At 70.5% G+C, this 57,671-nt stretch carries 50 protein-coding genes (2 of these 50 cut by a window edge); 28 read left to right on the forward strand and 22 right to left on the reverse strand.

All coding sequences use genetic code 11. The features are described from left to right. From hutU to hutI, 4 genes are all read left to right on the forward strand, one after another. Positions 1-703, forward strand: partial view of a urocanate hydratase gene (gene hutU / locus ACI2L1_RS26480; protein ID WP_404741854.1) — the 3' portion only. Its footprint begins 962 nt before the window's first position; 703 of the gene's 1,665 nt are visible here — the last part of the coding sequence; the start codon falls outside the window, past its left edge; the stop codon is at positions 701-703. Between the two features lie 83 nt (positions 704-786). Then, complete coding sequence (locus ACI2L1_RS26485) at positions 787-1,989, forward strand: allantoate amidohydrolase (RefSeq protein WP_404741906.1); 1,203 nt, start codon at positions 787-789, stop codon at positions 1,987-1,989. Continuing rightward, a complete protein-coding gene (locus tag ACI2L1_RS26490) occupies positions 1,986-3,323 on the forward strand; it encodes a formimidoylglutamate deiminase (protein ID WP_404741855.1) in 1,338 nt (445 codons plus the stop codon). Before ACI2L1_RS26485 ends, ACI2L1_RS26490 begins: the two co-directional genes overlap by 4 nt. Further along, on the forward strand, positions 3,320-4,597 hold the full coding sequence (hutI, locus tag ACI2L1_RS26495; protein WP_404741856.1) for an imidazolonepropionase: 1,278 nt from the start codon (positions 3,320-3,322) through the stop codon (positions 4,595-4,597). Before ACI2L1_RS26490 ends, hutI begins: the two co-directional genes overlap by 4 nt. 81 nt (positions 4,598-4,678) lie before the next feature. On the opposite strand, the gene ACI2L1_RS26500 is transcribed toward hutI, so the two are convergent. Continuing rightward, positions 4,679-5,581, reverse strand: coding sequence for an RNA polymerase sigma factor SigF (locus tag ACI2L1_RS26500; RefSeq protein ID WP_404741857.1), 903 nt, complete (start codon positions 5,579-5,581; stop codon positions 4,679-4,681). Between the two features lie 250 nt (positions 5,582-5,831). Here ACI2L1_RS26500 and ACI2L1_RS26505 point away from each other — a divergent pair, with 250 nt between their 5' ends. The 5 genes from ACI2L1_RS26505 (at position 5,832) to ACI2L1_RS26525 (ending at position 10,352) form a co-directional block, all read left to right on the forward strand. After that, entirely contained in the window at positions 5,832-6,212 is a 381-nt protein-coding gene (locus tag ACI2L1_RS26505; RefSeq protein WP_404741858.1) for an STAS domain-containing protein, read from the forward strand. A 226-nt stretch (positions 6,213-6,438) separates the two neighbouring features. Further along, positions 6,439-6,933 carry an ATP-binding protein gene (locus tag ACI2L1_RS26510; RefSeq protein ID WP_404741859.1) on the forward strand — a complete coding sequence of 165 codons (495 nt, stop codon included), beginning with the start codon at positions 6,439-6,441 and terminating at the stop codon, positions 6,931-6,933. Between the two features lie 175 nt (positions 6,934-7,108). Continuing rightward, positions 7,109-7,804 carry an LPXTG cell wall anchor domain-containing protein gene (locus ACI2L1_RS26515; protein ID WP_404741860.1) on the forward strand — a complete coding sequence of 232 codons (696 nt, stop codon included), beginning with the start codon at positions 7,109-7,111 and terminating at the stop codon, positions 7,802-7,804. A gap of 128 nt (positions 7,805-7,932) precedes the next feature. Then, positions 7,933-9,024, forward strand: coding sequence for a hypothetical protein (locus ACI2L1_RS26520; protein WP_404741861.1), 1,092 nt, complete (start codon positions 7,933-7,935; stop codon positions 9,022-9,024). 2 nt (positions 9,025-9,026) lie between these two features. Beyond that, positions 9,027-10,352, forward strand: coding sequence for a hypothetical protein (locus ACI2L1_RS26525; protein WP_404741862.1), 1,326 nt, complete (start codon positions 9,027-9,029; stop codon positions 10,350-10,352). Between the two features lie 98 nt (positions 10,353-10,450). Here ACI2L1_RS26525 and ACI2L1_RS26530 read toward each other — a convergent pair whose 3' ends face one another. After that, positions 10,451-11,995 (reverse strand): peptide MFS transporter, encoded by a 1,545-nt coding sequence (locus ACI2L1_RS26530; protein WP_404741863.1) that lies wholly within the window; start codon positions 11,993-11,995, stop codon positions 10,451-10,453. Positions 11,996-12,283: 288 nt separating this feature from the next. Between ACI2L1_RS26530 and ACI2L1_RS26535 the strand changes: the two genes are divergently transcribed. Both ACI2L1_RS26535 and ACI2L1_RS26540 read left to right on the forward strand, forming a co-directional pair. Further along, a complete protein-coding gene (locus tag ACI2L1_RS26535) occupies positions 12,284-12,961 on the forward strand; it encodes a response regulator transcription factor (protein WP_007382513.1) in 678 nt (225 codons plus the stop codon). Positions 12,962-13,003: 42 nt separating this feature from the next. Then, entirely contained in the window at positions 13,004-14,278 is a 1,275-nt protein-coding gene (locus ACI2L1_RS26540; RefSeq protein ID WP_404741864.1) for an ATP-binding protein, read from the forward strand. Between the two features lie 126 nt (positions 14,279-14,404). On the opposite strand, the gene ACI2L1_RS26545 is transcribed toward ACI2L1_RS26540, so the two are convergent. After that, entirely contained in the window at positions 14,405-14,917 is a 513-nt protein-coding gene (locus ACI2L1_RS26545) for a GtrA family protein (protein ID WP_404741865.1), read from the reverse strand. A 165-nt stretch (positions 14,918-15,082) separates the two neighbouring features. Between ACI2L1_RS26545 and ACI2L1_RS26550 the strand changes: the two genes are divergently transcribed. From ACI2L1_RS26550 to ACI2L1_RS26565, 4 genes are all read left to right on the forward strand, one after another. Then, entirely contained in the window at positions 15,083-16,276 is a 1,194-nt protein-coding gene (locus ACI2L1_RS26550; protein WP_404741866.1) for a 5-(carboxyamino)imidazole ribonucleotide synthase, read from the forward strand. Between the two features lie 20 nt (positions 16,277-16,296). Further along, positions 16,297-16,794, forward strand: coding sequence for a 5-(carboxyamino)imidazole ribonucleotide mutase (gene purE / locus ACI2L1_RS26555; protein ID WP_404741907.1), 498 nt, complete (start codon positions 16,297-16,299; stop codon positions 16,792-16,794). A 5-nt stretch (positions 16,795-16,799) separates the two neighbouring features. Next, the gene (locus tag ACI2L1_RS26560; protein WP_404741908.1) at positions 16,800-17,978 is read left to right on the forward strand and encodes a dipeptidase; all 1,179 of its coding nucleotides are present in this window, start codon (positions 16,800-16,802) and stop codon (positions 17,976-17,978) included. A 118-nt stretch (positions 17,979-18,096) separates the two neighbouring features. Continuing rightward, entirely contained in the window at positions 18,097-19,209 is a 1,113-nt protein-coding gene (locus tag ACI2L1_RS26565) for a dipeptidase (protein ID WP_404741867.1), read from the forward strand. A gap of 13 nt (positions 19,210-19,222) precedes the next feature. Here ACI2L1_RS26565 and ACI2L1_RS26570 read toward each other — a convergent pair whose 3' ends face one another. Both ACI2L1_RS26570 and ACI2L1_RS26575 read right to left on the reverse strand, forming a co-directional pair. Continuing rightward, positions 19,223-19,606 carry a VOC family protein gene (locus ACI2L1_RS26570; protein WP_404741868.1) on the reverse strand — a complete coding sequence of 128 codons (384 nt, stop codon included), beginning with the start codon at positions 19,604-19,606 and terminating at the stop codon, positions 19,223-19,225. 32 nt (positions 19,607-19,638) lie between these two features. After that, positions 19,639-19,998 carry a VOC family protein gene (locus tag ACI2L1_RS26575; RefSeq protein WP_404741869.1) on the reverse strand — a complete coding sequence of 120 codons (360 nt, stop codon included), beginning with the start codon at positions 19,996-19,998 and terminating at the stop codon, positions 19,639-19,641. 136 nt (positions 19,999-20,134) lie between these two features. Here ACI2L1_RS26575 and ACI2L1_RS26580 point away from each other — a divergent pair, with 136 nt between their 5' ends. Further along, positions 20,135-20,638, forward strand: a complete 504-nt coding sequence (locus ACI2L1_RS26580) for a CGNR zinc finger domain-containing protein (protein ID WP_404741870.1) — start codon at positions 20,135-20,137, stop codon at positions 20,636-20,638. Between the two features lie 433 nt (positions 20,639-21,071). Here ACI2L1_RS26580 and ACI2L1_RS26585 read toward each other — a convergent pair whose 3' ends face one another. After that, entirely contained in the window at positions 21,072-22,415 is a 1,344-nt protein-coding gene (locus ACI2L1_RS26585; RefSeq protein ID WP_404741871.1) for a UDP-glucose dehydrogenase family protein, read from the reverse strand. 178 nt (positions 22,416-22,593) lie between these two features. Here ACI2L1_RS26585 and ACI2L1_RS26590 point away from each other — a divergent pair, with 178 nt between their 5' ends. Further along, positions 22,594-23,751 carry an acyl-CoA dehydrogenase family protein gene (locus ACI2L1_RS26590; RefSeq protein WP_404741872.1) on the forward strand — a complete coding sequence of 386 codons (1,158 nt, stop codon included), beginning with the start codon at positions 22,594-22,596 and terminating at the stop codon, positions 23,749-23,751. A 97-nt stretch (positions 23,752-23,848) separates the two neighbouring features. Next, the gene (locus ACI2L1_RS26595) at positions 23,849-24,514 is read left to right on the forward strand and encodes a nitroreductase (protein WP_404741873.1); all 666 of its coding nucleotides are present in this window, start codon (positions 23,849-23,851) and stop codon (positions 24,512-24,514) included. Positions 24,515-24,562: 48 nt separating this feature from the next. On the opposite strand, the gene ACI2L1_RS26600 is transcribed toward ACI2L1_RS26595, so the two are convergent. Beyond that, entirely contained in the window at positions 24,563-25,129 is a 567-nt protein-coding gene (locus ACI2L1_RS26600; protein ID WP_404741874.1) for an acyl-CoA thioesterase, read from the reverse strand. Positions 25,130-25,248: 119 nt separating this feature from the next. On the opposite strand from ACI2L1_RS26600, the gene ACI2L1_RS26605 reads away from it, so the two are divergent. Beyond that, a complete protein-coding gene (locus ACI2L1_RS26605; protein WP_404741875.1) occupies positions 25,249-26,580 on the forward strand; it encodes an LCP family protein in 1,332 nt (443 codons plus the stop codon). On the opposite strand, the gene ACI2L1_RS26610 is transcribed toward ACI2L1_RS26605, so the two are convergent. The 4 genes from ACI2L1_RS26610 to ACI2L1_RS26625 form a co-directional block, all read right to left on the reverse strand. Then, positions 26,561-27,343, reverse strand: a complete 783-nt coding sequence (locus ACI2L1_RS26610; RefSeq protein ID WP_404741909.1) for a class I SAM-dependent methyltransferase — start codon at positions 27,341-27,343, stop codon at positions 26,561-26,563. The genes ACI2L1_RS26605 and ACI2L1_RS26610 overlap by 20 nt on opposite strands. 198 nt (positions 27,344-27,541) lie before the next feature. After that, a complete protein-coding gene (locus ACI2L1_RS26615) occupies positions 27,542-27,904 on the reverse strand; it encodes a four-helix bundle copper-binding protein (RefSeq protein ID WP_404741876.1) in 363 nt (120 codons plus the stop codon). 109 nt (positions 27,905-28,013) lie between these two features. Beyond that, positions 28,014-28,328, reverse strand: coding sequence for a hypothetical protein (locus ACI2L1_RS26620; protein ID WP_404741877.1), 315 nt, complete (start codon positions 28,326-28,328; stop codon positions 28,014-28,016). Positions 28,329-28,375: 47 nt separating this feature from the next. After that, the gene (locus tag ACI2L1_RS26625; RefSeq protein WP_404741878.1) at positions 28,376-29,836 is read right to left on the reverse strand and encodes an LCP family protein; all 1,461 of its coding nucleotides are present in this window, start codon (positions 29,834-29,836) and stop codon (positions 28,376-28,378) included. A 130-nt stretch (positions 29,837-29,966) separates the two neighbouring features. On the opposite strand from ACI2L1_RS26625, the gene ACI2L1_RS26630 reads away from it, so the two are divergent. Next, positions 29,967-30,995, forward strand: a complete 1,029-nt coding sequence (locus ACI2L1_RS26630) for a glycosyltransferase family 2 protein (RefSeq protein WP_404741879.1) — start codon at positions 29,967-29,969, stop codon at positions 30,993-30,995. Positions 30,996-31,001: 6 nt separating this feature from the next. Here the strand turns inward: ACI2L1_RS26630 and ACI2L1_RS26635 are convergent, their stop codons facing one another. From ACI2L1_RS26635 to ACI2L1_RS26660, 6 genes are all read right to left on the reverse strand, one after another. Further along, the gene (locus ACI2L1_RS26635; protein ID WP_404741910.1) at positions 31,002-32,543 is read right to left on the reverse strand and encodes an LCP family protein; all 1,542 of its coding nucleotides are present in this window, start codon (positions 32,541-32,543) and stop codon (positions 31,002-31,004) included. 379 nt (positions 32,544-32,922) lie between these two features. Then, the gene (locus tag ACI2L1_RS26640) at positions 32,923-34,656 is read right to left on the reverse strand and encodes an LCP family protein (RefSeq protein WP_404741880.1); all 1,734 of its coding nucleotides are present in this window, start codon (positions 34,654-34,656) and stop codon (positions 32,923-32,925) included. Positions 34,657-34,821: 165 nt separating this feature from the next. Further along, positions 34,822-36,417, reverse strand: a complete 1,596-nt coding sequence (locus ACI2L1_RS26645) for an LCP family protein (protein WP_404741881.1) — start codon at positions 36,415-36,417, stop codon at positions 34,822-34,824. A 117-nt stretch (positions 36,418-36,534) separates the two neighbouring features. Further along, positions 36,535-38,280 carry an LCP family protein gene (locus tag ACI2L1_RS26650; protein WP_404741882.1) on the reverse strand — a complete coding sequence of 582 codons (1,746 nt, stop codon included), beginning with the start codon at positions 38,278-38,280 and terminating at the stop codon, positions 36,535-36,537. 153 nt (positions 38,281-38,433) lie between these two features. After that, positions 38,434-39,618 carry an LCP family protein gene (locus ACI2L1_RS26655; protein ID WP_404741883.1) on the reverse strand — a complete coding sequence of 395 codons (1,185 nt, stop codon included), beginning with the start codon at positions 39,616-39,618 and terminating at the stop codon, positions 38,434-38,436. 192 nt (positions 39,619-39,810) lie between these two features. Beyond that, positions 39,811-40,545: a TIGR03089 family protein gene (locus ACI2L1_RS26660; protein ID WP_404741884.1), complete on the reverse strand. Its 735-nt coding sequence runs from the start codon at positions 40,543-40,545 to the stop codon at positions 39,811-39,813. Between the two features lie 129 nt (positions 40,546-40,674). Between ACI2L1_RS26660 and ACI2L1_RS26665 the strand changes: the two genes are divergently transcribed. Both ACI2L1_RS26665 and ACI2L1_RS26670 read left to right on the forward strand, forming a co-directional pair. Then, entirely contained in the window at positions 40,675-42,120 is a 1,446-nt protein-coding gene (locus ACI2L1_RS26665; protein ID WP_404741885.1) for an N-acetylmuramoyl-L-alanine amidase, read from the forward strand. A 150-nt stretch (positions 42,121-42,270) separates the two neighbouring features. Continuing rightward, positions 42,271-43,353: a sugar phosphate nucleotidyltransferase gene (locus ACI2L1_RS26670; RefSeq protein ID WP_404741886.1), complete on the forward strand. Its 1,083-nt coding sequence runs from the start codon at positions 42,271-42,273 to the stop codon at positions 43,351-43,353. A 180-nt stretch (positions 43,354-43,533) separates the two neighbouring features. Here ACI2L1_RS26670 and ACI2L1_RS26675 read toward each other — a convergent pair whose 3' ends face one another. The 4 genes from ACI2L1_RS26675 to ACI2L1_RS26690 form a co-directional block, all read right to left on the reverse strand. Further along, positions 43,534-44,541: a DNA-3-methyladenine glycosylase family protein gene (locus tag ACI2L1_RS26675; protein WP_404741887.1), complete on the reverse strand. Its 1,008-nt coding sequence runs from the start codon at positions 44,539-44,541 to the stop codon at positions 43,534-43,536. 64 nt (positions 44,542-44,605) lie between these two features. Further along, entirely contained in the window at positions 44,606-45,940 is a 1,335-nt protein-coding gene (locus ACI2L1_RS26680; RefSeq protein ID WP_404741911.1) for a coenzyme F420-0:L-glutamate ligase, read from the reverse strand. A gap of 8 nt (positions 45,941-45,948) precedes the next feature. Further along, positions 45,949-46,908, reverse strand: a complete 960-nt coding sequence (cofD, locus tag ACI2L1_RS26685) for a 2-phospho-L-lactate transferase (protein WP_404741888.1) — start codon at positions 46,906-46,908, stop codon at positions 45,949-45,951. A 34-nt stretch (positions 46,909-46,942) separates the two neighbouring features. Beyond that, positions 46,943-47,452: a cysteine dioxygenase gene (locus ACI2L1_RS26690; protein WP_404741889.1), complete on the reverse strand. Its 510-nt coding sequence runs from the start codon at positions 47,450-47,452 to the stop codon at positions 46,943-46,945. A gap of 701 nt (positions 47,453-48,153) precedes the next feature. On the opposite strand from ACI2L1_RS26690, the gene ACI2L1_RS26695 reads away from it, so the two are divergent. The 3 genes from ACI2L1_RS26695 to ACI2L1_RS26705 all read left to right on the forward strand — a co-directional run bounded on the left by ACI2L1_RS26695 (position 48,154) and on the right by ACI2L1_RS26705 (position 53,747). Then, entirely contained in the window at positions 48,154-48,417 is a 264-nt protein-coding gene (locus tag ACI2L1_RS26695) for a WhiB family transcriptional regulator (RefSeq protein ID WP_020137941.1), read from the forward strand. Between the two features lie 183 nt (positions 48,418-48,600). Next, positions 48,601-52,269, forward strand: a complete 3,669-nt coding sequence (locus tag ACI2L1_RS26700; RefSeq protein ID WP_404741890.1) for a glycosyltransferase — start codon at positions 48,601-48,603, stop codon at positions 52,267-52,269. Next, a complete protein-coding gene (locus ACI2L1_RS26705) occupies positions 52,266-53,747 on the forward strand; it encodes a DUF5719 family protein (protein ID WP_404741891.1) in 1,482 nt (493 codons plus the stop codon). Before ACI2L1_RS26700 ends, ACI2L1_RS26705 begins: the two co-directional genes overlap by 4 nt. A gap of 5 nt (positions 53,748-53,752) precedes the next feature. Here ACI2L1_RS26705 and ACI2L1_RS26710 read toward each other — a convergent pair whose 3' ends face one another. Continuing rightward, positions 53,753-54,196 carry a metallopeptidase family protein gene (locus ACI2L1_RS26710; protein ID WP_404741912.1) on the reverse strand — a complete coding sequence of 148 codons (444 nt, stop codon included), beginning with the start codon at positions 54,194-54,196 and terminating at the stop codon, positions 53,753-53,755. Between the two features lie 305 nt (positions 54,197-54,501). Between ACI2L1_RS26710 and ACI2L1_RS26715 the strand changes: the two genes are divergently transcribed. From ACI2L1_RS26715 to ACI2L1_RS26725, 3 genes are all read left to right on the forward strand, one after another. Further along, complete coding sequence (locus tag ACI2L1_RS26715; protein WP_404741913.1) at positions 54,502-54,924, forward strand: DUF3499 domain-containing protein; 423 nt, start codon at positions 54,502-54,504, stop codon at positions 54,922-54,924. 136 nt (positions 54,925-55,060) lie between these two features. Then, entirely contained in the window at positions 55,061-56,677 is a 1,617-nt protein-coding gene (locus tag ACI2L1_RS26720; RefSeq protein WP_404741892.1) for an L-lactate permease, read from the forward strand. Between the two features lie 111 nt (positions 56,678-56,788). Further along, on the forward strand, positions 56,789-57,671 hold the 5' portion of the coding sequence (locus tag ACI2L1_RS26725; protein ID WP_404741893.1) for a phosphomannomutase/phosphoglucomutase. The gene runs 482 nt beyond the window's last position; the window shows 883 of its 1,365 coding nt (coding positions 1-883); it begins with the start codon at positions 56,789-56,791; its stop codon lies off the right edge, out of view.

Below are 57,671 nucleotides of genomic sequence, written 5' to 3' on the forward strand. Positions count from 1 at the left end.
TCGCGGCGAGGCCCAACTCGCCGGATACGACCGGGCGTTCGCCTTCCCCGGGTTCGTCCCCGCCTACATCCGGCCGCTGTTCTGCGAGGGCAAGGGGCCCTTCCGGTGGGCCGCGCTGTCGGGTGAGGCCTCCGACATCGCCAAGACCGACAAGGCGATCCTGGAGCTGTTCCCCCAGAACGAGTCCCTCGCGCGGTGGATCAAGCTGGCCGGGGAGCGGGTCCACTTCCAGGGCCTGCCCGCGCGCATCTGCTGGCTGGGCTACGGGGAGCGGGACAAGGCCGGCGAGCGGTTCAACGACATGGTGGCTTCCGGTGAGCTCGCCGCGCCCCTGGCGATCGGGCGGGACCACCTGGACTGCGGGTCGGTGGCGTCGCCCTACCGCGAGACCGAGGCCATGCTGGACGGGTCCGACGCGATCGCCGACTGGCCGCTGCTGAACGCCATGGTGAATGTGGCGTCGGGGGCGTCCTGGGTCTCCCTCCACCACGGTGGGGGCGTGGGGATGGGGCGGTCCATTCACGCGGGGCAGGTTTCCGTGGCCGACGGTACGAAGCTCGCGGGCGAGAAGATCCGGCGGGTGCTGACGAACGATCCGGGCATGGGCGTCATCCGGCACGTCGACGCGGGGTACGACATCGCGGAGTCGGTCGCCGATGAGCGGGACGTGCGGGTGCCGATGCGTGAAGGTGACTCGGCGTGACGGAACGCGGCAACTCTTCGGTGGGGGCGCGGGCTTCGTCGCCGGGCGCGGGTCCGCCGACGGCCGGCAGCTCCTTTCACGAGATGTGGCGCGAGCTGGTGCCCATCGGGCGGCACCCCGACTCCCACGGCTACCGCCGGTTCGCCTGGACCGGGGCCGACGGGGAATGCCGGGCCTGGTTCAAGGAGCAGGCCGAGGGGCGAGGGCTGGCGTACGAGGTCGACCGGAACGGGAACCAGTGGGCCTGGCTCGGGGACCCGGCCGCCGGGGACGCCGTCGTCACCGGGTCGCACCTCGACTCCGTGCCCGATGGCGGCGCCTTCGACGGGCCCCTCGGTGTGGTGTCCTCCTTCGCGGCCCTGGACGAACTCCGGGCCCGGCAGGCCGTGTTGAGCAAGCCCCTCGCCATCGTCAACTTCGGTGACGAGGAGGGTGCCCGGTTCGGGCTCGCCTGTGTCGGATCGCGGCTCACCGCCGGGCAGCTGACCGTCGAGCAGGCGCACCGGCTGACCGACGCGGAGGGGATCACGCTCCCGCGGGCCATGGAGGCCGCCGGACACGACCCCGACGGCATCGGCGCCGACCCGGAGCGGCTCGCCCGCATCGGCGCGTTCGTCGAACTCCACGTCGAGCAGGGCCGAGCCCTCGACCTCAGCGGCGACAGGGTCGGCATCGCCAGTGCCATCTGGCCGCACGGGCGCTGGCGGTTCGACTTCCGGGGCGAGGCCAACCACGCGGGCACCACCCGCCTCGCCGACCGGCGCGACCCCATGCTGTCGTACGCCGAGACGGTCCTCGCCGCCCGCCGGGAGGCCGAACTCGCCGGTGCCGTCGCCACCTTCGGCAAGATCTCCGTCGAGCCGAACGGTGTCAACGCCATCCCCTCCCTGGTGCGCGGCTGGCTCGACTCCCGCGCCGCCGACCAGGCGAGCCTCGACCAGGTGGTCGGCGGTATCGAGAAGGCGGCCAGGGAGTACGCGCACACGCACGGCATCGACCTCGACGTCGTCCGGGAGTCCTTCACCCCCGTGGTCGAGTTCGACCACGCCCTGCGCGACGAACTCGCCCGCATCCTGGGCACCCACACCGATCTCAAGGTGCCCGTCCTGGGTACCGGCGCCGGACACGACGCCGGAATCCTCTCCGGGAGCATCCCGACCGCCATGCTGTTCGTGCGCAACCCCACCGGCGTCTCGCACTCCCCGGCGGAGTCCGCCGCCGAGGACGACTGCGTGGCCGGGGCCCTGGCACTCGCCGACGTACTGGAAGGACTGGCCCGCAGGTGACAGCGAAGACCTACTGGCTGGAGCACGCCTGGCTCGACACCCACGTCGAGCCGGGCGTGGCCATGGCCGTACTGGACGGCCGCATCACCGCCGTCCGCACCGACCTCGACACCCCGCCCCCCGGCGCCGAGATCCTGCGCGGACTGACGCTCCCCGGCCTGGCGAACGCCCACTCGCACGCCTTCCACCGCGCCCTGCGCTCCACCGTCCAGGTCGGCTCCGGGACCTTCTGGACCTGGCGCGAGGTCATGTACTCGTTCGCCGACAAGCTGACCCCGGAGACCTACCACGCGCTCGCCCGCGCGGTGTACGCCGAGATGGCGCTCGCGGGCGTGACGGCGGTCGGCGAGTTCCACTACGTGCACCACGCCCCCGGCGGCACCCGTTACGCCGACCCCAACGCGATGGGCGAGGCCCTCGTCGAGGCCGCCGCCGACGCCGGTATCCGGATCACCCTCCTCGACACCGCCTACCTCTCCTCCGGCTTCGGACAGCCCCCCAACACCCACCAGCTCCGCTTCTCCGACGGGACGGCTCAGCAATGGGCCGAACGCTGTTCAGTTCTCAAGGACCGGGATCACGCGAGGATCGGTGCGGCGATCCACTCCGTACGGGCCGTGCCCGCCGACCAGTTGGCTACCGTGGCGGGCTGGGCCGAGGAGCGGCGGGCCCCGCTCCACGTCCACCTGTCCGAGCAGACCGTCGAGAACGACGCCTGCCGCGAGGCCCACGGGTGCACGCCGACCCGCCTCCTCGCCGAGCACGGAGTCCTCGGACCCCGCACCACCGGCGTCCACAACACCCACCTCACCGACGAGGACATCGCCCTGATCGGCGACAGCGGCACCGGCACCTGCATGTGCCCGACGACCGAACGGGACCTCGCCGACGGCATCGGACCTGCCGTCGCCCTCCAGAAGGCCGGCTCACCGCTCTGTCTCGGCTCCGACAGCCACGCCGTCATCGACCTCCTCGAAGAGGCCCGCGCGATGGAGCTCAACGAGCGCCTGCGCACCCGCACCCGGGGTCACTGGACGGCGGCGGCCCTGCTGCGGGCGGCCTCGGCCGACGGCCACGCGGCCCTCGGCTGGGACGGCGCGGGCACCCTGGAGCCGGGCGCGCTCGCCGACTTCACCACCATCGCCCTCGACTCGGTCAGGACGGCAGGGCCGCTTCCGCGGCTCGGGGCCGAGACGGCCGTATTCGCCGCGTCGGCAGCAGATGTGTCGCACACGGTCGTGGGAGGCCGGCACGTCGTACGGGACGGGGCGCACTCCCTCGTACCGGATGTGCCGAAAGCCCTCGCGGACGCCGTCGCAGCCCTGCGCGGATGAAGCGAGGGAACCCGGGCAGCGAACCCGCCCCCACCGCCGACCAGGCCACCGAGGACGCCATGAGCAACGCGACGACCGTCAGCCCCGCCCACTCCGCGAGCACCGCAAGCACGCTCATCACCAACATCGCCGCCCTGGTCACCAACGACCCCTCCTCCGGTGACGGATCCCCCCTCGGACTGATCCAGGACGCGGCCGTCGTCATCGAGGGCGACCGCGTCGTGTGGACCGGTGATCAAAGCAAAGCACCCGCCACTGACAATCGGGTCGACGCAGGCGGCAGGGCTGTCCTCCCCGGCTTCGTCGACTCCCACAGCCACCTCCTCTTCGCGGGCGACCGCACCCAGGAGTTCAACGCCCGCATGTCAGGCCGCGTCTACAGCGCCGGCGGCATCCGTACGACGGTCGCGGCGACGCGGGCGGCGAGCGACGAGGAACTCGAACGCAACCTCACCCGCTACCTCGCCGAGGCCCTCCGCCAGGGCACGACGACCTTCGAGACCAAGTCCGGCTACGGCCTGACGGTCCAGGACGAGGCGAGGGCCCTGCGGATCGCCGCCGCCCACACGGACGAGGTCACCTATCTCGGCGCCCACATCGTCTCCCCGGACCACGCGGACGACCCGGCCACCTATGTGGCTCTGGTCACCGGCGAGATGCTCGACGCCTGTGCGCCGTACGCCCGTTGGATCGACGTCTTCTGCGAGAAGGGCGCCTTCGACGGCGACCAGGCCCGCGCGATCCTCACCGCCGGCAAGGCGAAGGGCCTGCACCCCCGCATCCACGCCAACCAGCTCTCCCACGGCCCCGGCGTACAACTGGCCGTCGAACTGGACGCCGCCAGCGCCGACCACTGCACCCACCTCACCGACGACGACGTGGACGCCCTCGCCAACAGCAGCACGGTCGCCACGCTCCTCCCCGGCGCCGAGTTCTCCACGCGCGCGCAGTGGCCGAACGCCCGCCGCCTCCTGGACGCCGGTGTGACCGTCGCCCTGTCGACGGACTGCAACCCGGGCTCGTCCTTCACCTCCTCCGTCCCCTTCTGCGTCGCCCTCGCTGTACGGGACATGGGAATGACCCCGGACGAGGCGGTCTGGTCGGCGACGGCGGGCGGCGCGGCCGCCCTCCGCCGCGAGGACATCGGCCGCCTCACCCCCGGTGCCTACGCCGACCTGATCCTGCTGGACGCCCCGAGCCATGTGCACCTGTCCTACCGGCCGGGCGTGCCGCTGGTCAGCGGGGTGTGGCGGCGCGGCACCCGCGTGCTCTGACGGCAGTAGGGGCCGGAGACGCACGGTGCCCGGTGTCCCTCCGGACACCGGGCACACGCGCAGGTCGGTGGTGCCGACGCGTCACTCCTCGACGGTCAGCCCCTTGCGGAGCCGTACCAGAGTGCGCGACAGCAGACGCGAGACATGCATCTGGGAGATTCCGAGCTCGTCGCCGATCTCCGACTGGGTCATGCCCGCCACGAACCTCAGGGAGAGGATCTGGCGGTCCCTGGACGGGAGTTCGGCGATGAGCGGCTTCAGGGACTCGACGTACTCGATGCCTTCGAGCCCGTGGTCCTCGTAGCCGATGCGGTCGGCCAGCGCGCCCTCGGAGTCGTCCTCCTCGGGCTGGGCGTCCAGGGAGGAGGCGGTGTACGCGTTGGACGCGGCCATGCCCTCGACGACCTCTTCCTTCGACAGCCCCAGGCGCTCGGCGAGCTCGCCCGCCGTGGGGGCGCGGTCGAGCTTCTGGGCCAGTTCGTCGCCGGCCTTGGCCAGGTCGAGCCGGAGCTCCTGGAGGCGCCGCGGCACCCGCACCGACCAGGACGTGTCCCGGAAGAAGCGCTTGATCTCGCCCACGATGGTTGGCATCGCGAAGGTGGGGAACTCGACGCCGCGGCTGAGTTCGAAGCGGTCGATCGCCTTGATCAGGCCGATGGTGCCGACCTGGATGATGTCCTCCATCGGCTCACTGCGGGAGCGGAACCGGGAGGCGGCGAACTTGACCAGGGCGAGGTTCAGTTCGACGAGCGTGTTGCGGACGTACGAATACTCGTGCGTGCCCTCCTCCAGCGACTCCAGCCGCGCGAAGAGGGTCTTGGAGAGGGCTCGTGCGTCGACCGGGCCCACCTCTTGGTACGGCGGGATCTCCGGAAGCCCGGCGAGCGCATCGCCTTCGCTGTCCTGCTCGATGGGATCCAGATGTTCCGGGGGGGATGTCGACGTCGCCTCTTGGGTATGCGACGCGTCGAGCCGGGGTGACATGATGTCCTCCATCGTTCTCGGCATATGGCTGCCGAAGCCAGTTCGTGCACTGCGGTGTGCGGCGCCTCCAAAGCCGGCCGTGTCGAGTACGTGTCTCTACTAGCCCTACCCGGTTTCCCGACACGATCGCAAGTGTTTTCTGTGCGGTTATGTCCGTTTGTGGGTGATTGTTCGGGTGTCGGAGGGTGTGGAGAAGGCGTAGTGTTCGAGGGCGTCATCAGCAGCCACGACGTCGGGAGAGAGAGACGGCATGGACCGCGGGACGGTCGGCAGCGCACAGTCTGGCCGGCTTCTGGTTGAGGTGCGGCAAGAGGGCTCCAGTGCCATCGTGACTCCGGCAGGTGAGTTGGATCACCACACGGCCGATTTGTTGCGTGAGCCACTCGAGGACTGCCTCGCCAAAGGGAAGAGCCGGCTTGTCGTCGACTGCACACGGCTGGAGTTCTGTGACTCCACCGGACTGAACGTGCTGCTGGGGGCGCGCCTGAAAGCCGAGGCCGCGGGGGGTGGCGTACATCTTGCGGGCATGCTGCCGGTCGTGGCGCGGGTCTTCGAGATCACGGGGGCCGATGCGGTCTTCACCGTGCATGACACCCTGGACGAGGCCCTTGCCGACGAGGCCGGCGGCTGAGGCGGCGAGCCGAGCGGCGGCCCCGGTGTCCCCGTTCGCGCCCCGTTCGTCCCATCCGGCCGGTGCTCAGCGGGTGTCACACCGCGCGTGGCGGACATACGTCCCGAATACGGGGGTGTTCTGCCGGTCCGCCCGGGCAGGAGACATCCGTACCGACTGTGCGGTGAGCGACCTTGCAGTGACGTTTTGAAATTGTGAACCGGTGAATCGGTGAGGTGAAGCGCTGATGAGCACCACCCGGCCCTACTCGCCGGGCGACCGTGACCCGGAGCCCAGCGCGGAGCCTGGCGGCGAAGTCGAGGTGTCGACCGGTCGGCAGGTCCGCCGGCTGAGCTTCGACGGCGAGAGCGGGGTCGTTCCCCTCGCCCGCGACTTCACCCGGCAGGCCCTGTACGCGTGGGGATGGTTGCCGGCCGAGTCCGCGGACCAGCGCGCCGCGGCGGAGGACGTGCTGCTCGTCGTCTCCGAACTGGTGACCAACGCCTGCCTCCATGCGGAGGGCCCCGACCGGTTGTGGATCTCCTGTGACAACAAGGTGATCCGGGTCGAGGTCTCCGACAAGGGAGCCGGGCAGCCGGCACCGCGGACCCCGCACCGGGCCGGGCGCCCCGGCGGCCACGGCATGTTCATCGTGCAGCGGCTCTGCCTGGACTGGGGAGTCGTACGGGCTCCCGGAGTGGCCGGGAAGACCGTGTGGGCGGAGCTGGGCGCTCCGGCCTAGCGCCGTCCGGCGGATCGGGCTCGCCGCAGGAAACGGGGCAGGACTCCGCGGGGCGGCCCCCTGGCGCTCGCCCGGTGCTGTCCCCACAGTTCCGACACTTACTTTCTCTTCCTTCCTCTCGTACCCCGGCGTACCTTGACGGCCGATCTGATATGCCGTCAGGAATGAGGGGACCGTGTCGAAGCAGAAGCGAACCGTCGCTCTCGCGACCGCCGCGGCCCTGGCCGGCTCGGCGGTGTTGATGGCCGCCCCCGCGGCCAGGGCCGAGGTCGTGAACGTCAACTACCAGTGCAAGACACCGATCGGGGACAAGAGCGCCGTCTCGCCCATCGACATCGAGGGCGTGAAGAGCGGCAGCGGCTACAGGATCACCATGTCCTGGCAGAAGGGCGTCTCCTCCAGCCCGGTCGATCTCGGCAAGGGCGCGATGAACCCGAGTGCCACCATCAAGCTCGGCGGCGCGGACAGCGGGACGATGAACGTGACGGGCCCGGCCAACCAGGCCGTCGTCCCCGCCAACACCCCCATCAAGATCAACGACCTGACCGGGACGTACACCCCGAAGAAGTCCGGCAAGGTCACCTTCACCGCGGGCATCCTCACCATCAAGGCGCTCGGTACGACGACCACGTGCACGCCCACCAACAGCCCCGGCGCCTCGCTGACCCTGGACGTCACCGCGGCCTCGGGCTCCTCCGGCGGCACCCAGAGCGACAGCGGCAGCGACGACTCGGGCACCGCACTCCCGCAGACCGGCCCCGAGGACTCCGCGATCGCCCTCGGCACACTCGGCGGCACGGTGCTGCTCGCGGGCGCGGCGGGCGCGCTGTGGCTGACCCGGCGCAACCAGGCGGCCCGCGTCCGCCGCTGAGCGATCCGGACCGGTTTCGTACGACAACGGGAGCCGCCCATGCTTTCCCCGCCCGCGTCGATGACGTCGTACGGCCGACCCGTGCCCGAATCCCCTGGTACGGAAGCCGAGTTGACGGGAGCGACGACGTGAACCCGAGTTGCAGGGCGCGGCCGGCGGTGTGGGCGGCGGTCCTCGCGCTGCTCCTCGGCCCCTTGGCGGGCACGGCGAACGCGGCGGACGGGCCGAGCGTGAAGCTGTCCAAGTCCCAGGCGGGGACCGGTGGTTCGATCACCGTGTCCGGCGGCGGCTGGCGGGAGCGGGCGCTGCTGATGATCCTGATCTGCGGACAGGCCGTGCCGTCGCGCGGGGTGCCAGGGGGCACCAACTCCTGTGCCAACGCGGACGGCCGGGCCGTCACCACGGACTCGAAGGGCCGCTTCAGCAAGAAACTACCGGTGGCCGAGCCGCCGGTGCCCTGCCCCTGCGTGGTGCATGTGGCCACCGTGACCGGGGCGAAGGCCGACGCCGACGCGATCTTCCAGGTGGCCGGGCACGCCGTGGAACCGCTGCCCGCGGACACCTCCGGCGGACGGCTGTCCGTCCTCACCGACACCCGACTGGACGGCTCCGGTGGGCTGCTGACCTGGTTCGGGGCACCCCCCGCCCGCACTCTCGTCTTCACCGTCGGCAACGTCGGCACCTCCGACGTCAAGAACCCGGTCTTCCAAGTCGGCACCGCACACGGCGTGTTCGCCCCGCAGTGGGAGGAACAGCAGTGGCGCGGCTCGATCCCGCCGGGCGGCAAGGCGCGGATCGAACTGCCCGTCGAGCTCTCGGGCGGCGCGCACGGCGACTACACGGTGTCGCTGAAGTACGGCGGCAAGGTGCTCGCCGAGCAGCCCTGGGACGTGGGCCGGCCCTGGGGCGTGCCCCTGTTCTGGATCCTGGTCTGCCTGGTCGTGCCGGCGGCACTGTTCCGCATCGGTATGGCCGTGGTGGACCGGGTCCGGCCCCGGCCCGCCGGAGGCCTCCGGCACCGCGGACTGCGGCTGCCCGAACTCGCTCTGCGGCTGCCGGGGTTCAAGCCCTCCACGGCCGCGCACGCGGCACCTCCGACCTCCACCCTGCCCTGGTTCAGCCCGGACGCCGATCCGGGCGCGGCCGGTGGCCGGCTCTCCGCACCGCACGACGACAGCCCGACGAGTCCAACGACTCCCACCAGAGAGGGATCCACGTGAGCATGCGAAGGAGAGTCACACCGGCCGGCGGGCCGAGAAGAGCGGGCGCGGCGGGACTCGTGCTGGCGCTGACCGGAGCGGGCGTGGTCCTCGGTCTGGCCGCCGGGCCCGCCCAGGCCGCGGAGGTGTCGTTCGCCACCCGGTGCGTACCGCCCGCGGGCGTCGGGCTCGACCCCGTCAACGGCACCACCAAGGTCGAGATCACCGCACCGGCCACGGCGAAGGTCGGGAACGAGATCGACGTGGTGTGGAAGTTCACCCAGGCCGCGTCGAAGAACCCGGACATCATCGACCTGCCCGCCAACTCGGTGCAGCCGACCGGCACGTTGAAGGCCACGGGCGCTCAGACCGCCGACATCGCGATGACGGGGCCGCGCGAGAACCCGGCGATCCCCAAGGGCGGCGACATGGTGCTGTCCGACATGAAGGGCACGCTGAAGCTGACGGCGGCCGGGGAACTCACGCTGACGCCGGGGCCGTACACGGTGAACGCGATGGGGACGAACACGGTGTGCACACCGACGGAGACGGTGCCGAAGGCCGCGACGGTGAACGTGGCGGCAGGGGACGGGACTTCGACCCCGACCACCACCGACTCACCGGACCCGACGGACAGCGCGACACCCACCGACAGCGCCACACCCACCGACAGCGCGACCCCGACGGACAGCACCTCGCCGTCCGCCACCTCCTCCGGCGACGAGCAGACCGACTTCACCGGCAAGGCGGTCGACATCCCCTACACCTGCCAGTCGCCCATCGGCGAGAAGAAGGCCACCTCCACGATCCAGATCAACGCCAAGAAGGACGGCGGCAGTTACGGCCTCACCGTGCAGTTCAAGAACTCCCCGATGGACAGCCCCGCCGACATCCCCGCGGACTCGGTGAAGCCCTCCATGGAGGTGGTCCTGGGCGGCGACGACACGGGCTCGGTCCACGTCGAGGGTCCCACCAACTCCGAGGCCATCAAGTCGGGCGACCCGATAGAGATCCCGGACATGACGGGCACGTACAAGCCGGGCGCGACGGGTGAGTCGACGCTGTCGCCGGGTGTGCTGACGATCGAGGCCCTGGGCACGACGACCACGTGCACGCCGGACAGCACGGCGGTCTCCCTGACGCTGACCACGGAGGAGCAGGAGGGCGGGGCGTCGGGTGGTTCGTCGTCTTCCGGCGGTTCCTCGTCCGGCACGTCCACCAGCGGCGGCCTGGCGGCGACGGGTGCGGACGACCACGCGGCGCTGAAGGCACTGGGTCTGGTGGCGGGGACGGCGGTGCTGCTGGGCGGCGCGGTCTTCACGTTCATGCCGGGAAGGCGGACCAGGTAACGCACCTCAGGGGCGCGGGGGACCGCGCACAGCACGTGAACCGACGGGGCCGCCGGAACCCACCTGGATTCCAACGGCCCCGTCGGTTCGGGTCCAGGTCAGCGAACGTCCCCCATAAGGGACTTCACCTTCCGCCGGTACATCCACACCGCGAACCCGGCGAGAGCCGCAAGCGCCGCCTCCCCGAACACCGCGGGCGTCCCGCTGAGGTCGACCCCCGCGATCGCCGGGTTGGACAGCAGACCGGTGATCGAGTCACCCGCGGTCACCGCGAGGAACCACACGCCCATCATCTGCGAGGCGTACTTCGCGGGAGCCATCTTCGTCGTCACCGACAGACCCACCGGCGACAGGCACAGCTCACCCACGGTCTGGATGAAGTAGATGCCCACCAGCCACATCGGGCTGACCGTGGTGCCGTTCGCCGCCATGGCGATCGGGACCAGGAAGAAGAAGAACGAGACACCGACCAGGACCAGGCCCATCGCGAACTTCACGATGGTGCCGGGCTCCCTGCCCTGCCGGTTCAGCCACACCCAGAGCCAGGCGAAGACCGGGGCCAGCGCCATGATGAACAGCGGGTTCAGCGACTGGTACCAGGAGGTCGGGAAGTCGAAGCCGAGCAGCGAGCCGGCCGTCTTCTGGTCGTTCGAGCCGAACGCCTGGACCGTGGACGCGCCCTGGTCGTAGATCATCCAGAACACGGCGGCCGCGACGAAGAACCAGATGTAGCCGGACATCTTCGACTGCTCGGCGGTCGTCAGTTCCTTGTCCCGCTTGATGCGCAGCAGCACACCCGCCGGGACGACCAGACCGATGACGGTGAGCGGGATCATCGCCCAGTTCAGCGTGAAGTGACCGGTGAAGCCGACGACGCCGTAGAAGACGGTCGCGGCGATCACCCAGAACAGGCCCTTGCGCAGCCAGGCCGCGCGCTCCTCGGCCGCCAGCGGCTTCGGGACGACATTGCTCCGCGGGTTCAGGTTGCGGGTGCCGAGCAGGAACGCCGCCAGACCGATCGCCATGCCGACCGCGGCCATGCCGAAGCCGAGGTGCCAGCTGACCTCCTGGCCGACGGTGCCGATGGCCAGCGGGGCGAAGAAGGCGCCCGCGTTGATGCCCATGTAGAAGATCGTGAAGCCGCCGTCGCGGCGCGGATCGTCCGGGCCGTCGTACAGGTGGCCGACCATCGTGGAGATGTTGGCCTTGAGCAGTCCGGAACCGGCCGCGACGAGCGCGAGACCGGCGAAGAAGGGTGCCTGACCGCCGGGCAGTGCCAGCACGAGATGACCGCACATGATCGTGACGGCCGCGATGGCCACCGTCTTGCGGGGGCCCCAGACGCGGTCGCCGAGCCAGCCGCCGGGCATGGCGAGCAGATAGACCATCGCCGAGTAGACCGAGACGATCACGGTGGTGGTCGCCAGGTCCATCGCGAGGCCGCCGCCCATGCTGCCCTTGCCGGCGTCGGGGCCGCCGGACAGCAGATAGACGGTGAGCAGGGCTTTCATGCCGTAGTAGGAGAATCGCTCCCACATCTCGGTCATGAACAGAGTGGCCAGTCCTCGTGGGTGGCCGAAGAAGGTCCTGTCGGTACCGGGGGTGCCCGGCGTCACCGAGTCCTTCGTCAGGCTGGACGCCATGGTGGTTCCTTGCTGATCGGGGCACAAAAGAGACCTTCAGTGTCAACTCATCACTGAAGGTCCCCGTGGTGCTAAAGGCGTTGTTTCACCATACGACAGAGCCTCGCCGGAAATGGAAGGACTTGAGACATGAATCACAGGTGAACTAGGGGTTGTGCACCCTCTTTCCAAGGTGCCTGCACAGTTCCATGCCGATATTCACAGGTTCGCGCGAAGGTGCTCAAAGGTAAGAACCACAGCGCCCTGATCACACTCTTCGTTCTGTCAAGAGCGGTCTACCATCAGCTCATGACCCGTGTACTGCTCGCCGAGGACGATGCGTCCATTTCGGAGCCGCTGGCCCGCGCCCTGCGCCGGGAAGGGTACGAGGTCGAGGTGCGTGAGGACGGCCCCACCGCACTCGACGCCGGAATGCAGGGCGGTATCGACCTGGTCGTCCTCGACCTGGGTCTGCCCGGCATGGACGGCCTGGAGGTGGCCCGCCGGCTGCGCGCCGAAGGCCATGCCGTACCGATCCTCATCCTGACCGCGCGCGCCGACGAGGTGGACACCGTCGTCGGACTCGACGCGGGCGCCGACGACTACGTGACCAAGCCCTTCCGGCTCGCCGAACTGCTCGCCCGCGTCCGGGCCTTGCTGCGGCGCGGGGCGGCTGAGCCGGCGCAGCCGCCCGCGACCCACGGTGTGCGGATCGACGTCGAGTCGCACCGCGCGTGGATGGGCGACGAGGAACTCCAGCTCACCGCCAAGGAGTTCGACCTGCTGCGGGTCCTGGTGCGGGACGCCGGCCGCGTGGTGACCAGGGACCAGCTGATGCGCGAGGTCTGGGACACGACGTGGTGGTCGTCGACCAAGACCCTCGACATGCACATCTCGTGGCTCCGTAAGAAACTGGGCGACGACGCGGCGAACCCGCGGTACATCGCGACGGTACGAGGAGTGGGTTTCCGCTTCGAGAAGAGCTGAAGCCCGGATATCCGTGGGTATCCGTCTAGCAGGTAAGAGGACATGCGCCGTCGACTGATCCAGTCCACGCTCGCCGTAGTGCTGGTGGTGATCGCCGTCTTCGGCGTCTCGCTCGTCATCGTCGAGACCCGCACCATCAGCAACAGCGCCCAGGAGCGGGTCGACTCCGAGGCGATCCGGCTGGCCGGGATCGTGGACAGCCGGCTGTTCGCCGCAGAGGACGTGACCGCGGAGATCCTGCGCGACCAGGTCGGCCTCGACCGCTACGCCGTGATCAGGATCTCCGGGAAGCCGCCGATCGAGGTCGGCGCCAAGCCCTCCGGACAGGTCATCAGCTCCACCGAGAAGGGCGAGGAGGGCGAGACGGTCACCGTGCAGGAGCCGCGCTCCTCGGTGACCCGGGAGGTCGGCCGTACGCTGCTGATCATCGGGCTTGTGGCGCTGCTCGCGGTGATCGCCGCGGTGCTCCTCGCGATCCGCCAGGCCAACAAGCTGGCCTCGCCGCTCACCGACCTCGCCGAGACCGCGGAACGCCTCGGCTCCGGCGACCCCCGGCCCCGGCACAAGAGGTACGGCGTCCCCGAGCTGGACCGGGTCGCCGATGTCCTGGACTCCTCCGCCGAGCGCATCGCCCGCATGCTCACGGCGGAACGGCGCCTGGCGGCCGACGCCTCCCACCAGCTCCGTACACCACTGACCGCGTTGTCGATGCGCCTTGAGGAGATCACCCTCACCGATGACCCGGACACGGTGAAGGAGGAGGCGAACGTCGCGCTCACCCAGGTGGAGCGGCTGACGGACGTGGTGGAACGGCTGCTCACCAACTCCCGCGACCCCCGCGCCGGCAACGCCGTCACCTTCGACCTCGACGAGGTCATCCAGCAGCAGCTCGCCGAGTGGCGGCCCGCGTACCGCAGTGCGGGGCGGGCGATCGTCAGCTCCGGCAAACGTCACCTGACGGCGGTCGGCACACCCGGCGCGGTCGCCCAGGTCCTGGCCGCGCTGATCGAGAACTCCCTCATGCACGGCGGCGGCACGGTGGCGCTGCGCACCCGCGTCACCGGCAACCAGGCCGTCATCGAGGTCACCGACGAGGGCCCCGGAGTCCCGGCCGACCTCGGCGCCCGCATCTTCGAACGCACGATCAGTGGCCGCAACTCCACGGGAATCGGCCTGGCGGTCGCCCGCGACCTCGCGGAGGCCGACGGCGGCCGCCTGGAGATGCTTCAGACCCAGCCGCCGGTCTTCGGCCTGTTCCTGTCCCGCACCCCGTTGAAGTCCGCGGCGGTGCAGGACGACGAGCCGACGGTGCGGTGAGCTGCGCAGGCTGAACGGGGGACGGCTGATAGTCGTCCGAGGGCCGGCGGGGGCTGGACGCCCCCGCGGCGGAGCCGCAGATCGACACAGCCCCGCGCCCCTAGGTGTCCCAGGTGGTCCGGAGAGTCAGATGACCCGTTGCTTCGGGCGGGGCTTTGCCGCCTCCTCCTCGGCCTCCTCCAGGAAGGACTCCGCGCTGGCCACGGCCTCCCGGGCCGGCAGGGCCTTGAAGACCCAGGTGCGGTAGGACCAGAAGCGGAACAGGGTGGCGATCCCGATGCCGAGGAACTTGAAGACGTTGCTCTGGAGAGGGCTGTCCCAGCCGAAGCCGTAGGTCGCGGCGTACAGGACGCCGTTCTCGATGACCAGGCCGACCACGCTGAACAGCAGGAACAGGGTCAGTTCCTTCGTGCGGCCGCTCTTGTCGCGGTCGCGGTACGTGAAGTAACGGAACCCTATGTAGTTGAAGACGATCGAGACGACCGTGGCGATCACACTCGCCCGGACCACCGGAAGCTCGGTGAGATGCCGGACGAGGTTGAAGACGACGAGGTTGACGAGGAGCCCCGCTCCGCCCACCGCACCGAATTTGGCGACCTCGCGAACGATCCTTCGCAGCCCTGAGGAACCATGTCCCATGGTCGTACAGGCCCCCAGTCGGTTGGTTTCGTCAACTCAACCATGCTAACCATCCCCCTTGTCGGTTGCCTGTGGATGAACTCACACACACGGAAACAAGCTGGTAAGAGGGTCGGTAAGAGGCGCGGAATCCGGCCGCGATGGCGTGACCGATACCCTGGGGTCGTGACGTTCCCCGTAGTCGGCATGGTCGGCGGAGGCCAGCTCGCTCGTATGACACACGAGGCAGGCATCCCGCTCGGCATCAGGTTCAAGCTCCTCAGTGACACCCCCCAGGATTCCGCGGCGCAAGTGGTGAGCGACGTCGTCATCGGCGACTATCGCGACCTCGACACGCTGCGCGACTTCGCGCGGGGATGCGACGTGATCACCTTCGATCACGAACACGTACCTACCGAGCACCTCCGGGCCCTGGAGGCGGACGGCATCCCCGTGCGCCCCGGCCCTGACGCGCTGGTGCACGCCCAGGACAAGGGCGTGATGCGCGCGAAGCTCGACGCGATCGGGGTGCCGTGCCCACGGCACCGGATCGTCAGCGATCCGCAGGACGTGGCGGCCTTCGCGGCGGAGCTCGAAAGGGGCGGGCACGAAGTGCCCTCCGGCAAGGGTGGTGGTGGGCGACGGGCGGGCGGCTTCCCCGTCGTCCTCAAGACCGTCCGCGGCGGCTACGACGGCAAGGGCGTGTGGGTCGTCGACTCCGTCGAGGAGGCCGAGGACCCCTTCCGGGCCGGCGTGCCCGTCCTCGCCGAGGAGAAGGTCGACTACGTCCGCGAGCTCGCCGCCAACGTCGTACGGTCGCCGCACGGCCAGGCCGTCGCCTACCCGGTCGTCGAGTCCCAGCAGGTGAACGGCGTCTGCGACACCGTGATCGCCCCCGCGCCCGACCTGGACGAGACCCTCGCCCTCAAGGCCGAGGAGATGGCCCTCAACATTGCCAAGGAACTGGACGTCGTCGGCCATCTCGCCGTCGAGCTGTTCCAGACCCGCGACGGCCGCATCCTCGTCAACGAGCTCGCGATGCGCCCGCACAACTCCGGTCACTGGACCCAGGACGGCGCGATCACCTCGCAGTTCGCCAACCACGTCCGGGCCGTCCTCGACCTCCCGCTCGGCGACCCGCGCCCCCGCGCGAAGTGGACCGTCATGGTCAACGTCCTCGGCGGCGACTTCCCCGACATGTACTCCGCGTACCTGCACTGCATGGCCCGCGACCCCAAACTGAAGATCCACATGTACGGCAAGGACGTGAAGCCCGGTCGCAAGGTCGGCCACGTCAACACCTACGGCGACGACCTGGACGACGTTCTCGAACGCGCACGTCACGCTGCCGGCTACCTGAGAGGCACGATCACCGAATGAGCCCCGTTGTTGGCATCGTCATGGGTTCGGACTCCGACTGGCCCGTCATGGAGGCCGCCGCCCAGGCCCTCGACGAGTTCGAGATCGAGTACGAGGTCGACGTCGTCTCCGCGCACCGGATGCCGCGCGAGATGATCACGTACGGCGAGCAGGCGGCCGAGCGCGGCCTGAAGGTGATCATCGCGGGGGCGGGCGGCGCGGCCCATCTGCCCGGCATGCTCGCCTCCGTGACTCCCCTCCCGGTGATCGGCGTCCCCGTCCCCTTGAAGTACCTCGACGGCATGGACTCCCTGCTCTCCATCGTGCAGATGCCGGCCGGCGTCCCGGTCGCGACCGTCTCCGTCGCCGGTGCCCGCAACGCGGGTCTGCTCGCGGCCCGTATCCTCGCCGCCCACGACGAGGAACTCCTCGGCCGGATGCGGGAGTTCCAGCAGGATCTCAACGACCAGGCCACCGAGAAGGGCAAGCGCCTGCGGTCCAAGGTCGAGGGCTCCGACGGCTTCGGCTTCGGCACGTGACGGCCATGGACCCGCTGGAGACGGCCCGGGAACTCCTGCGCGAGTTCCCGGTCGTCGACGGCCACAACGACCTGCCCTGGGCCCTGCGCGAACAGGTCCGCTACGACCTCGACGCACGCGACATCGCCACGGACCAGTCCGCCCACCTGCACACCGACCTGGCACGGCTCAGGGCCGGCGGGGTGGGCGCGCAGTACTGGTCGGTGTACGTCCGCTCGGACCTGCCCGCCGCGGTGCCGGCGACGCTGGAACAGATCGACTGCGTACGGCAGTTGATCGCGCGGTACCCGGCTCAGCTGCGCGCCGCACTCACCGCCGCGGACATGGAGGCGGCGCGCCGGGAAGGTCGTATCGCATCCCTCATGGGCGCCGAGGGCGGCCACTCCATCGCCAACTCCCTCGCCACGCTCCGGGCGTTGTACGCCCTCGGCGTGCGCTACATGACCCTCACCCACAACGACAACGTGGACTGGGCGGACTCGGCGACCGACGAGCCCGGCGTCGGAGGTCTGTCGGCCTTCGGCCGTGCGGTGGTGCGGGAGATGAACCGCGAGGGCATGCTGGTGGACCTCTCGCACGTGGCGGCGACGACGATGCGGGACGCGCTCGACGCCTCGCTAGCGCCGGTGATCTTCTCCCACTCCTCCTCGCGTGCGGTGTGCGACCACCCGCGCAACATCCCGGACGACGTCCTGGAACGCGTCCCGGCCAACGGCGGCATGGCGATGGTGACCTTCGTCCCGAAGTTCGTCCTCCAGGCCGCCGTCGACTGGACGGCCGCGGCCGACGAGAACATGCGCGAGCACGGCTTCCACCACCTCGCGACCACCCCGGAGGCCATGAAGGTGCACCGCGCCTTCGAGGAGTGCACCCCGCGCCCGGTCGCCACGGTCTCGACGGTGGCCGACCACCTGGACCACATGCGCGAGGTGGCCGGTGTGGACCACATCGGCATCGGCGGTGACTACGACGGCACGGCCTTCACCCCCGACGGCCTCAGCGACGTCTCCGGCTACCCCAACCTCATCGCGGAACTCCTGACCCGGGGCTGGTCCAGGCCCGACCTCGCCAAGCTCACCTGGCAGAACGCGGTACGGGTGCTGGGCGCGGCGGAGGACGTGGCCCGGGACCTGCAGGCCACGAGGAGCCCGTCCCACGTGACGATCACCGACCTGGACGGCTGACCGCCCGACCGGTGGCCACCGGGACCCCCCGAACGCCCCGCCCACCAGGAAGCCCCCGGCGCTCCGTGCGACGGTGACCGTACGGCGATCAGGAAGATCACGACGTACGGAGCCCGTCATGGCAGACCTCCAGGACGAACTGAACACCACGGCCGAGGTGGGAGAGCTGCCCCGGCTCCTAGAGGATGTGCCGGAGCTGTACACCCCCGTCTCCGACCCGGACACCGAGCCCCTGGAGCGTGCCCACGCCATCCTCGCCGTACACCCCGTCGCCGACGGGTACAGCGGACTGCCCTGGGCCCTCAGGCACCTGCCCTGGTTCGACCTGGAGCTCGGCGAGAGCGCCGTGGACACGGACGTGCCGCGGCTGAGGGAGGGCCATGTGGGCGCGCTGCTGTGGTCGCTGCACCTGCCCGAGGGGCTCGCCGGGGACCGGGCCGTGGGGGCCACGCTGGAGCAGCTGGACCTGGTGAAGACGGTCGTGCGCAACCACCCCGAGGGCCTGCGCCTGGCCTGTACGGCGGGACAGACCACCGACGCCCACAACTGCGGCCGCGCCGCCGTCCTGCTCGGGCCCGCCGGTGCCGCCGCCCTCGGCGACTCGCTCGGCATCCTGCGTTCCCTGCACGCCCTGGGCCTGCGCGCCCTCACGCTGTCCGGGGTGTCCTGGGCGAGCGAGGCCGGGCTCACCCGGTTCGGCGAGGAGGTGCTGCGCGAGATGAACCGGCTCGGTGTGCTCGCCGACCTCTCCGGCGCCTCCGAGGCCACCATGCGACGGGCCCTGGCGGTGTCCAAGGCGCCCGTGCTGTTCACCCGCTCCGCCGCCCGTGCCCTGCGCCCGCACCCGGCCAACCTCCCCGACGACCTGCTCGCCGAGCTGGGCGCCGCCAAGGGCCTGTGCATGGTGCCGCTGACCGCCGAGCAGACCGGCCCGACGGTCCGGGACGTCGCCGACCACCTCGACCATGTGCGCGCGGTCGCGGGCGCCGAGTGTGTCGGCCTGTCCGGCACTTTCGACGCCGGTACCGCCCACCCGCAGGAGCTCGGCGACGCCTCCTGCTACCCGCACCTCGTCGCCGAGCTCCTGCTGCGCGGCTGGGAGGAGGCCGACCTCGCGCTGCTGACCTGGGGCAACGTCCAGCGGGTCCTGCGCGGCTCCGACTTCACCGCACGGGCGGCGCAGCAGCGGCGCCAGCCGTCCACGGCGAAGATCGCCGAGCTCGACGGCTAGGCCTGCGAAGGGGCTACATCGGGTCGATCCGGCAGAGGCAGAAGGGATGCCCCGCCGGGTCCGCGTACACCCGGAAGTCCTCCTTGTCCTCGGCGTGCAGCAGCCGCGCCCCGAGCTCCAGCACCTTGGCCTCCGCCGCGTCGATCTCCTCCCAGGTGGTCCCGCCGTCGAAGTCGAGGTGGAACTGCTGGGAATTGCGGTCCGCACGCGGCCACTCCGGCGGGGTGAGCCCGGGCGCGCTCTGGAAGGCGAGCCGGGGCCCGCCGGGGACGTGCAGGACGACCCAGTCGGGGTCGTCGTCCTCGGGAGCGCCGCCCACGATTCCGGCGTAGAAGCGGGCGAGCGCGCGGGGATCGGGGCAGTCGATCACAACGGAACGGAAAGACGCGACAGTCACGGGAAACCCTCCTGGTTCAGCGGGCGCACACGTCAGCAGGCGCAGAGGCAGAACGGGTGCCCCGCCGGGTCCGCGTACACACGCCAGCCGCGGGAGCGGTCGTCGGCGTCCAGTGGCTTCGCGCCGAGCGCCAGCACCTCCTTCTCCGCCGCGTCCAGGTCCTGGACGGTGAGGTCCAGATGGAACTGCTGCGAGGCGTCGGGGGCGGGCCACTTCGGCGGTACGAAGCCGGGGGCGGCCTGGAAGGCCAGCGACTGTCCGCCGGGGGTCCTGAGATCCACCCAGTCGCCCTCGCCCTCGACGCTGCCGCCGAGGACACCGGCGTAGAAACCGGCGAGGGCGCGGGGGTCCGGACAGTCCAGTACGACGACACCGAGTTCGGCGATGGCCATGGCTGCTTCCTCCTTGAAGCGAGAGTCACCTGTCGGTTACCTGTAGAGCCGGATAACCAGTAACCGTTACCGCATGCTCCCGCATCGGAGGTAACGTCGCAAGGGAATTCCCTAGGCAGGCAGGTAGCGTGCAGCCATGAGTGAGCGATCTCCCGCGCCCGGAGATCTGGCCCTGGTCCAGTCCCTGGTCAACACGCTGGACCTGGAGTCGGGCACCGACTCGCTGGACACGGCGGAAGGGCGGGCGCGGTTCGGCATCGCGGAGGGTGAGGTGGCGGCGGCCCGTGAGCTGCGTGAGTCGCTGCGGGTCGCGCTGCTGGCTCATGCAGGGCACCCGGCGCATCGCGCGGTGACGCCACTGGGGGAGCTGCTGGCCTCGGCGCCCCTGCTGCTGACGGTCACCGCGTCGGACGGCTCGGCGGCCCTCGCCCCGGCCGACGCGCGGCCGCTGCTCTCCCGGGTCGCCGCCGCCGTCGCGGAGTCGCTGATCGCGGGGACGTGGGAGCGCCTGAAGGCCTGTGAGGCGGTGGACTGCCACTGGGCGTACTACGACCGCAGTCCGGCGGGGCGGGGGCGGTGGTGCTCGATGCAGGTGTGCGGGGCTCGCGCGAAGATGCGGCGCTACCGGGCCAAGGGGTGAGCCGGGCCGCCACGGAGTGACGGGCGTCATTCCCAACTCCTGGGAAAGCGTTCCCGAAATGTGGCGGGGATGTGGAGAATGGCCGCGGGCGCCGTTCCGGCCGGCTGAGCCCCGGCCGGAACGGCGTCCACCCATGTGCCGGCGAACCTGTCAGAGGAGTCCGGCGATGACGGCCGCGGCACCCAAGACACCGACATCCACATCGCGCCGTGCGCCTCGCCCGCCCGGTGCGCCGCGTCGCCCGCGCGGGCCTGTGCGACGACCACGTTGTCCGGGGCGACGACAGAAGCGACACCCGCACCGAACACTGACCTGAGCGCATCCGTACAGCCCGACCGTCAGGCGGAGGAGGCTGTGACATCAGCCGTTACGCGGCTTCTGGGACCTGCGTGCCGGCGCCCGTGGGCGCCGATGCGATCCGTCCGGACAGACCCTAGGCCCTCGGCCGCCCCATCGCCCGGTACGTCCACCCGGCCTTCCGCCACAGCACCGGGTCGAGTGCGTTGCGGCCGTCCAGGACGACCTTCGCCGCCGCGACCTCACCGAGCGCCGCCGGGTCCAGCTCGCGGAACTCGCGCCACTCCGTGAGGTGGAGTACGACGTCGGCGCCCCGTACCGCGTCCACGGCGGTGTCGGCGTAGGCCAGCGTCGGGAAGAGCCGGCGGGCGTTGGCCATGCCCTTCGGGTCGTACACCGTGACCTGGCCGCCCTGGAGGTGGATCTGCCCGGCGACGTTCAGCGCGGGCGAGTCCCGGACGTCGTCCGAGTCGGGCTTGAAGGTGGCGCCGAGCACCGCGACCCGCTTGCCGAGGAACGGCCCGCCGCCAAGTATCTGCCGGGCGAGCTCCACCATCTGGCCGCGCTGGCGCATGTTGATCGAGTCGATCTCGCGCAGGAAGGTCAGCGCCTGGTCGGCCCCGAGCTCACCCGCGCGGGCCATGAAGGCACGAATGTCCTTCGGCAGACACCCGCCGCCGAAGCCGATCCCGGCCCGCAGGAACTTCTTCCCGATCCGGTCGTCGTACCCGATCGCCTCCGCGAGCCTCGCGACATCGCCGCCGGAGGCCTCGCACATCTCCGCCATGGCGTTGATGAAGGAGATCTTGGTGGCGAGGAAGGAGTTCGCGGACGTCTTCACCAGCTCGGCGGTCGGGAAGTCGGTCACCACGAACGGCGTGCCCTCCGAGAGCGGCGTGGCGTACACCTCGCGCAACAGCTTCTCCGCGCGCTCGCTGCGCACGCCGGCCACGATCCGGTCCGGATGCAGCGTGTCGTCCACCGCGAAGCCCTCGCGCAGGAACTCCGGGTTCCAGGCCAGCTCGGCGTCGGCGCCGACGGGGGAGTGGTCGGCCAGGTAGTGGGCGAGCCGGTCGGCGGACCCCACGGGCACGGTCGACTTGCCGACGACGAGGGCCGGGCGGGTCAGGTGCGGGGCAAGGGACGCGATCGCGGAGTCGACGTACGACATGTCACAGGCGTACTCGCCGTGCTTCTGCGGGGTCGTCACGCAGACGAAGTGGATGTCGCCGAACTCGCCGACCTCGGCCCAGTCCATGGTGAAGCGGAGCCGACCGCTGGACCCCTCGATCCCGGCGACATGCTTGCGCAGCAGCTCGTCCAGGCCGGGCTCGAACATGGGGGCCTCGCCCCGCTCCAGCTTCTCGATCTTCTCGGGAACGACATCGAGCCCCAGCACCTCGAAACCGAGCTCGGCCATGGCCGCGGCGTGTGTCGCGCCGAGGTAGCCGGTGCCGATCACGGTGATCTTGAGGCTCATGGGGTCTCCAGAGAAGGTCTGCGCTGATGCGGTGCCCGAGCATAGTCGGGCCCTGTGACGGGCAGCTTTCCCGCTGTCGCCAAGCTCACGTATCACTCCCGTGGGCAGGCCCCTAAAATTTGAGTTACTTAACGGTAATTAGCACAGGCATCGCAGCGTCCTTGGAGCGTGAGAGACCTTGGCCGGATCGGCTGACTTCGACCTGTACCGCCCGTCCGAGGAGCACGACATGCTCCGGGACGCCATCCGCTCGCTGGCGGAGGCGAAGATCGCGCCGTACGCCGCGGCGGTCGACGAGGAGGCCCGCTTCCCGCAGGAGGCGCTCGACGCCCTGGTGGCCAACGACCTGCACGCCGTGCACGTCCCCGAGGAGTTCGGCGGCGCGGGCGCCGACGCGCTCGCCACGGTGATCGTGATCGAGGAGGTCGCGCGCGTCTGTGTGTCCTCGTCCCTGATCCCCGCGGTGAACAAGCTGGGCTCGCTCCCGGTGATCCTCTCCGGCTCGCCGGAGCTGAAGAAGAAGTACATGACCCCGCTCGCCAAGGGCGACGCGATGTTCTCGTACGCCCTCTCCGAGCCGGACGCCGGCTCCGACGCGGCCGGCATGAAGACCAAGGCGGTCCGCGACGGCGACCACTGGATCCTCAACGGCGTGAAGCGCTGGATCACCAACGCGGGCGAGTCCGAGTACTACACGGTCATGGCCGTGACCGACCCCTCGAAGCGCTCGAAGGGGATCTCGGCCTTCGTCGTCGAGAAGTCCGACGAGGGCGTCTCCTTCGGCGCCCCGGAGAAGAAGCTCGGCATCAAGGGCTCCCCGACCCGCGAGGTCTACTTCGACAACGTCCGCATCCCCGCCGACCGCATGATCGGCGAGGAGGGCACCGGCTTCGCGACCGCGATGAAGACCCTGGACCACACCCGCATCACCATCGCCGCCCAGGCCCTCGGCGTCGCCCAGGGCGCCTTCGACTACGCCAAGGGCTATGTCCAGGAGCGCAAGCAGTTCGGCAAGGCCATCGCCGACTTCCAGGGCATCCAGTTCATGCTCGCCGACATGGCCATGAAGATCGAGGCCGCCCGCGCCCTGACCTACCAGGCCGCGGCCGCCTCGGAGCGCCTCGACAAGGACCTCACCTTCCAGGGTGCCGCCGCCAAGTGCTTCGCCTCGGACGTGGCGATGGAGGTCACCACGGACGCGGTCCAGCTGCTCGGCGGGTACGGCTACACGCGGGACTACCCGGTGGAGCGGATGATGCGCGACGCGAAGATCACCCAGATCTATGAAGGCACGAACCAGGTCCAGCGGATAGTCATGGCCCGCAACCTGCCGTGACCCGCGTTGCTCTGCGAAGCCCCGGCCTCCTGGAGGTGCGGGGCTTCGTCGTTGGTGTGCTGAAGGATTGGTGTGCTGAGGGAGGGGACGGGACGACGTGGATGTGTACGAGGCCGTGAACAGCCGCCTGGCCGTACGGGCGTTCAGTGACGAGCCGGTGCCGAGGGAGACGCTCGAACGCGTGCTGACGGCGGCGGGGCGGGCCCCGTCGAGCGGGAACCTCCAGCCGTGGCAGGTGTACGTCGTGACAGGTGACCCACTGGCCGAACTGAAGAGGCGCGCCACCGCCAGGGCCCTGGCACGTGACCCGGGCGACGAGCGGGAGTACCCGATGTACCCGCCCGAACTCACCTCCCCGTACCTGGACCGCTTCTCCGCCGCGGCCGCCCAGCGCTACCAGGCCCTGGGGATCGACCGTGACGACCCCGACCGGCCCATGAGGATCGCGGCCCTGAACACGGAGGCGTTCGGGGCACCGACCGTGCTGTTCTGCTACCTCGACCGTGAGATGGGGCCCGGGCAGTGGGGTGATGCGGGGATGTACCTGCAGACGGTCATGCTGTTGCTGCGGGCGGAGGGCCTGCACAGCTGTCCTCAGGTGATGTGGACGATGTACCGCGAGACCGTCGGCCAGGTGGTCGGGGCCGGAGACGGGCTCGTGCTCTTCTGCGGTCTCGCGGTGGGACACGAGAGGGAGGGCGCCCCGCGGGCGCGGACCGGGCGGGCGGACCTGGCGGAGACGGTGAGCTTCGTCGGGGAGTGAGGGCTGAGACGGTGTGAGGGCCGAGAAGCCGTTGGCGCGCACCCGGGCTCAGTCGTCGAGTCCCTCCGCGGACCGCTTCTCCCGCAGCTCCATGATGGCCCGCCGCCTGGCCAGCCGATGTGTCCGGCGGATCTGGGCCTCCTGGTGGCGGCGCTCGTCCTTCTCCGTCTCCGGGACCACCGGTGGGACCCGGCGTGGCTTGCCGTCGGCGTCCACGGCCGCGAAGACGAGGTAGGCGGAGCCGACCTGGGTGGCGGGCGTGGACTCGTTCCAGCGTTCGGCGAGGACCCGGACGCCGACCTCCATCGAGGTCCGGCCGGTCCAGTTGACCTGGGCCTTCACATGGACGAGGTCACCGACGCGGACCGGTTCGAGGAAGGCCATCTCGTCCATGGAGGCGGTGACGGCGGGCCCGCCGCTGTGCCGCCCGGCCACCGCGCCCGCCGCGTCGTCCACCAGCTTCATGATCACGCCGCCGTGCACGGTACCGAGGAGGTTGGTGTCGGCCTGGGTCATGATGTGGCTCAGCGTGGTGCGGGACGCCGAGGTGGGCTTGCCCGGGATTTCCGGAGTACCCCGTTCCGTGCCTTCCGGGGCGGTGGCCTGGTCTGTCATGGCCTCCACCTTATGCCGTGATGACAATCGGGGAATTTGTGTCAGCTTGGCAACAGCGCTGCCCTGATTTTCCGACGACCCTTGTGAAGGGCACTGCAGGTACATGCACACTGGGGCCCATGAACGATTGGCCCGAGGGATGGTCCGGCGACAACCGCGGCGACCGGTACGGACGCGGCAGCGCGAGCGCACAGCCCGAGAGCGCCCGCGTGATGCGGCAGGTCCGCCGCGGTCAGGCGGCGCCCGGGCAGGGGGCGTACGGCCGACAGGGGCCGTCCGCGCCCCCGTACGGCAACAGCGTGCCTCCGCAGCAGCCGTCGTACGTCAACGGTCAGGGCCACGGCGGTGGCTATGACGGCGGCGACGGCTACGACAGCGGCTACAACACCGGCCAGGTCTACGGCTCCCCCGGCGGCGGTGGCCACGGCGGGCCCGGCGACCCGGGCGGCGTCCGGGGTCCGCGGCCCGCGCCGAACTGGCGCAAGCGGATCAAGTGGACCGCCATCGTCGTGATCACCGGGCTGATCGTGACGACCGTCGGCACCTACTTCTGGGCCGACTCCAAGCTCAACCGCGAGGTCGACCTGTCCAAGGTCATCGACCGGCCGGAGCAGGGCGAGGGCACGAACTACCTGATCGTCGGCTCCGACAGCCGCGCCGGACTGTCCTCCGAGCAGAAGAAGCAGCTGCACACCGGCTCCGCCGAGGGCAAGCGCACCGACTCGATGATGATCCTGCACACGGGCAGCAACGGCGACACGCTGATCTCGCTGCCGCGTGACTCGGACGTGGAGATACCGACCTTCGTGGGCTCCGAGTCCGGCAAGACCTACAAGGGCACGGGCCGGCACGTGAAGCTGAACGCCGCGTACGCCGAGGACGGCCCCGAGCTGCTGGTGCGCACGGTCGAGTACAACACCGGCCTGAAGATCGACCACTACGTCGAGATCGGCTTCGCCGGCTTCGCGAACATCGTGGACGCGGTCGGCGGTGTCGAGATCGAGATCCCGAAGGGCGGCATGAAGGACACCAAGTCCGGTGCCGACTTCAAGGCGGGCACGCAGACCCTGAACGGCGACCAGGCCCTCGCCTTCGTCCGCACCCGGTACGCGCTCGCGGGCTCCGACCTCGACCGCACGAAGAACCAGCAGAAGTTCCTCAACGCGCTCGCCAACCAGGTCGCCACCCCGAGCACCATCCTGAACCCCTTCAAGCTCTACCCGACGATGGGCGCGGGCCTGGACTCCCTGGTCGTCGACAAGGACATGGGCCTGTACAGCCTGGCCAAGATGTTCTGGGCGATGAAGGGCGTCAACGGCGGCGACGGCAAGTCCATGAACATGCCGATCTCCGGCTCCACCGGCGGCAACCTGGTCTGGGACAAGGCCAAGGTGAAGACGCTGGTCGACGAGCTGAAGAACGACGAGAAGGTCACCGTCTCGGGCAACTGAGCCCCGAGCCGAGCAGCGCGATGTGAGGCAGCGCCAATTCGCCGTTCCCCACGGCGAATTGGGCGCCGAGACGGTCGTACTCCCGCCGGATCCGTACGACGGTCTCCGGTTCCTGCGAGGTGACGACGAGTCCGATGCTGGCGACGCCACCGGCCGCCGCGCTCCACCACTCCTCGACTGCGGCTCGGTGGTCCCAGGCGAGTTCGACCGTCTCCGCCGCCATGAAGCCCGCCTCGCCGAGGAGTTGGGCGAGGCCCCCGGCCGTACGGGGCCAGTCCTCCGCCGGATCCAGCCGTGGGATGCAGGACGGGGGCACGGCCCCGCCCGCCTCACAGGCCCGGCCGAGGAGGTCCTGTCCGGCGCCGCGGTTCGCGCTCCATGTGGTGAGGGCGACACGGCCGCCGGGGCGCAGGACGCGGTGGAGTTCGGCGAGGGCGGCGCGGGGGCGGCCGACGTGGTTGAGGACGAAGTTGCCGACGACCGCGTCGAACTCGCCGTCCCGATAACGGAGTTCGGGCAACTCGCCGATGTGCGCGTCGACCCCGCGGGCGCGGGCCGCCGCCACCATGCCGGCGTCGGCGTCCACGGCGGTGACCTCGGCCCCGCGGGCCTGCGCGGCCAGCGCCGCCGTACCCGTCCCGGTGCCGACGTCGAGAACCCTCGTGCCCGCGCCGACCCCGGCCGCGTCCAGCAACTCCTCCACCGGGTGCGCACAGAGCCGCGCGAAGCTCCCGGCGTAGGCGTCGGTGCGGCCGTGCCACATCTGGCGCTCGGCGGCATCGAAGGCCTCGGTGGCGTCCGTCGTCGGGGGCGGCGGCTGGAAGAGCCGGTCCGAGGGCCGTCCTCGTGCGTCCCCGTACGGCACCGTCGCGTTCTCGGGTGAGGTCATGAACGCCAGGGTGCCCCACACATGATCGAGGGCACCCGGGCTGGTGCCCTCGATCCGGTCAGCCGGCAGGCGTCACATCGCCATGCCGGACATCGCGCGACAGGTCTGCACGCAGCGGCGACACGCCTCCGCGCAGCGCATCAGCCGGGGATCGTCCGGCACGGACATACACGCCTCGGCGCACATCTCGCACGCCTTGGCGCACAGCGCGCACATCTCGGCGTGCAGGGGCGAGCGGCGCATCATCATGTCCGCGCACACGCGGGTCATGTCGGCGCAGTCCATGAGCGCGCGCATGATCTGCATCTGGGCCTGGCCGCCCATCTGCATGACGACGCTCATGGTCTCCTCGCAGACGCTGTGGCACTCCATGCACGCCGCCACGCAGTCCTGCATCTCCTTGCTCATCACGGACATGTTCTCGGCCTGGGTCATGGCTCCTCCTGGGGGACGCGGGAGCCCGGGGTGGGCCCCGTTGCCTTCCGTCCTACGCCCGTCCGGCCCCGACCGCCACGCCGCTGACGTGATCGGGCCCCGGGCCGCATCAGTTCGGCTTCTCCCACACCGGCTCCGGCACCAGCCACCGTCCCACCCGGGCACGGTCGGTGAGCTCCTGCACCAGGGCGGTCCTGGCACGCGTACGCCCCCGGGGTCCGTACCGGAGGCGACGACCGCCCGCTTGAGCGCCGCGTACCGGGCCGCGTCCTCCGGGCGGGCGCGCAGGTGGTCCCGCAGGAGCCGCTGGTTGCGGGTGGGGCCAGGTCGTGAGGTCCACCACGTCCTCGTGGGGCCGGACGTGGGCGAGGTCGTCGACCGCGGCCATCAGGTACTCGGCGATGTGGAGGACGGTGTCGGGCACGCCACCATCCCGTGTGGGCCGCCCGACGACAGTTACGGGGTTTTCGCCTACGCGCACCCCACCTCGTCCCCGGTGACCACCCCGAACTCCCCTTGGAGCTCGTTCTCGGCCCGTACCTTCCGTACCCGTTCGAAGTCCTTGCCCGCGATGACCTTCAGCACCGGACCCTGTCCCTTCACCGCCCGGAGCCCGCTCCCTGGCAGCGCGGCTGCCAGGGAGCGGGCCGAGCGGTCCCAGCGGGGGTCGTAGGAGATGATCGTGCGCTTGACGGCGGGGGCGGTCGAGTTCACCGGGTTCCCCGTCGTACGGAATCCCGTCGACGCCAGCGCCGCGTCGAGCCGCTTGCCGAGCCCGCCCGTCGCCGTGCCGTTCTCGACCTGGACGCGGATCTGCTGCGGGGACACCGGGACCAGCAGCGCTTTGCTCTTCGGCTTGTGCACGGCCAGCGGCTTGTCCTCGCGCAGGGTCCTGAAGAGCTGCGAGGACTTCGCGGGGTCCCACTTCAGGGTCGACCCCACGCCCTTGACGACGTATCCCATCTGCCCGATCGGCACCGTCGTGAACTCCGACGACGAGGGGGAGAAGTTCCGCATCGCGCGGCCCAGGTCGAGCAGTTCGTCCGTGCCGAAGCCCTTGTCGGCGCGTACGGAGCCGAGGACCGCCCGGGTCACGTCGCGGAACTTCATGGGGTTCAGGAGGATGCCGGACGAGGTCGCCCGGTCGATCAGCGCCGCGAGGAATCGTTGCTGCCGTTTCATCCGGCCGAGGTCGGAGGACCCGTCGGCGTGCCGGGAGCGGACGTACTGGAGGGCCTGTCCGCCCACCAGCCGGTGGCGGCCCGGAGACAGGTTCAGGCCGGTGTACGCGTCCTTCAGCGCGTCGGCGCTGCAGATCTCGACGCCGCCGAGCACGTCCACCGTGCGCATGAAGCTGGTGAAGTCGACTTCCAGGTAGTGGTCGATCTTCACGTGGGTCATGTTCTCCACGGTCCGCACCGTCAGCTGCGGCCCGCCCTCCGCGTACGCCGCGTTGATCTTGAGGGGGTGGCCGCGGTGCCGTCCTCCTGTGGTCCCGTCGACGTGCGACGGCGTCATCGCGTACGAGTCGCGCGGCAGGCTCACCACGCTCGCCCGCTCCCGGTCCTCCGAGATGTGCACGATCATGATCGTGTCGGTGCAGCGGCAGGGCGCGCCGCCCAGCCGGTACTTCCGCCGCTCGGCCTCGGTGATCTTGTCGCGGCCGTCGGTGCCGACCAGCAGGACGTTCATACCGTGCCCGGCGCGCGGCCGGTTCTTCATGTCCTTGAAGGGGTCCACGCGCGCGATGTCCGCGTCGAGGCTGGTCATCACCGCGTGCCCGATCCCGGCGGAGGCCAGGACGACGACGGACAGCGTGGTCGCCGCCCGCATGGCCCAGCGGGGCCGTTTCCGTCGTACGGGGGGCCGGGCGGGCCGGCGTTGCGGAGGGCGAGGGCGGGTGGCGGAGGAGCGGGGCGGCGTGGCGGGCATGGGGGACACCTCCGCGAGGGCAGCCGAACGAGGGATCGTGAGCACCGTAGGTCCATACGATCTGCGACGACCGGCACCGCCCCGGGCGGGGCGCGGCGGTGTCCCCCGTTCGCGGTAACGTGAGCCCCCTATGAACGCCAAGCCCGACGTGCAGCTCCCCGCCGTATCTGTGATCATGCCCGTCCTCGACGAGGAACGGCATCTGCGCGGAGCCGTCCAAGCGATCCTCTCGCAGGAGTACGCCGGCGAGATGGAGGTCGTGATCGCCCTCGGTCCGTCCACGGACCGTACGGACGAGATCGCGGCCGAGCTCGTAGCCGAAGACTCCCGCGTCCACACCGTCCCGAATCCGACGGGCCGCACACCCGCCGCGCTGAACGCCGCGATCAAGGCCTCCCGCCACCCGGTCGTCGTCCGCGTCGACGGGCACGGCATGCTCTCGCCGAACTACATCGCGACCGCCGTACGGCTCCTGGAGGAGACCGGCGCGCAGAACGTCGGCGGCACCATGCACGCCGAGGGCGAGAACGACTGGGAGCACGCGGTCGCCGCCGCGATGACCTCGAAGATCGGTGTCGGCAACGCGGCCTTCCACACGGGTGGTGAGGCGCAGGCCGCCGAGACCGTGTACCTCGGGGTGTTCCGGCGCGAGGCCCTTGAGCAACAGGGTGGCTACAACGAGGAGTTCATCCGCGCCCAGGACTGGGAGCTCAACTTCCGCATCCGTGAGGCGGGCGGGCTGATCTGGTTCTCGCCCGAGCTCAGGGTGTCGTACCGGCCGAGGCCGTCCGTGAAGGCCCTCGCCAAGCAGTACAAGGACTACGGCCGCTGGCGGCACGTGGTCGCCCGCTACCACGAGGGCTCCATCAACCTGCGCTACCTCGCCCCGCCGACCGCCGTGTGCGCGATCGCGGCCGGGATCGTGGCCGGCGCCGCGCTGACCCCGCTCGGGTTCGTGATCCCGGGCGGCTACCTCGCGGCGATCGTCCTCGGCTCGCTGCCCGCGGGCAGGGGGCTGCCGCTGAAGGCACGGCTCCAGATCCCCGTCGCCCTCGCCACCATGCACATGTGCTGGGGTTACGGCTTCCTGACCAGCCCGCGTTCGCTGGCGAAGCGGGTCATAGCCTCGCGGCGGCCCGCGGTGCTCAACAAGGCGTGAGACACCTCACCATGTGAACCCCGGGTTCACATGCATGCAGGCCGAGTCGTCCGCCCCGTTGAGAGCCTCCGCCGTCTGCGGGGTGGTGTTGTCCTCCTTGGCCGCCTTGTACGTCGTACCCTCGCGCCAGTCCGCGCCCACGACGAGCGTGACGCCGGAGACATCGGTCGACTTCTTCACCGAACTCATGGGAATGCCCAGGGACTTGGCAACCGCCTGGGCATCACCCTCCAGCTCGGCGCTCGGAAAGCGGACGAGGGTCGTCGCCTCGCTCAGGGACCCCGCCCGGTCCGAGACCGCCTTGGTGTAGCCCTTCTTCACGAGCAGCCCGGCCACCGTGCTCGCGCGTCCGGTCGCCGCGGCCAGGGCGCTGGTGCGGGTGCCGTTCTGGACCAGGACCCCGATCTCGTCCTTCGCCGCGGCCGGGTCGTCGGAGGCTGCCTCGGTCTTCTCGGCGGTCGCCTTCTTCGCGTCCTTGCCGTCGAGCGCGATGTCCTCGCGCACCAGCCGGAAGAGCGTCTCGGCGTCCTCGGTGGGCTCCACGCGCGCACCGACGTAACGGTTCGGCATGGTCGTCATCGTGATGCGTTCCGGCTCGACCTTCCGCAGCTCGTTGCTGAGGTCGTAGAGCTCCTTGACGGTCCCGAGTCCCGAGTCGACGGTGATGGCCTTCGTGGCCTGCTCGGCGAGCTTGCGCAGCTTGTTCGGGCTGCTCAGGGTGGCGTTGTCGCGCAGCTCACGGACCATCGAGTTCATGTACATGTGCTGGGCCTTGGCGCGGGCGAGGTCGCTGCCGTCCTCGAAGCCGTAGCGGGTGCGCAGCCACTGGAGCGCTTGGACGCCCTTGACCGAGGTGGTGCCCTCCTTCAGCTTCAGACCGGAGCCGTGGCCCTCGCTGTCCCGGGAGTAGATGTTGGCGTCCACACAGACCGGGACCCCTCCGATGGCGTCCGCCATCGACACCACGCCCGAGAAGTCGACCATCATGAAGTGGTCGATGTGGATGCCGGTGAGCTCCTGCCAGGTGGCCACCGTGCAGCCGGGACCGCCGTGGCCGAGGCTCTGGTTGGCCATCACCCTGCCGTCGCTCGCCGCGTACACCTTGCCGTCGTCCGGGTCGGTGCACTTGGGGATCTTCACGAGGGTGTCGCGCGGCATGCTGACGACCGAGAGGTTGCTGCGGTCGGCGGACAGGTGGAGCAGCATCTGCACATCCGCGAGCGGGGTGGAGCCGAAGGTCTCCTTGGCGCCGCCGAGTTCCTGGTTCTCCTTGCTGTCCCGGGCGTCGGACCCGATCAGCAGGATGTTCAGGGGGGTCTGGCCCGCCGCGTTCGGCGTCGGCTCGGCGACCTTGTTGTCGCCCAGGTTCAGGTCGTCCTGCTCGATGTTGGAGTTCAGGTGCCGGTAGTAGAGGTAGCCGGTCCCGGCCACCGCGAGTATCAGCACCGCGAGGGTGGTCGCGGACCATCTGAGCACCCGGTGCTTGCGCGGTGCCCGCCGACTGCCCGGCCCACCGTCCCCCTCGGTTTCCGGCGCGACTTCCTGCACCCTGTATTGCGTTGTCAACGTTCCGTCCTCCCCACCCACCCCACCGGACCCGCGGTCATGCCACGGGCCCGCCGCACGTCTTAGACATACGACGGGGCCGTGAGGTTGCCCTACGAACCTGTGCGAGACCTGGGGGCCGGCTCGCGGTCCCCCGTGGACCTCGGAGCCTGTGTCACATCCCCGGCCGGGCGCGCGACGCCTGGCACGCACTGCCCCAGAGGGGGGACCCCCAGCCGCGTTGCCGAAACGCCCACGTGGCTCCGCCACGAGGACGCTCCGGCGCCTTGCGATCGCACGCTCCCCCACGCTCGAACAACCTCGCGCGGGGGGACCCCCATGACGCCGCGCGCTGATCCGGCCGGAGATGTGACACAGGCTCTCAGCTCGCGCACTGCACCTTGTCGGCCGTGGACTTCTCCACGTCCGGAGTGGCCGCCGTGGAGGAGTTGAGCTTCACGCCCGCCCCCTTGAAGTCCTTGCCCAGGGTCAGGGTCATGGTGGGCAGGCCCTGGGAGTTGGTGACGCTCTTGCCGGGCTTCAGCGCGGAGCCGGACAGGCCCATGATGTCCGCCAGACGGCGGGCCTGGTCGGCCTGGTCAGGGTCGTACTCCAGGGTCGTCCTCGCCAGCGTCGCCTCGGCGTTGCCCGCGTTGTCGGACTTGGTCACACCCGCCTCGGTCTGGAGGTAGGCGAGCTGCTGCTGTGCGCTGCCCGCCGCCGCACCGCCGTTGAGGATGCGCACCCGCACGTCGGAGGCGGCCGACTTGGTGCCCTTGAGGCGGGCGGCGACGGCAGCCGCCTCCTTCTTCTGCTGCGCCTTGACCTCGGTGAAGGAGACGTCGTTGTTGATCGCGTCGACGACCTGTGGAGCCCTCGACTCGTCGACGACCACGGTCACCGGGGTCGGCTCGGCGGGGTTGTCCTTGACCGGGATCGTCATGAAGCTGATGTTCTTCGTCGGCACCTTCTTCAGCTCCAGGGCGATGTCCTTGAGCGTGCCGACCTTGCCGATCGCCTCGTCCACGGTCAGTGCCTCGGTGGCGGCCTCCGCCAGCTTCAGCAGCTTGGTGGGGCTGGTGAGGGTGTCGCCGGAGGTCATCTTGCGCATCAGCGAGCCCAGGAACTGCTGCTGCACCTTGATCCGGTCCAGGTCGCCCTGGTTGCCGAAGGCATGCCGGGTGCGCACGAAGGCGAGGGCCTGCTCGCCCTCCACCGTCGACTTGCCGGCGGGCAGCTTGAGCTTGGACTGCTTGTCGTCGACGGCCTTCTCCACACAGACCTCGACCCCGCCCACCGCCGAGGTGAGGGTCTTCACCGCGTTGAAGTCGGCCATCACGAAGTGGTCGGGCTTGATCCCTATGGCCGCGTCGACCGTGCGCATCGTGCAGCCCGCGTCCCGGCCGCCCTGGCCGAGGCTGGTGTTGAAGCGGACGTCCTCCGTGCCCGCGACGACGTCCTTGGTGCCGTCCTCCTTGTTGGTCTCGCAGTCCGGGACGTCCACGATCAGGTCGCGCGGGATGCTCAGCGCGGTCGCGTTCGTACGGTCCTTGGAGACGTGCAGCAGGATGTTGGTGTCGGCATGGCCCACGCTGCCCGCGTCGCCGTAGCCCTCGTTGCCCTCACCGGTGCGCTTGTCGGTGCCGATGATGAGGATGTCGAAGGCCTCGTCCTTGCTGAAGCTGCTCGCGGCCGCGTCACCGACATCGGTCGTACCGACGTTGCCCTCAAGGTGCTTGAGGTAGAAGTAGCCCGTCGTGGCGCCGGCGACCAGCACGAAGGCCATGGTGCCGCCGGTCCAGAGCACGGCCTTCTTCGCCTTCGACTGCTTCTTGACCGGCCGGCGTCCGCGCCGCCCCGGCAGTGGCTCCTCGGGCGGTGCGCCTCGTCGCCTGCGCGGCGGCGGGACGTCCCGGCCGGGGGCCACCGGAGTGGTCGTACGACCGCTCGGCGCACCTGTCCTGCTCGGTGCGGGTGCGGCTCTGCGCGGACCGGGAACGGCCGGCTGCGGTGCGGAAGGGGCCAGCCGCAGTTCGTATTCGCCGGTGTTCGGATTGAGCACCCACTGGTCTGCGGGATCGACGTCGTCCGCCCGCCCACGGCCTTGTGCGTCCACGGTTGTCCGAATCCTCCGTCAGGGCCACGCGGCGATCGCTGGATCGCTCACACTATCGGCCCGGTTGGGCTTTGAGCGACGTGAGTTGTTCCTGTTCCGATTCTGTAAGTATGTACGTACGACCGGGTCGTCCCGTTCGGCATCCGGACCGGCTTGTTCGACCGGCTACCAGCGGTAGACCGAGTACACGTCCATGCACTGGCCGGTGTCCGAGCCGTTGATGGCGTCGGAGTTGCCCGGCAGATCACCGGCCTTGGCCGCGGACTGTTTCGGATACGCCGTCCCGGTGCGCCAGTCGGCTCCCACGACGAGGGTGACTCCGGACACGTCGGTCGACTTCTTCACCGAACTCAGTGGGATGCCGAGGGACTTGGCGATGCGCTGGGCGTCGCCCTCCAGGTCGGCGCTCGGGTAGCGCACGACCGTCCGGTCCTCGGAGAGCCCCGCGGTCGCGTCCTTGGACGCCTGCGAGAAACCTTTCCGCACGAGCGCCTGGGTGATCGTGCCCGCGCGGCCGCTCACCGGGCCGAGCGTGGAGCTCGCGGTGGCGTTCTGCACGAGGACGCCGATCTCGCCGTCCGGCGCGGAAGGGGCCTCGGTGGCCTCGGTGGTCTTCTTCGCCTTCGACGCCTTGCCGTTCTTGTCGAGGGACACGTCGTCGCGGAGCATCTCCCAGAGCTTGTCGGCGTTCGCGCCGTCGGGTATCACATGGTCTCTGTTCCGCGGGTCCTCGACGTTCGGCATCGTCACCGAGGTGATGCGGTCCGTCGGCACCGACTTGAGCTGCATGCCCAGGTCGTAGAGCTTCTTCACCGAGCCGATCTCCTCGGACACCTTCAGCGACTTCGTGGCCGCCTCGGCCAGGTCCATCAGCCGCGGGGTGTCGGTGAAGACGTTCTGCCCCTTCAGCGTGCGGATCATCGAGTTCAGGTACATGTGCTGGGCCCTGGCCCGCATCAGGTCGCTGCCCCAGGCGTGCCGGGTGCGCAGCCATTGCAGGGCCTCCTTGCCCTGGACCTTGTGCGTCCCCGCCCGCATCTTCAGTCCGGAGCCGCCGGGCACCGCGGCCGTCGGGCGGTCCCACACGTTCTGCCTCACACAGACGTTGACGCCGCCGATGGCGTCCGCCATCCGCACCACACCCGAGAAGTCGATCGTCATCCAGTGGTCGATGTAGACCCCGGTGAGGTTCTGCCAGGTGGCGAGCGTGCAGCCGGCGCCGCCGCGGGCCAGGGAGGTGTTGATGATGTCGGTGGTGGCCTCGTACGTCCTGCCGGTGTCCGGGTCCTTGCACTTCGGAATGTCGACCCGGGTGTCACGCGGAATGCTCACCATCGCGGCGCTCTTGCGGTCCGCGGACAGGTGGATCAGCATCTGCACATCGCCCAGCGGCGGGTTGCCGCGGTTGTCCCTGCTGCCGCCGAGCTTCACGTTCTCGGCGGAGTTTCGACTGTCCGAGCCGATCAGCAGGATGTTGAGCGGCGTCTGTCCGGCGGCGTTGGCCTCGGTCTTGTGCGCCTTGGAGTCACCGCTGCTGCGCTCGCCCTTGCGGATGTTGCCGTTGAGATGCCGGTAGTAGAGGTATCCGCCACAGGCGGACCCGAGTATCAGCACGGCGAGCGTGGTCGCGGACCATCTGAGCAGCCGGTGCTTGCGTCTGGCCCGCCGCCTCCCGTGCCGCCCGGATGTCTCCGGACCAGGCCCCTCGGACGGCCGGACATCCGGCCGCGTTTCCTCCCTCTGCACATCGCTGTGCGCCATCCCCTGTCTCCCCACCCTCACGCCGAACGAACGAAAAGACCTGCCGTGCGTCCCGTTAGACGCACGCCAGGCCTCTCAGGTCACCTCGGTCGGCGCACCCGATTTCCGGGGGTCACCTCACTTCGCGCACTCGACCTTGTCGGCCGTGGACTGCTGCACCCCCGCCGGTGCCTTGGTCGCCGTGGTGAAGGACACCCCGGCGCCCTTGAAGTCCTTGCCCAGGGTGAGGGTCATGGTGGGCAGGCCCTGGGAGTTGGTGACGCTCTTGCCGGGCTTCATCTGCGCCCCGGACAGACCCAGGATGTCGGCCAGCCTGCGTGCCTGGTCGGCCTGGTCGGGGGCGTACTCCAGCGTGGTCCTGCTCAGCGACGAGTCCGCGTTGCCCGCGTTCTCCGACTTCAGTACGCCTTCCTCGTTCTGCAGGTACTCCAGCTCGGCCTGTGCGCTGCCCGCCGCCGCACCGCCGTTGAGGATGCGCACCCGCACCTCGGACGCGGCCGACTTGGTGCCCTTCAACCGGGCCGCCTCATCGGCCGCCTCGGCGCTCTTCGACGCGCTCGCCTTCTGCTTGACCTCGGTGAACGACACATCGTTCTTGATCATGTCGAAGACCGTGGGCGCGGTGGAGTCGTTGAGGACGACGGTCGCCTTCACCTTCTCCGCCGGGTTGTCGACGACCGGCACGGTGGTGAAGGTGAGGTTCTTGACATTGAGCTTGCCGAGCTCCAGACCGAGGTCCTTCAGCTTGCCGATGCTGTCGAGATTGGAGTCGACGGTCAGCGCCTTGGTGCCCGCCTCCGCCAGCTTGATCATCTTCGTCGGGTCGGTGAGCGTGTCGTTCGACTTCAGCTTGCGCATCAGCGCGCTCAGGAACTGCTGCTGCAGCCCGATCCGGCTCAGGTCGCCGCCGAAGCCGACCGAGTGCCGGGTGCGCACGAACGCCAGGGCCTGTTCGCCCGAGATGGTGTGTTTGCCCTTCGACAGCTTGAGCTTGGAGTCTGCGTCGTCGATGTCCTTCGCCAGACAGATCTCCACCCCGCCGACCGCCGTGGTCAGCGTCTTGACCGCGTTGAAATCGGCCACCATGAAGTTGTCGGCCTGGACCCCGGTGAGCTCGGTGACGGTGCGCACCGTGCAGCTGGGGGTCCGTTCGTCCTGGCCCAGGCTCGTGTTGAAGCGGACGTTCTCGGTGCCCGGGATGACCTTGGTGCTGCCGTCCTCCTGCGTGGTCTCGCAGTCCGGCACATCCACGATCAGGTCGCGCGGGATGCTCAACGCGGTCGCGTTCGTACGGTCCTTGGAGACATGCAGCAGGATCGTGGTGTCCGCGTGCCCGACGCTGCCCGAGTCGCCGTAGCTCTCGTTGCCCGCGCCGGTGCGCTTGTCGGTGCCGATCAGCAGGATGTTGATCGCCTTGTCCGACTGGAAGCCGCCGGTGCTCGCACCGTCGTCGGAGACGGAGGTGATGTTCCCGTTGAGGTGCCGGATGTAGAGGTAGCCGCCGCCTGCCGCCGCGATCAGCACGAAGGCCATCGTGCCGCCGGTCCACAGCAGCGCCTTCTTCGCCTTCGACTTCTGCTTGACCGGCCGCCGTCCACGGCGCCCCGGCAACGGCTCCTCGGGCGGCGCGCCCCGCCGCCTGCGCTGCGGCGGCACGTCACGGCCGGGGGCCACGGGGGCGGTCGTACGACCACCGGGCGCACCCGCCCTGCTCGCGGAGGGCACGGATCTACGGGGGCCGGGAATACCCGACTGCGGTGCGGAAGGGGTCAGTCGCAGTTCGTATTCACCGGTGTGCGGGTTGAGCACCCACTGATCGGCGGGATCGATGTCGCCCGCCCGCCCACGGCCTTGTGCGTCCACGGTTGCTGAATCCTCCGTCGGCCGGATGCACCGGAGCGCTCACACTAGCCGTCCGATTCGCCGACAGGTTACGACGGTGACGAATTCCACGTCCCTACAACCGGGCAATCCGCCCATTTGCTCGGACACCGCTTCGCCGCCTTGGGCAATGCTTTACCCGCAGCTGCCCTCGGCGGCCGTGTTCCCGCGGAAGGTGGGCGTCCCGTCGCCCTTCTCGGATTCTTCATAGGCTCCTTCGTCATGAGAATGTTCTGAAACCTTTGGGGCTTTCTCCGTCACCTTCACCGGAGCGTCCTTGCGCAGCCGTTCGAAAAGCCGCCGGGCCTCGGGTTCCGCGAGTTGATCACGATTGGCGTCGTAGACGTACGACTCCCGCGGCACGGTAAGGAATTGCACACGCTCCGTGGGGATGTCCCTCAGTCCGCGCACGAGTTCGTACAGGCCCCGCAGACTCGCCAGGTCGGGATCGGTGGTGAGCGAGGAAGTCGCCGCGTCGAGCACGGGAAAGAGCTTCACCGGATTCAGCAGTACGTCATTGCTCTGCACCTTCTTGACGAGCGCCCCGAGAAACCGCTGCTGACGGTCCATCCGTTCGGTGTCGCTGCCGTTGCCGAGGGACTTGCGGGCGCGTACATAGCCGAGCGCCTCTTCGCCGTCGAGCGTCACCCGCCCCGCGGGAAGCCGCAGCTTGGCCGCCTTGTCGTTGATCGGCTCGTCGAGGCAGACGGTCACCCCGTCCACGGCGTCCACCATGTCCTTGAAGCCGTGGAAGTCGACGACCATGTGATGATCCACGCGAATGTTCGTGAGTTTCTCGACGGTCCGGATCGTGCAGGCCGAACCACCCTTCTGGAAGGCGTGGTTGAACATCGCGAACACGGGCTCGCTACGGGTCCCGTCCGGCTCCCGGCAGGCCGGCACGTCCACCATCAGATCGCGCGGCAGCGACACGGCGGTCGCGGTGCGCCGCCCGGCCGACAGATGCAACAGGATCGTGGTGTCCGACCGCTCGGTCCCGGAGTCCCGCCCGTAGCGCGCGTTCCCGTCCCCCGACCGCGAGTCCGACCCGATCAGCAGAATGTTCTGCGCGTCCTTCACCAGCGCGGTCGGCCGCTCCTTCTCGTACCGGGCGAGCTCGGCGGCGGCCGCGTCATCGGGTGTGATGTTCCCGTCGAGTGCGGCGTAGAGCCCCCACCCGGTCCCGACGGCACCGACGACGAGCAGCACGGCCCCGAGCCCGCCGTACCGGACCCACCTGCGCCGCCGCCGCCGTACGAGCCCTTTCCCCGTCGCGGACGAACCGGCGCCGGGACCGAGGGTGCGTGCGCTGTGGGTCACGAGTCGGCCCACCCCTCATGGCATAGGAATCTGTTCCTACGACCATGGCGCGAACCGGGTGCGGGGGCGGCCCGGTACTGATCCATCCGGGTGACTGTCCCCACCTGGGGGCGCGGGGCTGTGTCGATGGGCGGCTCCGCCGCGCGGGGGCGACCAGCCACAAAGCACCCGCACCCGGCGTCGAACGTCAGCTCATCGACGAGTGGCCGTGACCCGCTCATCCTCGATCCGCTTGGCGAGGGCCTCCTCGTCCAACCGCTCCAGATGCCGGCACAACACCACGGACCCCCCTGTGGCGAGCGGCCCGAACAGCCCGGCGCACGCCCCGTCCCACGTGTCGTACGGCAGCCCCGACAGCACTCGATCCGCTGTCCCCTCGGCCCGAGCCCGCTCCACGACCTCCGCCGCACTGAACTCCCGCCCGGCCACGATCAACGCGGGCTCCTCCGGATCCACCGGAGCGAAGGGGGCGAAACGGTCCCCCTGACTCGGTACCTCCACGGCGTAGTCCATGAACCCGTCCGGCGGCTGCGGGAACCGCCCGCCCAGCGGCCGTAGTGCCAACGCGACCCGCTCCCCGGAGCACGCCCGGGCCGCCTCCAGGGAATCCGGCCCGCTCACCACGACGTCCGCCGCCGAGGGGTCCCCGCCGAGGTCCGCGACGACTCCCACCGACGCACACGCCAGCAACCACACCGCCGTCTGCCAGTGCGCGGGCAGCAGCAGCACCACCCGGTCGCCCGGCGCGGCCGCGAGGTCGTCCTGGAGGAGGTTCGAGGTCTTGGCCACCCAATTGGCGAAGGTGGCCACGGACAATTCGACACGTTCACCCGTGGCGTCGTCGTAGAAGGTCACCAGGGGGCGTCCGGGGTCCGCGGCGAGCGCGGAACGCAGCAGGTCGGCAGGGGTGCGATCGGTGGCGTTCACCCGCAGAAGCGTACGCGGGCGCACGGCAGGACACCTCCGTGCGGGGCCACCGGTTCGGCGGAACGGCACCCGACGGGCCGTCAGTTCCCCGATGGACAGATTTATATGACTATGTCCAAGATCGGGAGCATGCGTGGACTTCTTGCTTCCTCGATCGGCGTCACCTGCGCGGCCGCCCTCGCCCTGCCCGTCACCTCACCCGCGCCCGCGCTCGCGCTCTCGGCGAGACCGGCGTCCCCGGCGACCGCGAGACCGGCGCCGGTCGCGGAGGCCCTCGGCGGCACCCAGTCGCTGCCGCTCGCGCCCCTCGCCCCCCGCGACCGCACCCTCGCCCCGACCGCCGAGCACGGCCTGCCCCGCCGGGACGTGGGTCACTTCTCCCTCGTGGGCGTGATCTGGGACGACCCGGACACCGTGCTGCACGGCAGCGTCCAGGTCCGCACCCGCGCGGCCGGCTCGCACACCTGGTCCGGTTGGCAGGACCTGGAGACCCACAACGACGACGCCGCCGACCCCGGCACCGCCGAGCGCACCTCCGGCCGCGTCCACGGCGCCACGGCACCGCTGTGGGTGGGGGACTCGGACGGAGTGGAGGCACGCGTCCGCGCCGAGGTCGACCGCAGGACCGAGGACACCGCGCGCGGCCCCCGTACGGCGACGACGATCTCCCCCCTCCCGAAGGGCCTGCGTCTGGAACTGGTGGACCCGGGGGAGAGCGCGCCGGCGCTCGGCGCACGGGAAGCGGCGGCAGCGGGCGCCCCCCGGCGCAGAGCCGCTCAGCCCTCCGCCCTCACCGTCGCACCGGCCGAGGCCCTCGCCGAGGCGGACGCGTCCGCCGCAAACAGGGGCCTGTCCGGTCTGTCCGGCCCCGCCGTCGCCGAGATCCCGGCGCTGAACCGGAAGCAGACCGAGGAGGAACTGTTCGCCCTGCGCGCGGGGGAGTTGACGGAGCAACGGCGGGTGAAGCCGTACATCGGACCGCGTCCACGCATCGTCACCCGGCGCGGCTGGGGCGCCGACGAGAAGCTGCGCGAGCGGAAGTTCGTCTACACCAAGAAGGTCAAGGCGGCGTTCGTGCACCACACGGCGTCCGGCAACGGGTACCGCTGTGCCCAGGTGCCCTCGCTCATTCGCGGTATCTACCGCTACCACGTCAAGAGCATGGGCTGGCGCGACATCGGCTACAACTTCCTCGTCGACAAGTGCGGAAACATCTACGAGGGCCGGGCGGGCGGTGTGGCGAAGCCGGTCCTGGGCGCCCACACCCTCGGTTTCAACACGAACAGCGTGGGGATCGCCGTCCTCGGCAGCTACGGCTCCAAGAAGCCGCCCGCCGCGGTGACGAAGGCGGTGGCGCGGCTCACCGCGTGGAAGCTCGGTCTCCATGGCGTCAATCCGAAGGGAACGACGTACCTGAAGTCGGGCGGTGGCAACCTCTATCCGAAGGGTAAGAAGGTTCGACTGAACGTGATCTCCGGCCATCGGGACGGCTTCGCCACGGAGTGCCCCGGACGGCAGCTCTACCGCAAGCTCGGCTCCACCCGCTCGACTGCGGCCCGTCTCCAGGGGCGCTGAGCATCGGGGGCTCGTACCACCCGTTTCACCGCCGTCGGGGGGCAGGCGCGAAATGCCGCACGGCCGTCGAAGGCACCGCACAACGGTCTGCATACACTGGCCGGTCGAAAGGCAGTTCGGGCCGGTCCCGGCAGGAAGCGGAGACGACAGGTGACAGAAGCGATCCTCCTGGTCGGCGGCAAGGGCACGAGGCTGCGGCCCCTCACGGTCCACACCCCGAAGCCCATGGTCCGTGCGGCCGGCGTCCCCTTCCTCACCCACCAGCTGGCCAGAGCGAGAGCGGCGGGCGTCGACCACATAGTCCTCGCGACGAGCTACCTCGCGGAGGTCTTCGAACCGCACTTCGGCGACGGCTCGTCCCTGGGGCTTCACCTGGAGTACGTCACCGAGGAGGAGCCCCTCGGCACGGGCGGAGCGATCCGCAACGTGGCCGCCCGACTGCACTCGGCCGCCGACGACCCGGTGCTGGTCTTCAACGGCGACATCCTGACGGGCCTGGACATCGGGGCGCTGGTGCGCACCCACGAGACGACGGGCGCCGACGTCTCCCTCCACCTCACGAAGGTGACGGACCCCCGGGCCTACGGCCTGGTCCCCACGGACGAGACGGGCCGGGTCCTCGCCTTCCTGGAGAAACCCCAGACCCCCGAGGAGATCGTCACCGACCAGATCAACGCGGGCGCGTACGTCTTCCGCCGCTCGCTCATCGACACGATCCCGCAGGGCCGCCCGGTCTCGGTCGAACGCGAGACCTTCCCCGAACTCCTTTCGGCCGGAGCCCATCTCCAGGGCATGGTGGACTCGACGTACTGGCTGGACCTCGGCACCCCGGCCGCCTTCGTCCGTGGCTCCGCCGACCTGGTCCTGGGCCGGGCCCCGTCACCCGCGGTTCCCGGCCGCTGCGGCGACCGCCTGATCCTCCCCACGGCCAGAGTCGCCCTCGACGCGAAGCTGACCGGGGGCACGGTGGTGGGAGAGGGCGCCTACGTCGCGGAAGGCGCACGAGTCTCCGGCTCCACGATCCTCCCGGGCGCCGTGATCGAACCGGGCGCGGTGATCACCGACTCCCTGATCGGCACCAGGGCCCGAGTAGGCGAACGCTCCGTCCTCACCGGCACGGTCATCGGCGACGGCGCGGTCATCGGCGCCGACAACGAGCTGCTGGACGGCACGAGGATCTGGTGCGACGCCCGGATCCCGGCGGGGGCGGTCCGCTTCTCGTCGGACCAGTGAATCTGTCGGTGTGCTGAGGAGCGCCGGTCCGCGAAATTCAGCCCCTCCGGCGTTTGAGGAGCGGGGGTCCAGGGGGCGGAGCCCCCTGGGAGGCGGGGTCTAAGGGGCAGCGGCCCCGGGAGGATGGGACGGGTAGGGGCGGCGGGGGCGAGAAAAACCCGACCCCCCTGGAGGACACCGTCACAACCGCCCGATGTCCCCCCGAGTCATCCGCGGAGCCCGCCTCGCCGGCGTACGCCCACTCAACAGAATCAACCGAGCCGCCCGATGCCGCTGCCCCGCATACGGCTCCAGCAACTTCAACATCACCGAATCGTCCGCATCCCGATCCCCCGCCAGCGCAAACCCCACGATCCCCGGCAGATGCAGATCCCCCACGGTCACCGCATCCGCCGCCCCATGACTCCGCTGCACCACCTCCGCGGAGGTCCAAGGCCCCACCCCCGGCACCACCTCCAACCGAGCCTGCGCAGCCGACGGCGACATCCCCACCGCCTCCTCCAGCCGCGCAGCCACCCGCACCGCCCGCAGAATCGTCGAGGCCCGTTTGTTGTCCACGCCGGCCCGGTGCCACTCCCACGACGGAATCAACGCCCACGCGCGAGGCGACGGCATCACCCACAACCGCCCACCCGCCGCGGGCCCGGGCGCAGGCTCCCCGAACTTCCGCACCAGCAACCGCCAGGCCCGATAAGCCTCGTCGGTCGTGACCTTCTGTTCCAGCACGGACGGAATCAACGACTCCAGCACCAACCCGGTCCGCGTCAGCCGCAACCCCGGCCGTCGATGCCAGGAATGCGCGACGATCCGATGCCGGGGCACGAACGCCGAAGGGTCGTCGGCGGCCCCGAGCATCTCCGGCAACCGCGAGAGCAGCCACTCACCCCCCGGCCCCCACGCCTCCCCGCGCACCTCACCGCCGTACACGGAAACCCGCAGGGTGCCGGGCCCGACCGGCGTACGACTGGCCCGCCACACGGACCCGTCCGGCATCGCCCTGAACGTGGGATCACCCGGCCCCCGCCTGAGCGCCCCGAGCACCAGCCCGAGCTCGACGGGCCAATCCGGCACCCAGACCCGCACCCGCCCGGCCTCCACCGGCGCCGCCCCCCGCCGCGCGGCAGGCACGACGACCTCCCCACCGCGCACCGTCGTACGCGTGGGCCGCGGAGCGAAACGTCCTGCCACGAATGAAGTCCTGGGGTACGAGAGAAACCGGGAGAGGGAGAAGCCCTATGACACTAGACGCATCTCAGCGCACCTCGATGAAACTCCCCGCATCCCGCTCCGGCCGGGGCCGCGGCTCCTCCGCCGGATGCCCCACCGCCACCGCGCCCATCGGGTCCCAGCCCTCCGGCAGCCCGAGCACCTCGCGCACCACGTCCCGGCAGAACATCGTGGACGACACCCACGCCGACCCCAGCCGTTCCCCGGCCAATGCCACGAGAAGGTTCTGCACCCCCGCACCGGCGGCGACGACGAACATCTCACGCTCGGCCCCGTCCCGCCGCACATCGCCGTACGTGTGCGACCCGTCCATCACCAGACAGGGCACCACGAGATACGGCGCGTTCCGCAGGACATCGCCGCGCCGGACCCGCTTGGCTATGGACTCCTCGGACTTCCCGTCCCGCCGCAGATCGGCGACCCAGGCGTCCCGCATGGCGTCCAGCAGCCCGGTCCGCGCACCCTCGGACTCCAGCAGCACGAACCGCCACGGTGTGGTGTGGTGCGGCGCCGGCGCGGTGACGGCCGCGGCGACGGCCCGCCGTACGGCGCCGGGGTCGACCGGTTCGTCCGTGAAGGCCCGTACGGTACGGCGCTGGGTGACCGCCTCCCGGACCGCCTCCGAGGTCCCGAGCCGGAACATGTCGTCGCGCGCGTCGCGCACCATGGCCCGCGCCCCCTCCCCGTGCTCCTCGGCCACCACATGCCCCAGCCCGCGCACAACGGCGACGGGCAGCCCGGCGGCCTTGCCCTTGACGAGATCCCCGGCCGCGGCCAGCTCGTCGGCCGTCGCCACGACGGTCGCGCTGAGCGGATTGCCGTACGCGTCCCTCCCGCCCCGCAGATCGTCCAGCACCCGCACCCCGGCGGCGCCGATCGCGACATCGGTGAGCCCGGCGCGCCAGGGCCGCCCGAAGGTGTCGGTGACGACGACCCCGACGGCGACTCCCAGCGCGTCCCGCAGCCCGTCCCGTATCGCCCGCGCGGACATGTCCGGGTCCTCGGGCAGCAACAGCACGGTCCCCGAAGGGGTGTTGGACGCGTCCACCCCGGCGGCGGCCATCACGAGCCCCTGCCGGTTCTCGACGATCCGGAGCGGCCCGCGCCGCGCCACGACCCGTACGGTCTCGGCGTCGATCGCGGCCTCCCGGTCGCCCGCCTCGACGACCCGCCCCTCCGCCTTGGACACGATCTTCGACGTGACGAGCAGCACGTCCCCGTCGACCAGCCCCGGCTCGGCGGCCGCGATCAGTTTGGCGAGGTCGTCTCCCTGAGTGACCTCGGGCATCCCGGAGACGGCCCACACACGGTAACCATCCGCCCCCGGAGTTTCCCCTGCTCCCCGTGCCCCGTCCGACACCACGCCGCTCAAGCTGCGCGCACCTCCTCCGCCAGCTCCAGTGCCTCCCGGGCCATCCGCGCGGTCGCGTCGAGGTCGGTCATCATCAGCGGTACGGCCCGGCAGCGGATGCCGTCCGACTCGATCCGCTCGACGGTGCCGGCGTCCACGGTGTCGACGAGCCAGCCGTCCAGCAGTCCCGAGCCGTAGTGTTCGGCGACTGCGGCGGCGGTGGACTCGACGCCGACCGCCGCGAGGACCTTGTCGGCCATACCGCGCACGGGCGCGTCACCGACGATGGGGGAGAGGCCCACCACCGGTACCCCGGCCTCGGCGATCGCCTCACGGATACCGGGCACGGCGAGGATCGTGCCGACGGACACCACAGGGTTGGACGGCGGGAACAGCACGACGTCCGCCTCGGCGATCGCCTCCAGGACGCCCGGCGCCGGCTTGGCCTGCTCCGCGCCCACCGGAACGACCGCGTGGGCCGGCACGGACGCCCGCAGCCGCACCCAGTACTCCTGGAAGTGAACGGCCTTGCGCTCACCGTCGATCTCGACCGCGACATGCGTCTCGACCCGGTCGTCGGTCATCGGGATCAGCCGCACCCCCGGCTTCCACCGGTCGCACAGCGCCTCGGTCACCGCGCTCAGCGGATACCCGGCACCGATCATCTGCGTCCGCACGATGTGCGTGGCGAAGTCCCGGTCCCCGAGCCCGAACCACTCGGGCCCGACCCCGTATGCCGCGAGCTCCTCCTTGAGGTGGAAGGTCTCCTCGGCACGCCCCCAGCCCTGCTCCTCGTTGATGCCGCCGCCGAGCGTGTACATCACCGTGTCGAGGTCCGGGCAGACCTTCAGCCCGAAGAGGTGGATGTCGTCCCCGGTGTTGCCGATGACCGTGATGTCCGCGTCCGGCGCGGCCTGCTTCAGACCGCGCAGAAAACGGGCACCACCGATGCCGCCTGCCAGAACCACGATTCGCATGGAAGCCAGTCTTGCAGGCGGGTACGACAACGCGTCATGCGGTCACGACGTCCACCTCGCCGTAGGACTCGAACGCGGTGCAAGCCGTGTGCATGGGCATCTCGGTCAGGCCGGGGTAGTAGACGTGCAGGCTCACCGCCGGTTCCAGCGCGTCGTTGACGACCTCGTGCACGTATCCCGGCGCGAACACCCGCTGTGCCCCCGCCCCCAGCGCGCGCGCACCCCGCTCGGTCCGCTCGGTCAGCTCGCCCTCCAGGACGGTGAGGACACCGGAGGAGCGGCCGTGGTCGTGCAGCCCGCTGCCCTGCCCGGGCACCCAGGACAGCAGCCACACCTCGTATCCGGGCCCGGTACGCAGCCGGTGGTACCAGCGGCTCGTCGCGTCGTACTGAACCAGGTGCGCCCACTGCGAGCGGTCGGCGGCGATGGAGCGGGCCAGGCCGACGAAGTCGGCGACGGTGGCCGGGTGCTCGCGCGGCGCCTGCAGGAGGTGCGGGACTTCGAGGAGGTCGCCGGCGATCTGGAGGTCGTTGTCGCTGTTCATGGAGTGCGGTGGGTCCTCGGCGGAAGAGTGGGGGATGGCTGGGTGTCGCGTACCGTCCGCCCGGATCACGGGAAGACAGGAATGCCCTGGTGCGGGCGGGGAACAAGCAGCCGAGTCACGGTGGACTCAGGGACAGCCGGAGCGCGTTGGGCTCAACAGCTGGAACAGCAACAACAGCTACAGCGAGCGCGGGCAGCACCGTGGGACCCGGCGGTGCGGGTCGAGGTGAGTGCCGAGTTCGCGAGCATGCCCACAAGGCAAGCGGTTCGCACCATCACTGTCAACTCGACACCGGCATGTGGGACGGGTTTCACCTCATCCGGTTCATCTCGTAGGTGAAAGGTTTGTTCAGGTGCCTACCGGGACACATGGCGCACAACTGGGCGCACGGGCCGTGACCTCCACGCGACTTCCACGCGCGCGTACGGAACGAGATCGAACTGATGGGCGTCCTTCCTCGTACAGGTCCGCACAGGCTTGCGGCGGGGTCGGCAATCCCCCGGGCCTCGCCTGCTGTCAAGATTTATGCCGATTTAAACACTTTCTGCAAGGCCTTGGTTCCGCAGAGTGAATAAGGGGCCCAATAGCAGATCTCGGCTTGACTCGCCCGGAGCAGCACACTTGTAATTTCACTCGTGTCGTTCAGCCGAAATCGGTAACGGCCGTCACACGGGGACGCGAAAGACAGACGAGGGGCGCACATGACCGAGACGGTGCAGCAACTGCTGGTCGACGACGCGGACGAGGAACTCGGCTGGCAGGAGCGCGCGCTGTGCGCCCAGACCGACCCCGAGTCCTTCTTCCCGGAGAAGGGCGGCTCCACCCGCGAGGCCAAGAAGGTCTGCCTCTCCTGCGAGGTCCGCTCCGAGTGCCTCGAATACGCCCTCGCCAACGACGAGCGCTTCGGCATCTGGGGCGGCCTGTCCGAACGCGAACGCCGCAGGCTGAAGAAGGCCGCCGTCTGACGCGAGGCACGCCTCGCAGCACTTTTCGTACGCAACCGAACGGCCCGTCGCACGTGGGTTATCCACAGGCGGCGGGCCGCCGTCTTGCCCAGCCGATAGTGTGGGCGCTCGTCCGAGACGCCTCGCCGCCCCCTCAGGGCACAGGCGTCCACCGCAGTCCACCGAACCGGGGCCCGTACCTCGATGTCCGTGCACAGCCACACGGCAGCCCAAGACCACGCTGCCACTCCCGAGTTCCCGCGTCATGTGGTGACCGCGGTGCTCGTCTCCCACGACGGCGCCCGCTGGTTGCCCGACGCGCTCGCCGGGCTGCTCGGCCAGGAGCGCCCCGTGCAGTTCGCCATGGCCGCCGACACCGGCAGCGCGGACGACTCCGCCCAGCTGGTCACCGACGCCCTCGGCGCCGACCGCGTCCTGCACCTCGCCCGGCGTACCGGCTTCGGGCAGGCCGTCGAGGAGGCGGCCCGTACCGCTCCGGTCCTCACCCCGGACGAGCTGCCGTACCTGAAGCGGCCCAGCGGCTGGGACCCGGTCACGCGCACCTGGCGCGACGACGCCTACGACATGCCGGAGCTGCCGCACGGCGAGCCGGTCCAGTGGCTGTGGCTGCTGCACGACGACTGCGCCCCCGAGCCCGACGCCCTGGCCCAGCTGCTGCGCGTCGTGGAGAACGAACTGGAGCTCGGCCGGGACGACGTCGCCGTCGTCGGCCCCAAGCTCCGCGGCTGGTACGACAAGCGGCAGCTCCTTGAGGTCGGCGTCTCCATCGCCCACTCCGGCCGCCGCTGGACCGGCCTTGACCGCCGCGAGCAGGACCAGGGCCAGCACGACCACGTCCGGTCCGTGCTCTCGGTCTCCACCGCCGGCATGCTGATCCGCCGCGACCTCTTCGAACAGCTCGGCGGCTTCGACCGACGCCTGCCCCTCATGCGCGACGACGTCGACCTGTGCTGGCGTGCCCAGGCCGCGGGCCACCGCGTCCTCATCGCCCCCGAAGCCGTCGTACGCCATGCCGAGGCGGCCTCCCGCGAGCGCCGTACCGTCGACTGCGCGGGCCGCACCACGGCCTCCCCGCACAAGGTCGACAAGGCCGGCGCCGTCTACACCCTGCTCGTCAACACACGTACGGCCGCGCTCCCCTGGGTCCTGGTGCGTCTGATCCTCGGCACCCTGCTGCGGACCTTCGCCTACCTCGTCGGCAAGGTTCCCGGACAGGCCCTCGACGAGATCCGCGGCCTCCTCGGCACCCTGCTGCGGCCCGAGCGGATCATCGCCGGGCGGAGCAAGCGGGGCAAGCCGGTCGTCGACAAGGACGAGCTCAAGCAGTTGTTCCCGCCGCCCGGCGCGACCGTGCGGGCCACCGTGGAACAGGTGGCCGGCAACTTCTTCGGCGGCTCGGACACCGAGGCCACCGCGGCCGGACGCCATGGCGGCGGCATCGAGTCCGGGCCCGGCGGCGACGACGCGGACTTCCTGGAGATCGAGCAGTTCGCCCGCCTCAAGCGCATCGCCCGCAATCCGGGCCCGATGCTCTTCCTGGGGCTGCTGCTGGTCGCCCTGGTCGCCTGCCGCAACCTCCTGGGCGGCGGCGCGCTCGCAGGCGGCGCCCTGCTGCCCGCCCCGGCCGACGCGAGCGAGCTGTGGTCGCGCTACGCGGACGCGTGGCACGCGGTGGGCGCCGGCGGCACCCCGTCGGCGCCGCCGTATCTGGCAATCGTCGCCGCGCTGTCCTCCGTCCTGCTCGGCTCGACCGGCCTCGCGCTGACGGTCCTGCTGGTCTGCTCGGTGCCGCTGGCCGGCCTCACCGCCTACTTCGCCTCCCGTCCGCTCGTCGAGTCCCGCCTTCTGCGCGCGTGGGCGGCCGTCGTCTACGCCTTCCTGCCCGCCGCCACCGGCGCCCTCGCCGGCGGCCGGGTCGGCACCGCCGTCCTCGCCGTCCTGCTGCCGCTCACCGCGCGCGCGGGTGCCGCGGCCGCCGGCCTGACCAGCACCACCGGCGCGCGCGGAAGCTGGCGCGCCACCTGGGCGTACGCCCTCCTGCTCACCATCGCCACCGCGTTCACACCGATCATCTGGCCGATCACCCTGATCCTCGGCATCGCACTGCTGGTCGTGCGCCGCACCGACCTCACCGCCTACGGCCTGCGCTTCCTGGCCCAGTTCGGCACGCCCCTGCTGGTCCTCGCGCCCTGGTCGCTGACGCTGCTCCCGTTCGGATTCTTCGACCAGGCGGGACTGGACTTCGGCTCCTCGTCGGCCTCCGCCCTCGACCTGCTCGGCGCGAGCCCCGGAGGCCCGGGCACGGTCGAGGGGCTGATGCTCATCGGTGTGGTGCTGGCCGCGCTCGCCGCCCTGCTGCGCACCGAGCGGCAGTTCGGCATCTGGACGGCCTGGGCGGTGGCCCTGGTGGGCCTCGTCTTCGCGGTCCTGTCCAACGACTCGACCTGGGCGGGCCCCGCCACCCTGGTCTACGGTCTCGCCCTGCTGGCCGCCGCCGTGCTCGGCGCCGACGGAGCACGCGCACGCGTGGCCGAGCAGAGCTTCGGCTGGCGCCAGCCCGTCGCCGCGCTGATCGCCTTCGCCTCCGCCGCCGGCCCACTGCTCGTCGCGGCGGGCTGGATGATCGGCGGCGCCGACGGACCGCTGGAGCGCCGCGACCCCGTCCAGGTGCCCGCGTTCGTCGCCGAGGAGAGCGGCACCCGCGACCAGGCACGCACCCTCGTCCTCGACAGTGACTCCACCGCGCACGTCGGCTACATGCTGGTGCGCGGCTCCGGCGCCCGCCTCGGCGACGCCGAACTCGCCGCGGCCGACGGTGAGAACGACAAGCTGGACAAGGTCGTCGCCAACCTCGTCGCCGGCTCCGGCGCCGACCAGGCCGACGAACTCGGCGGCTTCGCCGTGCGCTACGTCCTCGTCCACAAGGGCGCGCCCCGCGAGGTCACCCGCGTGCTGGACGCCACGCCCGGCCTGACCCGGCTCAGCCAGCAGGACGGCAGCGGGCTGTGGCGGGTCGACCAGGAGGTCGCGCGCGCGACCATCGTCGCGAAGTCCGGTTCGGGCGCCTCGCAGCCCGTGGCCGCGGGCCCCGTCGACATCCACACCACGATCCCGTCCGGCACCGACGGCCGGATCCTGCGTCTCGCGGACACCGCCGAGCAGGGCTGGACGGCCACCCTGGACGGCGAGCCGCTCACCCGCACCACCGTCGACGGCTGGGCCCAGGGTTTCGAGCTCCCCGCCTCCGGCGGCACGCTGGACGTCACCTTCGACGACCCCTTCACCCACACCCTCTGGCTGTGGATCCAGGGCTCCCTCGCCGTCGTCCTGGTGGTCATGGCCCTGCCCGGCCGCCGCCGCCACGTCGACGACGACCTCCCGGAGGAGCCGTCGATCCCCGCCCAGGCCGTGGCCGGCGAGGGCCGCCGCGCCCGCCGCCTGCGCGCCCAGGCCGAGGCCGAGGAGAGCGCCGGTACCGAGGACCTCCCCCCGCCTCCCGAGGAGGCCCCCGCCGCCGTCCCGCAGCAGCAGCCCTACGGCGACTGGGACGCCCCGAGCTACGCGAACGCCGAGTACGGCACCTACGCCGGCGATCAGTACCAGAACGCCGCAGCCCAGCAGTATCAGCCGGGCGACTACGACCAGCAGCCGTACCAGGCGGACCCGTACCAGGGCGGCCAGTACGACCCGTACGCCTACGGCGGACAGGCCCAGCAGACGCCGTACGACCCGACGTACGGCGACCAGTACGAACAGCAGCAGTACGAGCAGGGCTACGACCCCGCGTACGACCCGGCGCAGCAGTACCCGGGCGCCGACGGCAGTGAGCGCCCCGACGGGAGTCAGCAGTGAACCGCACCACCCTGTCCCTCATCGCCGGCACCGCCGCGCTCGCCGCCGTCACCGGGTTCGCCACGCTCAGCTCGCCCAAGGCCCCCGACAACACCGCGAGGACGGCCGCCGAACTGCCCGTGGAGCGCACCAGCCTGCTGTGCCCGGTACCCAGCACGTCGGACATCGCGGAGACGGCGTACACGTCCTTCACGCCCGTCACCAAGGGCGCCGGCGACAGCGGCAAGGCCGAACTCCAGGCGGCCGGCGAGGAGTCGGACGGCAAGAGCGCGAGCAAGAAGGCCGCCAAGCCGGTCCTCGAACCCGAGGAGCCCGGCAAGCCCGCCACCGGCGAGACGTCCGGCGGTGACGCGTCCGCCCTCGTCGGCACCGCGGAGGGGAAGTTCGCGCCCGGCTGGACCGTCCAGGAGACCACGGAGGTCGCCGCGGGCTCCGGGCGCGGGCTCCAGGGCGTCAACTGCACGGCCCCCGACACCGAGTTCTGGTTCCCGGGCGCGAGCACGGCCGCAGACCGCACCGACTACGTCCACCTGACCAACCCCGACGACTCCGCCGCCGTCGTCGACATCGAGCTCTACGGCAAGGACGGCGCCCTGGACTCCACGCTGGGGGAGGGCGTCACCGTCGCGCCGCACTCCAGCGACCCGATCCTGCTGTCCACGCTCACCGAGGAGAAGCAGGAGAACCTCACCGTCCATGTGAACGTCCGCAGCGGGCGTGTGGGCGCGGCCGTGCAGGCCCTGGACGACAAGCTCGGCGGCGACTGGCTGGCCGCGTCCACGGACCCGTCCGGCAGCCTGGTGCTGCCCGGCATCCCGAAGGACGCGACCGCCGTACGCCTGGTCGCCTTCACGCCCAGCGACTCCGACGCCGACCTGAAGGTGCAGCTCGCGTCCCCGTCCGGCCTGATCACGCCGGCCGGGAACGAGACGCTGCACGTGAAGGCGGGCATGACGACCTCGGCCGACCTCGGCGACGTCACGCGCGGGGAGGCCGGTTCGCTGGTCCTGACCCCCACCGACACCTCCGTGCCGGTGGTCGCCGCGCTGCGGGTCGTCCGCGGCAAGGGCGACGATCAGGAGACGGCGTTCATACCGGCCACGCGTCCGGTCGGCACGCGCGCGACGGTCGCCGACAACAGCGCCAAGGGCACCACGCTCTCCCTGACCGCCCCGGCCCGGGCGGCCACGGTCAAGGTCACGGCCTCGGCGGGCAGCGAGGGCGGCGAGGCGGTCTCGAAGACGTTCACGCTCAAGGCGGGCACCACTCAGAACGTGGCGGCCCCCACCCCGACCGGCCTCAAGGGCACCTACGCCCTGACGGTGGAGCACGTCTCGGGCGGCCCGGTCCACGGCGCACGCACCCTGGCGGCGACGGAGGACGGCGTGCCCGGCTTCACGATCCAGACGCTCCCGGACGACCGGGGGATGGTGTCGGTGCCGGAGGCGGACGAGGACTTGTCGGTACTCCAGAGGTAGCGGGTTCAGTCCTCGCCGTACCGCGGATCCACCGTCTCCGGAGTGAGCCCCAGCAGCTCGGCGACCTGCTCCACGACCACCTCGTGCACCAGCGCCGCCCGCTCGTCGCGCCCCTTGGTGCGGATCTCCACGGGCCGCCGGTAGACGACCACGCGCGCGGGCCGTCCCTCGCGCGCGGGAATCGTCCCGCCCAGCGGCACCGCCGCGTCCTTCCAGGCATGCCCGTCCAGCCGAGGCACCTCAAGGACCAGGAAATCGATGTCGGCGAGCTGCGGCCAGCGCCGCTCCAGACGCTCCACGGAGTCCTGCACCAGGTCTGCGAACGCCTCGGCACGACTCGCGGCGAGCGGCACCTGCGGCGGGGCGATCGGGCCGCGCATGCCTCGTCCGTGGCGATCACGGCGGCGGGGCCCGGGGCCGGTGGCGCGGGGCGGTACAGGGTTGTCCATCACTGGTGAAGCGTAATCCTCGCCGCACTTCCGCGCCCGGTCCCCACGCGGCACCCAGGTCACTGTCCGAAACGACGTACGGCCGCCTCGTACGGCATGTCGGCAGTTGACCATTCCAGCCAAGGTTGGGCTCGATTCCGTATGTCTCCGAGACCGTCGATATCAAGGCAATTGACATGATTTGTGCCAACTGGTGATCGGATTCAGGTGTGTTCGGCCTCTCGAAAGCGGGTGTTCGCGCTGGTCATCGGGGTGTGATCGGAGTGACGTGTGGGGCGTTTCACAACACGACACGGTGGGGTGACCTGGGGGAGAGTCGTCGCGGCCCGCTCAAGAGTGCGGTACCGTCCAACGTCGTGAGCCCTGTACGTCGCTGTTCGCGCACCGCTTGCGGCCGTCCCGCCGTCGCGACGCTGACGTACGTCTACGCCGACTCGACCGCGGTCCTCGGCCCGCTCGCCACCTACGCCGAACCCCACTGCTACGACCTGTGCGCCGAGCACTCCGAGCGCCTCACCGCGCCGCGCGGCTGGGAGGTCGTCCGGCTCCTCGACGGTTCGGCTCCGGCCCGGCCCAGCGGCGACGACCTGGAAGCGCTTGCCAATGCCGTGCGTGAAGCGGCCCGTCCGCAGGAGCGCGCTGCCGGGGCCGGCGGGGCCCGCAGGGCCGACCCGATGGAGGTCGCGCGCCGCGGCCATCTGCGGGTGCTGCGCTCGCCGGACAACTGAGCCGTTCCGTCCGCCAGTTGTGTATGTGTTCCGCTGAGTGACGCACGACCATTGACGGGTGCTTGGCGCGGACACGACCATTCCGTAGGCCGAAGTGAGAAATCGCTTTCCGCATGACGGAATCGGGGAGGCGCCCGTGTACGTCCAGGAACTCGAACCCGTCGCCGACTCTCTGGGGTTGTCCGCCCTCGTCGCGGCCCTGCCCTTGGTGATCGTCCTCGTCCTGCTGGGCGGCGTCCGCATGAAGGCGCACCTGGCAGGCCTCACAGGCCTCTTGGCGGCCGCTCTGGTCGCCTGGCTCGCCTACGGCATGCCGCTGGGCCAGACCGTCTCCAGCGCCGCCCAGGGAGCCGTCTTCGGTCTTTTCCCCATCCTGTGGATCGTCGTCAACGCCCTGTGGGTGTACCGGATGACGGTCCGCAGCCGGCACTTCGACATCCTGCGGCGCTCCTTCGGGCGGCTCTCCGACGACCCGCGCATCCAGGCCCTCGTCGTCGCCTTCTGCTTCGGCGCGCTCCTGGAGGCCCTCGCGGGCTTCGGCGCACCGGTCGCGATCTGCTCGGTCATGCTCGTCGCGCTCGGCTTCGACCCGGTGCGCGCGGCGGTCGTCGCACTCGTGGCCAACACCGCCCCGGTCGCCTTCGGTGCGATGGGCACACCGGTCGTGACGCTGGCTCAGGTCACCGGGCTGCCATTGGATGGCGTGGCGTCAGTGGTGGGCCGTCAGACGCCTTTGCTGGCCCTGGTGGTGCCCTTGGTGCTGGTCTTCCTGGTCGACGGCCGGCGGGGCCTGCGCGAGACCTGGATACCGGCGCTGGTCTGCGGAATCGCCTTCGCCGTAGCCCAGTTCGCGGCCTCCAACTACGTCTCCGCGCAACTGGCCGACATCGGCGCCGCGTTGGCCGGCGCGGGCGCCCTGGTCGCCGTACCGCACGCGCGCAGGCCCGCCGCCGAACCGGTCCGCACGGCCGTCCTCACCGGCGCCCGCAGCGAGGACCTCGACGAGACCGACCCGCGCGGTGAAGTCCTGCGCGCCTACTCGCCGTACGCGCTGATCGTCGTGATCTTCTCCGTCGCGCAGATCCCGGCGATCAAGGACTGGCTGGCGAAGGCGACCCAGACGTACGACTGGCCCTTCCTGAACGTCGTGAACCCGGACGGGGACCCGGTCGGCGGCAACGTCTTCACCTGGCCGGTCGTCTCCACCGGCGGCACCCTCGTGCTGCTCGCGGGCATCCTCACGGCGATCGTCCTCGGCGTGCACGCGCGTGTGGCCGTTCGCGAATGGGCCGCGACCGTCCACGAGTTGAGGTTCGCGATCCTGACCGTGACCTCCGTGCTGGCGCTCGCGTACGTCATGAACCTCTCCGGACAGGCGGCGACCATCGGTCACTTCGTCGCGGCGGCGGGCGCCGGGCTTGCCTTCCTGTCGCCGGTCCTCGGCTGGTTCGGAGTGGCCGTCTCCGGTTCGGACACCTCGGCCAACGCGCTGTTCGGAGCCCTGCAGGTGACCGCCGCGCGGGAGTCCGGGCTGTCCCCGGAGCTGCTGGCCGCCGCCAACAGCTCCGGCGGGGTCCTCGGCAAGATGATCTCCCCGCAGAACCTCACCATCGCCTGCGCGGCCGTCGGACTCGCGGGCCGAGAAGGGGACCTGCTGCGCAAGGTGCTGCCCTGGAGCCTCGGACTGCTCCTTGTGATGTGCCTGATCGTGGTGGGGCAGAGCTCGCCGGTGCTGGACTGGATGCTGCCCTGACGCCGTCTGACCTCAGGTAACGGCTCGGATCCCACTCAGGTCCCGCACAGCCAGGTGTCAGTGGCTGGGGGTAGTTTGTGCCGACCGACATAACTTTCAGGAAGGTTGGCCGTGGCCGCTGATCTGTCACAGCTCGTGAAGGCGTACGACGTGCGCGGAGTCGTCCCCGACCAGTGGGACGAGACGCTGGCCGAGCTCTTCGGTGCCGCCTTCGTCCAGGTGACCGGCGCGAGCGCGATCGTGACCGGCCACGACATGCGGCCCACGTCCCCTGGTCTGTCGCGGGCCTTCGCGCGCGGAGCGGCCGCCCGCGGTGTGGACGTCACCGAGATCGGCCTGTGCTCGACCGACCAGCTGTACTACGCCTCCGGCGCGCTGGACCTGCCGGGCGCGATGTTCACGGCCTCCCACAACCCCGCCCAGTACAACGGCATCAAGATGTGCCGCGCGGGCGCGGCCCCGGTCGGCCAGGACACCGGCCTCGCCGAGATCCGCGCACTGGTCGAGCAGTGGAGCGAGACGGGCGCCCCGGCAGGGACCACGGCCGTGGGCACGATCACCCAGCGGGACACGCTGGCGGACTACGCGGCCCACCTCCGCTCGCTGGTCGATCTGACCTCCATTCGCCCCCTGAAGGTCGTCGTGGACGCGGGCAACGGCATGGGCGGCCACACCGTGCCGACGGTCTTCGCGGGCCTGCCCCTGGACACCGTCCCGATGTACTTCGAGTTGGACGGCACGTTCCCGAACCACGAGGCCAACCCCCTCGACCCGGCCAACATCGTCGACCTCCAGAAGCGGGTCGGCGAGGAGGGCGCCGACCTCGGCATCGCCTTCGACGGCGACGCCGACCGCTGCTTCGTCGTCGACGAGCGCGGAGCCCCGGTCTCCCCCTCGGCCGTCACCGCACTCGTCGCCGCCCGGGAACTCGCCAGGTACGGCGGCAAGGGCATCGTCATCCACAACCTGATCACGTCCTGGTCGGTCCCGGAGG

The sequence above is a fragment of the Streptomyces sp. NPDC019531 genome (assembly GCF_044903305.1).
In the GTDB taxonomy this organism is placed as follows: domain Bacteria; phylum Actinomycetota; class Actinomycetes; order Streptomycetales; family Streptomycetaceae; genus Streptomyces.

What these genes read in the sequence shown, in the direction of transcription:
- ACI2L1_RS26535 (WP_007382513.1), top strand. Translation starts at nt 12,284, where the DNA reads ATGACCCGTGTACTGCTCGCCGAGGACGATGCGTCCATTTCGGAGCCG.
- ACI2L1_RS26690 (WP_404741889.1), bottom strand. Translation starts at nt 47,452, where the DNA reads ATGAACAGCGACAACGACCTCCAGATCGCCGGCGACCTCCTCGAAGTC.
- hutI (WP_404741856.1), top strand. Translation starts at nt 3,320, where the DNA reads ATGAAGCGAGGGAACCCGGGCAGCGAACCCGCCCCCACCGCCGACCAG.
- ACI2L1_RS26565 (WP_404741867.1), top strand. Translation starts at nt 18,097, where the DNA reads ATGGCAGACCTCCAGGACGAACTGAACACCACGGCCGAGGTGGGAGAG.
- ACI2L1_RS26630 (WP_404741879.1), top strand. Translation starts at nt 29,967, where the DNA reads ATGAACGCCAAGCCCGACGTGCAGCTCCCCGCCGTATCTGTGATCATG.
- ACI2L1_RS26485 (WP_404741906.1), top strand. Translation starts at nt 787, where the DNA reads ATGTGGCGCGAGCTGGTGCCCATCGGGCGGCACCCCGACTCCCACGGC.
- ACI2L1_RS26610 (WP_404741909.1), bottom strand. Translation starts at nt 27,343, where the DNA reads ATGTGGCACGGCCGCACCGACGCCTACGCCGGGAGCTTCGCGCGGCTC.
- ACI2L1_RS26645 (WP_404741881.1), bottom strand. Translation starts at nt 36,417, where the DNA reads ATGGCGCACAGCGATGTGCAGAGGGAGGAAACGCGGCCGGATGTCCGG.
- ACI2L1_RS26605 (WP_404741875.1), top strand. Translation starts at nt 25,249, where the DNA reads ATGAACGATTGGCCCGAGGGATGGTCCGGCGACAACCGCGGCGACCGG.
- ACI2L1_RS26505 (WP_404741858.1), top strand. Translation starts at nt 5,832, where the DNA reads ATGGACCGCGGGACGGTCGGCAGCGCACAGTCTGGCCGGCTTCTGGTT.
- ACI2L1_RS26585 (WP_404741871.1), bottom strand. Translation starts at nt 22,415, where the DNA reads ATGAGCCTCAAGATCACCGTGATCGGCACCGGCTACCTCGGCGCGACA.
- ACI2L1_RS26600 (WP_404741874.1), bottom strand. Translation starts at nt 25,129, where the DNA reads ATGACAGACCAGGCCACCGCCCCGGAAGGCACGGAACGGGGTACTCCG.
- ACI2L1_RS26500 (WP_404741857.1), bottom strand. Translation starts at nt 5,581, where the DNA reads ATGTCACCCCGGCTCGACGCGTCGCATACCCAAGAGGCGACGTCGACA.
- ACI2L1_RS26525 (WP_404741862.1), top strand. Translation starts at nt 9,027, where the DNA reads ATGCGAAGGAGAGTCACACCGGCCGGCGGGCCGAGAAGAGCGGGCGCG.
- ACI2L1_RS26625 (WP_404741878.1), bottom strand. Translation starts at nt 29,836, where the DNA reads ATGCCCGCCACGCCGCCCCGCTCCTCCGCCACCCGCCCTCGCCCTCCG.
- ACI2L1_RS26580 (WP_404741870.1), top strand. Translation starts at nt 20,135, where the DNA reads ATGAGTGAGCGATCTCCCGCGCCCGGAGATCTGGCCCTGGTCCAGTCC.
- ACI2L1_RS26665 (WP_404741885.1), top strand. Translation starts at nt 40,675, where the DNA reads ATGCGTGGACTTCTTGCTTCCTCGATCGGCGTCACCTGCGCGGCCGCC.
- ACI2L1_RS26540 (WP_404741864.1), top strand. Translation starts at nt 13,004, where the DNA reads ATGCGCCGTCGACTGATCCAGTCCACGCTCGCCGTAGTGCTGGTGGTG.
- ACI2L1_RS26575 (WP_404741869.1), bottom strand. Translation starts at nt 19,998, where the DNA reads ATGGCCATCGCCGAACTCGGTGTCGTCGTACTGGACTGTCCGGACCCC.
- ACI2L1_RS26615 (WP_404741876.1), bottom strand. Translation starts at nt 27,904, where the DNA reads ATGACCCAGGCCGAGAACATGTCCGTGATGAGCAAGGAGATGCAGGAC.
- ACI2L1_RS26560 (WP_404741908.1), top strand. Translation starts at nt 16,800, where the DNA reads ATGGACCCGCTGGAGACGGCCCGGGAACTCCTGCGCGAGTTCCCGGTC.
- ACI2L1_RS26700 (WP_404741890.1), top strand. Translation starts at nt 48,601, where the DNA reads ATGTCCGTGCACAGCCACACGGCAGCCCAAGACCACGCTGCCACTCCC.
- ACI2L1_RS26530 (WP_404741863.1), bottom strand. Translation starts at nt 11,995, where the DNA reads ATGGCGTCCAGCCTGACGAAGGACTCGGTGACGCCGGGCACCCCCGGT.
- purE (WP_404741907.1), top strand. Translation starts at nt 16,297, where the DNA reads ATGGGTTCGGACTCCGACTGGCCCGTCATGGAGGCCGCCGCCCAGGCC.
- ACI2L1_RS26710 (WP_404741912.1), bottom strand. Translation starts at nt 54,196, where the DNA reads ATGGACAACCCTGTACCGCCCCGCGCCACCGGCCCCGGGCCCCGCCGC.
- ACI2L1_RS26545 (WP_404741865.1), bottom strand. Translation starts at nt 14,917, where the DNA reads ATGGGACATGGTTCCTCAGGGCTGCGAAGGATCGTTCGCGAGGTCGCC.
- ACI2L1_RS26695 (WP_020137941.1), top strand. Translation starts at nt 48,154, where the DNA reads ATGACCGAGACGGTGCAGCAACTGCTGGTCGACGACGCGGACGAGGAA.
- cofD (WP_404741888.1), bottom strand. Translation starts at nt 46,908, where the DNA reads ATGCGAATCGTGGTTCTGGCAGGCGGCATCGGTGGTGCCCGTTTTCTG.
- ACI2L1_RS26510 (WP_404741859.1), top strand. Translation starts at nt 6,439, where the DNA reads ATGAGCACCACCCGGCCCTACTCGCCGGGCGACCGTGACCCGGAGCCC.